The organism is Kitasatospora sp. NPDC022785, assembly GCF_055561295.1.
Genome location: NZ_JBVHHB010000025.1, coordinates 1 through 55,627, shown reverse-complemented (window position 1 = coordinate 55,627; position 55,627 = coordinate 1). Strand labels below are relative to the sequence as shown.

Annotated in this window: 50 protein-coding genes and 5 pseudogenes (1 of these 55 cut by a window edge); 30 read left to right on the top strand and 25 right to left on the bottom strand. The window is 72.8% G+C overall.

Annotated features, from left to right (window positions below; translation table 11 throughout):
* The 5 genes from ACZ3YO_RS30920 to ACZ3YO_RS30900 form a co-directional block, all read left to right on the top strand.
* Positions 1-654: the 3' end of a beta-ketoacyl synthase N-terminal-like domain-containing protein gene (locus tag ACZ3YO_RS30920; RefSeq protein ID WP_465575874.1), read on the top strand. It extends 4,224 nt beyond the left edge of the window; 654 of the gene's 4,878 nt are visible here — the last part of the coding sequence; the start codon falls outside the window, past its left edge; its stop codon occupies positions 652-654.
* 68 nt (positions 655-722) lie between these two features.
* On the top strand, positions 723-977 hold the full coding sequence (locus tag ACZ3YO_RS30915; RefSeq protein WP_396320564.1) for an acyl carrier protein: 255 nt from the start codon (positions 723-725) through the stop codon (positions 975-977).
* Positions 978-979: 2 nt separating this feature from the next.
* Positions 980-1,852 (top strand): alpha/beta fold hydrolase, encoded by an 873-nt coding sequence (locus ACZ3YO_RS30910; RefSeq protein ID WP_465575872.1) that lies wholly within the window; start codon positions 980-982, stop codon positions 1,850-1,852.
* Positions 1,849-3,102, top strand: coding sequence for a glycosyltransferase (locus ACZ3YO_RS30905; RefSeq protein ID WP_465575869.1), 1,254 nt, complete (start codon positions 1,849-1,851; stop codon positions 3,100-3,102). Before ACZ3YO_RS30910 ends, ACZ3YO_RS30905 begins: the two co-directional genes overlap by 4 nt.
* Positions 3,099-4,205 (top strand): class I SAM-dependent methyltransferase, encoded by a 1,107-nt coding sequence (locus tag ACZ3YO_RS30900; protein WP_465575867.1) that lies wholly within the window; start codon positions 3,099-3,101, stop codon positions 4,203-4,205. The genes ACZ3YO_RS30905 and ACZ3YO_RS30900 overlap by 4 nt, the downstream gene beginning before the upstream one ends.
* A 118-nt stretch (positions 4,206-4,323) precedes the next feature.
* Here ACZ3YO_RS30900 and ACZ3YO_RS30895 read toward each other — a convergent pair whose 3' ends face one another.
* From ACZ3YO_RS30895 to ACZ3YO_RS30850, 10 genes are all read right to left on the bottom strand, one after another.
* Positions 4,324-6,654, bottom strand: coding sequence for a tetratricopeptide repeat protein (locus ACZ3YO_RS30895; protein ID WP_465575864.1), 2,331 nt, complete (start codon positions 6,652-6,654; stop codon positions 4,324-4,326).
* Positions 6,655-6,710: 56 nt separating this feature from the next.
* Positions 6,711-7,187 (bottom strand): hypothetical protein, encoded by a 477-nt coding sequence (locus ACZ3YO_RS30890; RefSeq protein ID WP_465575861.1) that lies wholly within the window; start codon positions 7,185-7,187, stop codon positions 6,711-6,713.
* Between the two features lie 511 nt (positions 7,188-7,698).
* On the bottom strand, positions 7,699-9,981 hold the full coding sequence (locus tag ACZ3YO_RS30885) for an ABC transporter permease (RefSeq protein WP_465576017.1): 2,283 nt from the start codon (positions 9,979-9,981) through the stop codon (positions 7,699-7,701).
* A gap of 44 nt (positions 9,982-10,025) precedes the next feature.
* Positions 10,026-10,712 carry an ABC transporter ATP-binding protein gene (locus ACZ3YO_RS30880; RefSeq protein ID WP_465575858.1) on the bottom strand — a complete coding sequence of 229 codons (687 nt, stop codon included), beginning with the start codon at positions 10,710-10,712 and terminating at the stop codon, positions 10,026-10,028.
* Positions 10,709-11,233 carry a PadR family transcriptional regulator gene (locus ACZ3YO_RS30875; protein WP_465575855.1) on the bottom strand — a complete coding sequence of 175 codons (525 nt, stop codon included), beginning with the start codon at positions 11,231-11,233 and terminating at the stop codon, positions 10,709-10,711. The genes ACZ3YO_RS30880 and ACZ3YO_RS30875 overlap by 4 nt, the downstream gene beginning before the upstream one ends.
* A gap of 463 nt (positions 11,234-11,696) precedes the next feature.
* On the bottom strand, positions 11,697-12,272 hold the full coding sequence (locus ACZ3YO_RS30870) for a hypothetical protein (protein WP_465575852.1): 576 nt from the start codon (positions 12,270-12,272) through the stop codon (positions 11,697-11,699).
* Entirely contained in the window at positions 12,269-13,666 is a 1,398-nt protein-coding gene (locus ACZ3YO_RS30865) for a hypothetical protein (protein ID WP_465575849.1), read from the bottom strand. The genes ACZ3YO_RS30870 and ACZ3YO_RS30865 overlap by 4 nt, the downstream gene beginning before the upstream one ends.
* A complete protein-coding gene (locus ACZ3YO_RS30860) occupies positions 13,663-14,472 on the bottom strand; it encodes an ATP-binding cassette domain-containing protein (protein ID WP_465575847.1) in 810 nt (269 codons plus the stop codon). The genes ACZ3YO_RS30865 and ACZ3YO_RS30860 overlap by 4 nt, the downstream gene beginning before the upstream one ends.
* Before the next feature lie 200 nt (positions 14,473-14,672).
* A complete protein-coding gene (locus tag ACZ3YO_RS30855) occupies positions 14,673-15,491 on the bottom strand; it encodes a zf-HC2 domain-containing protein (RefSeq protein WP_465575845.1) in 819 nt (272 codons plus the stop codon).
* A complete protein-coding gene (locus ACZ3YO_RS30850) occupies positions 15,488-16,051 on the bottom strand; it encodes an RNA polymerase sigma factor (protein ID WP_465575842.1) in 564 nt (187 codons plus the stop codon). The genes ACZ3YO_RS30855 and ACZ3YO_RS30850 overlap by 4 nt, the downstream gene beginning before the upstream one ends.
* A 408-nt stretch (positions 16,052-16,459) precedes the next feature.
* Between ACZ3YO_RS30850 and ACZ3YO_RS30845 the strand changes: the two are divergent.
* Positions 16,460-16,720: pseudogene (locus ACZ3YO_RS30845) on the top strand (maleylpyruvate isomerase N-terminal domain-containing protein); the annotation flags it as partial.
* Positions 16,721-16,736: 16 nt separating this feature from the next.
* Entirely contained in the window at positions 16,737-17,003 is a 267-nt protein-coding gene (locus ACZ3YO_RS30840) for a DinB family protein (protein WP_465576033.1), read from the top strand.
* A 36-nt stretch (positions 17,004-17,039) separates the two neighbouring features.
* Here ACZ3YO_RS30840 and ACZ3YO_RS30835 read toward each other — a convergent pair.
* The 4 genes and pseudogenes from ACZ3YO_RS30835 to ACZ3YO_RS30820 all read right to left on the bottom strand — a co-directional run.
* Positions 17,040-17,129 (bottom strand): annotated as a pseudogene (locus ACZ3YO_RS30835) (transposase); the annotation flags it as partial.
* 291 nt (positions 17,130-17,420) lie between these two features.
* Positions 17,421-17,807, bottom strand: a complete 387-nt coding sequence (locus ACZ3YO_RS30830) for a transglycosylase family protein (RefSeq protein WP_405362999.1) — start codon at positions 17,805-17,807, stop codon at positions 17,421-17,423.
* 566 nt (positions 17,808-18,373) lie between these two features.
* Positions 18,374-19,705 (bottom strand): RNA polymerase sigma factor, encoded by a 1,332-nt coding sequence (locus tag ACZ3YO_RS30825; protein WP_465575837.1) that lies wholly within the window; start codon positions 19,703-19,705, stop codon positions 18,374-18,376.
* Complete coding sequence (locus tag ACZ3YO_RS30820) at positions 19,678-20,097, bottom strand: YciI family protein (RefSeq protein ID WP_465554525.1); 420 nt, start codon at positions 20,095-20,097, stop codon at positions 19,678-19,680. The genes ACZ3YO_RS30825 and ACZ3YO_RS30820 overlap by 28 nt, the downstream gene beginning before the upstream one ends.
* A 391-nt stretch (positions 20,098-20,488) precedes the next feature.
* On the opposite strand from ACZ3YO_RS30820, the gene ACZ3YO_RS30815 reads away from it, so the two are divergent.
* The 4 genes from ACZ3YO_RS30815 to ACZ3YO_RS30800 all read left to right on the top strand — a co-directional run bounded on the left by ACZ3YO_RS30815 (position 20,489) and on the right by ACZ3YO_RS30800 (position 25,360).
* Complete coding sequence (locus ACZ3YO_RS30815) at positions 20,489-21,811, top strand: metallopeptidase domain-containing protein (RefSeq protein ID WP_465575834.1); 1,323 nt, start codon at positions 20,489-20,491, stop codon at positions 21,809-21,811.
* A gap of 322 nt (positions 21,812-22,133) precedes the next feature.
* A complete protein-coding gene (locus ACZ3YO_RS30810; RefSeq protein ID WP_465575831.1) occupies positions 22,134-22,952 on the top strand; it encodes a class I SAM-dependent methyltransferase in 819 nt (272 codons plus the stop codon).
* A 259-nt stretch (positions 22,953-23,211) separates the two neighbouring features.
* Complete coding sequence (locus tag ACZ3YO_RS30805) at positions 23,212-23,475, top strand: hypothetical protein (protein ID WP_465575828.1); 264 nt, start codon at positions 23,212-23,214, stop codon at positions 23,473-23,475.
* A 511-nt stretch (positions 23,476-23,986) separates the two neighbouring features.
* A complete protein-coding gene (locus ACZ3YO_RS30800) occupies positions 23,987-25,360 on the top strand; it encodes an MFS transporter (protein ID WP_465554533.1) in 1,374 nt (457 codons plus the stop codon).
* Positions 25,361-25,504: 144 nt separating this feature from the next.
* Here ACZ3YO_RS30800 and ACZ3YO_RS30795 read toward each other — a convergent pair whose 3' ends face one another.
* Positions 25,505-26,983: an FAD-dependent monooxygenase gene (locus ACZ3YO_RS30795; protein ID WP_465575824.1), complete on the bottom strand. Its 1,479-nt coding sequence runs from the start codon at positions 26,981-26,983 to the stop codon at positions 25,505-25,507.
* Positions 26,984-27,100: 117 nt separating this feature from the next.
* Between ACZ3YO_RS30795 and ACZ3YO_RS30790 the strand changes: the two genes are divergently transcribed.
* A complete protein-coding gene (locus ACZ3YO_RS30790; protein ID WP_465575822.1) occupies positions 27,101-27,736 on the top strand; it encodes a TetR family transcriptional regulator in 636 nt (211 codons plus the stop codon).
* Between the two features lie 317 nt (positions 27,737-28,053).
* Here ACZ3YO_RS30790 and ACZ3YO_RS30785 read toward each other — a convergent pair whose 3' ends face one another.
* Complete coding sequence (locus tag ACZ3YO_RS30785) at positions 28,054-28,632, bottom strand: TetR/AcrR family transcriptional regulator (RefSeq protein ID WP_465575820.1); 579 nt, start codon at positions 28,630-28,632, stop codon at positions 28,054-28,056.
* 91 nt (positions 28,633-28,723) lie between these two features.
* Between ACZ3YO_RS30785 and ACZ3YO_RS30780 the strand changes: the two genes are divergently transcribed.
* From ACZ3YO_RS30780 to ACZ3YO_RS30770, 3 genes are all read left to right on the top strand, one after another.
* Positions 28,724-29,170, top strand: coding sequence for an anthrone oxygenase family protein (locus tag ACZ3YO_RS30780; protein ID WP_465575817.1), 447 nt, complete (start codon positions 28,724-28,726; stop codon positions 29,168-29,170).
* A gap of 370 nt (positions 29,171-29,540) precedes the next feature.
* A complete protein-coding gene (locus tag ACZ3YO_RS30775; protein ID WP_465576015.1) occupies positions 29,541-29,750 on the top strand; it encodes a hypothetical protein in 210 nt (69 codons plus the stop codon).
* Positions 29,737-31,128, top strand: coding sequence for an amidase (locus tag ACZ3YO_RS30770; RefSeq protein ID WP_465575814.1), 1,392 nt, complete (start codon positions 29,737-29,739; stop codon positions 31,126-31,128). Before ACZ3YO_RS30775 ends, ACZ3YO_RS30770 begins: the two co-directional genes overlap by 14 nt.
* Positions 31,129-31,282: 154 nt before the next feature.
* On the opposite strand, the gene ACZ3YO_RS30765 is transcribed toward ACZ3YO_RS30770, so the two are convergent.
* The gene (locus tag ACZ3YO_RS30765) at positions 31,283-31,855 is read right to left on the bottom strand and encodes a MepB family protein (RefSeq protein WP_465575812.1); all 573 of its coding nucleotides are present in this window, start codon (positions 31,853-31,855) and stop codon (positions 31,283-31,285) included.
* A 95-nt stretch (positions 31,856-31,950) separates the two neighbouring features.
* Positions 31,951-33,174 (bottom strand): MFS transporter, encoded by a 1,224-nt coding sequence (locus ACZ3YO_RS30760; protein WP_465575809.1) that lies wholly within the window; start codon positions 33,172-33,174, stop codon positions 31,951-31,953.
* A gap of 302 nt (positions 33,175-33,476) precedes the next feature.
* Between ACZ3YO_RS30760 and ACZ3YO_RS30755 the strand changes: the two genes are divergently transcribed.
* Both ACZ3YO_RS30755 and ACZ3YO_RS30750 read left to right on the top strand, forming a co-directional pair.
* Positions 33,477-33,869 carry a hypothetical protein gene (locus ACZ3YO_RS30755; RefSeq protein ID WP_465575807.1) on the top strand — a complete coding sequence of 131 codons (393 nt, stop codon included), beginning with the start codon at positions 33,477-33,479 and terminating at the stop codon, positions 33,867-33,869.
* A 225-nt stretch (positions 33,870-34,094) separates the two neighbouring features.
* Complete coding sequence (locus ACZ3YO_RS30750) at positions 34,095-35,135, top strand: NAD(P)-dependent alcohol dehydrogenase (protein WP_465575804.1); 1,041 nt, start codon at positions 34,095-34,097, stop codon at positions 35,133-35,135.
* 237 nt (positions 35,136-35,372) lie between these two features.
* Here the strand turns inward: ACZ3YO_RS30750 and pntB are convergent, their stop codons facing one another.
* Together pntB and ACZ3YO_RS30740 are read right to left on the bottom strand one after the other, a co-directional pair.
* Complete coding sequence (pntB, locus tag ACZ3YO_RS30745) at positions 35,373-36,848, bottom strand: Re/Si-specific NAD(P)(+) transhydrogenase subunit beta (RefSeq protein ID WP_465575801.1); 1,476 nt, start codon at positions 36,846-36,848, stop codon at positions 35,373-35,375.
* A gap of 5 nt (positions 36,849-36,853) precedes the next feature.
* Positions 36,854-38,422: a Re/Si-specific NAD(P)(+) transhydrogenase subunit alpha gene (locus tag ACZ3YO_RS30740; RefSeq protein ID WP_465576012.1), complete on the bottom strand. Its 1,569-nt coding sequence runs from the start codon at positions 38,420-38,422 to the stop codon at positions 36,854-36,856.
* Between the two features lie 164 nt (positions 38,423-38,586).
* Here ACZ3YO_RS30740 and ACZ3YO_RS30735 point away from each other — a divergent pair.
* Positions 38,587-39,309: pseudogene (locus tag ACZ3YO_RS30735) on the top strand (RNA-guided endonuclease InsQ/TnpB family protein); the annotation flags it as partial.
* Between the two features lie 380 nt (positions 39,310-39,689).
* Here ACZ3YO_RS30735 and ACZ3YO_RS30730 read toward each other — a convergent pair.
* On the bottom strand, positions 39,690-40,430 hold the full coding sequence (locus tag ACZ3YO_RS30730; protein ID WP_465575798.1) for a class I SAM-dependent methyltransferase: 741 nt from the start codon (positions 40,428-40,430) through the stop codon (positions 39,690-39,692).
* 248 nt (positions 40,431-40,678) lie between these two features.
* Complete coding sequence (locus tag ACZ3YO_RS30725; RefSeq protein WP_465575795.1) at positions 40,679-42,040, bottom strand: M14 family metallopeptidase; 1,362 nt, start codon at positions 42,038-42,040, stop codon at positions 40,679-40,681.
* 117 nt (positions 42,041-42,157) lie between these two features.
* On the opposite strand from ACZ3YO_RS30725, the pseudogene ACZ3YO_RS30720 reads away from it, so the two are divergent.
* From ACZ3YO_RS30720 to ACZ3YO_RS30690, 7 genes and pseudogenes are all read left to right on the top strand, one after another.
* Positions 42,158-42,580, top strand: a pseudogene (locus tag ACZ3YO_RS30720) (nitrate reductase molybdenum cofactor assembly chaperone); the annotation flags it as partial.
* Positions 42,577-42,920: pseudogene (locus ACZ3YO_RS30715) on the top strand (respiratory nitrate reductase subunit gamma); the annotation flags it as partial. The pseudogenes ACZ3YO_RS30720 and ACZ3YO_RS30715, both read left to right, overlap by 4 nt.
* A gap of 235 nt (positions 42,921-43,155) precedes the next feature.
* Positions 43,156-44,052 carry a LysR family transcriptional regulator gene (locus ACZ3YO_RS30710; RefSeq protein WP_465554571.1) on the top strand — a complete coding sequence of 299 codons (897 nt, stop codon included), beginning with the start codon at positions 43,156-43,158 and terminating at the stop codon, positions 44,050-44,052.
* Positions 44,053-44,163: 111 nt separating this feature from the next.
* Positions 44,164-44,346 carry a 4-oxalocrotonate tautomerase DmpI gene (dmpI, locus tag ACZ3YO_RS30705; protein ID WP_396320389.1) on the top strand — a complete coding sequence of 61 codons (183 nt, stop codon included), beginning with the start codon at positions 44,164-44,166 and terminating at the stop codon, positions 44,344-44,346.
* A 335-nt stretch (positions 44,347-44,681) separates the two neighbouring features.
* Positions 44,682-45,251 carry a cysteine hydrolase family protein gene (locus ACZ3YO_RS30700; protein ID WP_465554573.1) on the top strand — a complete coding sequence of 190 codons (570 nt, stop codon included), beginning with the start codon at positions 44,682-44,684 and terminating at the stop codon, positions 45,249-45,251.
* A gap of 55 nt (positions 45,252-45,306) precedes the next feature.
* Positions 45,307-46,122: a maleylpyruvate isomerase family mycothiol-dependent enzyme gene (locus tag ACZ3YO_RS30695; protein WP_465575790.1), complete on the top strand. Its 816-nt coding sequence runs from the start codon at positions 45,307-45,309 to the stop codon at positions 46,120-46,122.
* A gap of 46 nt (positions 46,123-46,168) precedes the next feature.
* On the top strand, positions 46,169-47,182 hold the full coding sequence (locus ACZ3YO_RS30690; RefSeq protein WP_465575787.1) for a YhjD/YihY/BrkB family envelope integrity protein: 1,014 nt from the start codon (positions 46,169-46,171) through the stop codon (positions 47,180-47,182).
* A 96-nt stretch (positions 47,183-47,278) separates the two neighbouring features.
* On the opposite strand, the gene ACZ3YO_RS30685 is transcribed toward ACZ3YO_RS30690, so the two are convergent.
* Positions 47,279-48,967 (bottom strand): hypothetical protein, encoded by a 1,689-nt coding sequence (locus ACZ3YO_RS30685; protein WP_465575785.1) that lies wholly within the window; start codon positions 48,965-48,967, stop codon positions 47,279-47,281.
* A 193-nt stretch (positions 48,968-49,160) separates the two neighbouring features.
* On the opposite strand from ACZ3YO_RS30685, the gene ACZ3YO_RS30680 reads away from it, so the two are divergent.
* Together ACZ3YO_RS30680 and ACZ3YO_RS30675 are read left to right on the top strand one after the other, a co-directional pair.
* The gene (locus ACZ3YO_RS30680) at positions 49,161-49,421 is read left to right on the top strand and encodes a hypothetical protein (RefSeq protein ID WP_465575783.1); all 261 of its coding nucleotides are present in this window, start codon (positions 49,161-49,163) and stop codon (positions 49,419-49,421) included.
* Between the two features lie 331 nt (positions 49,422-49,752).
* Positions 49,753-50,850, top strand: coding sequence for an AI-2E family transporter (locus ACZ3YO_RS30675; RefSeq protein ID WP_465575781.1), 1,098 nt, complete (start codon positions 49,753-49,755; stop codon positions 50,848-50,850).
* A 67-nt stretch (positions 50,851-50,917) separates the two neighbouring features.
* Here ACZ3YO_RS30675 and ACZ3YO_RS30670 read toward each other — a convergent pair whose 3' ends face one another.
* On the bottom strand, positions 50,918-51,346 hold the full coding sequence (locus ACZ3YO_RS30670; RefSeq protein ID WP_465575779.1) for a MarR family winged helix-turn-helix transcriptional regulator: 429 nt from the start codon (positions 51,344-51,346) through the stop codon (positions 50,918-50,920).
* 131 nt (positions 51,347-51,477) lie between these two features.
* Here ACZ3YO_RS30670 and ACZ3YO_RS30665 point away from each other — a divergent pair, with 131 nt between their 5' ends.
* On the top strand, positions 51,478-52,362 hold the full coding sequence (locus tag ACZ3YO_RS30665; RefSeq protein WP_465575776.1) for an MBL fold metallo-hydrolase: 885 nt from the start codon (positions 51,478-51,480) through the stop codon (positions 52,360-52,362).
* 107 nt (positions 52,363-52,469) lie between these two features.
* Here ACZ3YO_RS30665 and ACZ3YO_RS30660 read toward each other — a convergent pair whose 3' ends face one another.
* On the bottom strand, positions 52,470-52,673 hold the full coding sequence (locus ACZ3YO_RS30660; RefSeq protein WP_396320380.1) for a cold-shock protein: 204 nt from the start codon (positions 52,671-52,673) through the stop codon (positions 52,470-52,472).
* Between the two features lie 487 nt (positions 52,674-53,160).
* On the opposite strand from ACZ3YO_RS30660, the gene ACZ3YO_RS30655 reads away from it, so the two are divergent.
* Positions 53,161-54,396: a glycosyltransferase gene (locus ACZ3YO_RS30655; RefSeq protein WP_465575762.1), complete on the top strand. Its 1,236-nt coding sequence runs from the start codon at positions 53,161-53,163 to the stop codon at positions 54,394-54,396.
* Between the two features lie 158 nt (positions 54,397-54,554).
* Entirely contained in the window at positions 54,555-55,559 is a 1,005-nt protein-coding gene (locus ACZ3YO_RS30650; RefSeq protein WP_465575759.1) for an ATP-binding cassette domain-containing protein, read from the top strand.
* The last annotated feature ends 68 nt before the right edge of the window (positions 55,560-55,627 follow it).

Below are 55,627 nucleotides of genomic sequence, written 5' to 3'. Positions count from 1 at the left end.
CGGCTCGACGTCTCGCTCGCGCACTGCGCCGAGGCCGCGGTCGCCCTGGTCCGCCCGGCCCGCGACGGCGTCGGCATCGACATCGAGGAGGTCGTCGACCGCCCGGGCGAGACGCTCCAAGTCGCCCTCGGCCGGGCCGAGTCGGATCTCCTGGCCGCCTGCCGGGCCCGCAGCGGCCGGAGCGACGGCGACGGTACCGGCCCCGGCAACGGTCGCAGCGCCGGCCAGAGCGACGAACACGGCAACGGCCACACCAACGGCCACAGCGCCGGACACAGCAACGGACACGGCACAGACCACGGCGACGCCGGCAGCGGTCGTGCCGACGAGGCCGGTGACGGGGCACTCTGGTTCACCCGGTTCTGGGCGGCCAAGGAGGCCGTCGCCAAAGCCGAGGGCACCGGACTGCGCGGCCGTCCACGGGACTTCACGGTGGTGGCGGCCGAACCGTCCACCCTGCTGGTCGAGACCGCCGGACCCGCCGGGCCCCGCCGCCACCGCGTGCACTGCACCACCATCACCAGCCCGCCCGGCCTGCCCGGGCGGCGCTACGTGGTGGCCTGGACCGCCGGCCCGGACGACGGCCCCCGGCCCGGACCCCACGAGCAGACCGGACACACCGACCGCGACCCCGAAGGGACTACAGCCCCGTGACTGTCAGCGAGCAGACCGTGGACCACACCCCGCCGACCGCCCAGCAGGTCCTCGGCGAGATCACCGCCATGCTGGCCGCGCTGCTCGACGAGTACGGCCTCGACGAGGCCGAGGTCACCATGGACACCCGGTTCACCGCGGACCTCGAACTGGAGAGCATCGACCTGGTGACCCTCGCCGGGCAGCTCCAGGCCCGCTGGGGCGACCGCATCAACTTCGCCGAGTTCGTCTCCGGCATGGAGCTGGACGAGATCATCGAGCTGACCGTGGGCCGGCTGGTCGCGTACGTGGTGGAGCGCCTGAGCCCGGCCGAGCGGGGCTGACCGTGCCCTTCCTCGACCTCGAAGGGCTGCGCTGCCACGTGCAGCGGCTCGCCCCGTCCGACGGCCGCCCGCCCGCCGCCACCGCCGTCCTGGTGCACGGCCTGCTGACCGACAGCATGGCCAGCCACTACTTCACCATCGCCCCGACACTCGCCGCGGCCGGGCTGGACGTGCTGATGTACGACCAGCGCGGTCACGGCCGCTCCGGCCGGCCGCCCACCGGCTACCGGCTGGAGAGCTTCGTGGACGACCTCGCGCTGCTGCTCGACCGGTCGGCCGTCACCCGCCCGGTGCACCTGCTCGGCAACTCCTTCGGCGGCACCGTGGCCTTCGGCCTGGCCGTCCGCAGACCCGCGGCGGTGGCGAGCATCCTGGCCATCGAGTCCGAACCGGCCTCCCGGGCCTGGTCCGTGAAGCTGGACGGCATCCTGCGCCGGGCCGGGACCGAACTGCTCGACGAGGCCACCCTGGCCTGGGTCGCCGACCGGCGCGGACCGCACACCGCCAGGCTGGCCCGCTCGGCCGGCCGGCTGCTCGCCGCGACCTCGCTCGCCCGGGACATCCCGGCGAGCCGGCTGCCGGGCGAGGGGGAGCTGCGCACGATCCGCTGCCCGGTCCTGGCCGTCTACGGGACCCAATCGGATCTGGCCGAGCAGGCGGCCTGGCTGGACGACCTGCTGCCGGACTGCCGCAGCACCTTCGTGCCCGGGCACGATCACTCGGTGCTGGTGGAGAACCCCGTCGTGGTGGGCGAGCTGGCGCTGGACTGGCTGCGCGAGCAGGGCGTGGAGCTGCGCGGCGAGCCGGCCGCCGTACCCGCCGGAGCACGCGGCGAGGACCGCACCGTGCTCGCACCGGGACGGACCCGCCCGTGAGCCGCTTCCTCTTCGTCGTCCCGCCCCTCGTCGGCCACGTGAACCCGGCCGTCGGGGTCGCCGCCGAACTGGCGCGGCGCGGGCACGCCGTGGCATGGGCCGGAGTGCCCGGCCTGATCACGCACCTGGCCGGACCGGACAGCGAGATCCACCCGTGCGCCACCCCGCCCCGGACCCCGGAGCGGACACCCGACCTGCGCGGGCCGGGCGCGCTGAAGTTCCTCTGGCAGGACTTCCTGATCCCGCTCGCCGAGGCGATGGCACCGGGCGTCGCCCTGGCGTGCCGGCGATTCCGCCCCGACGTCGTCGTCGCCGACCAGCAGGCCCTCGCCGGCGCCCTCGTCGCCGAACGACTCGGCCTGCCCTGGGCCACCTCCGCGACCACCTCCGCCGAGCTGACCGGCGCGCTCGACGACCTGCCCCTGGTCGCTGCCTGGGTCCGTGACCTGCTCACCGGCCTGCGCGGACGGATCGGCGCCCCGCCAACGGCGACCGACCCGCGGTTCTCCCCGTACCTGGTGCTCGCCTTCACCACCCCGGACCTGACCGGGCCCGTGACCGCCGGCAGCGGCCCGGTCCACTTCGTCGGCCCCTCGATCGCACCCCGGCCGACGACCCCGGCCTTCCCGTGGCAGTGGCTGGACCGGGACCGCGCCACCGTGCTGGTCACCCTCGGCACGGCCAACGCCGACACCGGCGCCGCCTTCCTCGCGGTCTGCGGGCAGGCGCTCCGGGCCCGCGCCGCCGGCCTGCAGGCCGTGATCGTCGACCCGGCCGGGGTGCTCGCGGACCAGCCGCCCGACCCCGACCTGCTGTCCCTGCCCGCCGTACCGCAGCTGGACCTGCTCCCGCACACCACCGCGGTGGTCTGCCACGCCGGCCACAACACCGTCTGCGAAGCCCTGTGGCACGGCGTCCCCCTCGTGGTGGCCCCGATCCGCGACGACCAGCCGGTGATCGCCCACCAGGTCGCCGAGGCCGGGGCCGGCGTGCGGATCAGGTTCGGCCGCACCGACCCGGCCCGGCTCGGCCAGGCCGTCGACACCGTGCTCGGCGACCCCGCCCACCGGGCCGCCGCCCGCCGGATCGGCGACTCATTCCGCGCCGCGGGCGGCGCCGCCGCAGCCGCCGCACGGCTCGAAGCACTGGCCACCGCCCGCCACCTGCCGGACACCGGCACGCCGGCCGTCGCCCCGCCCGGCCCCGCCCGGATCACCGCGTCGACAGCCGAACGGAAGGAGCCCCGATGACCACGCAACCGGCAGCCCGCTCCCGGCAGGCCGCCGTCGCCGGCCTGCGCCCCGCCTACCAGAGCGAACTCGCCGACGGCACCGACCGGTTCTTCGAACCGCGCCGCACCGACTGCCCCTGGTGCGGCGCCCGCCTCCTCCGGCTGCGGCTGCGCACCCGCGACCTCCTGCAGCACAAGCCCGGCACCTTCGTCCTCGACGAGTGCGAGGCCTGCGGCCACGTCTTCCAGAACCCCCGGCTGACCGAGGCGGGCCTCGCCTTCTACTACCGCGACTTCTACGACGGCCTCGGCGAACAACGGCTCGGCGCCACCCTCGGCACCCGCAGGAGCACGTACCGCGGCCGCGCCCGGTCGGTTCTCCCGTTCACCGCCGCACCCGGGCGCTGGCTGGACGTCGGCACCGGCCACGGCCACTTCTGCGAGACCGCACGCGAGGTCTTCCCCGCCACGGTCTTCGACGGCCTCGACCTCAGCGAGGGCGTCGAACTCGCCGAACGCCACGGCCGCGTCAGCCGCGGCCTGCGCGGAACCTTCCCCGGACAGGCCGGCCGGATGCCCGGACAGTACGACGTGGTGAGCATGTTCCACTACCTCGAGCACAGCACCGAACCGCACCGGGAACTCGCCGCGGCCCGGCAGGTGCTGCGCCCGGGCGGACTGCTGCTGATCGAGGTCCCCGACCCGCAGAGCCGCTACGCCCGGCTGCTCGGCCGCTGGTGGCTGCCCTGGCTCCAGCCGCAGCACCTCAACCTGGCCCCGGCGGCCAACCTGCGTCACCGCCTTGACGAACTCGGCTTCACCGTGCTGCTCGAACAGCACACCGAGCCGCACGACCCCGTCGACCTGCTGGCCGCCTGCTGGCTCCTGCTCGATGCGCTCGCCCCGCGCGAGGACGCGCCGTGGCGCGCAGGACGCCCCCCTGGCCGGCTACGGCGGGCGCTGCGCGCCGCAGTGTTCGTCGCGGGCGCGCCCGCCCTGCTCATCGCCGCTCTGGCGGACCGCCTCCTCGCCCGCGTCGCGGGTCCGGCGGGCCTCTCCAACGCCTACCGTCTGCTGGCCCGGAAGGACTTCGGCGGCGACCTTGAGCGCCGAGGTCAGTAGCGCTGGCCGCCAAAGCCGTCACAGCTCGGGAGCCGCAGGGCTGAAAAGAGCTCACCGACTCTGACTGCCGGTCCGGCTGCCCGCGCCAGCCGCCACCGGGGTAAGCGGCCTGCAAGGGCTACCTCCCTCGTAGCCATCTCCTGCCCCGGGATTGTTCCTGCCAGTACGTGAGTGCCTGCTGGGTGGTCGCGAGGTCGGGATGGTCCGGGCGGAGGACACGCAGTTGCTCGTTCAGCAGGTCGGAGAGGAGGGTCACTGCGCCGCGAGGGTCGCCGGACTGGCCGCGCCAGCGGGCGAGGGCGGCGCGGGTGCGGAAGATTGCGGACCGGTCGGTGTTGGTGGCTACGGCGTACGGGTTGGACCACGTGTCCCGAGTGCTCTGGGCGATCTCGCGCGACTCCAGGCGGAGTTGGTCGTTGAGCAGGTCGGTCAGGACGGTCACGGCCCCTCGTGCGTCGCCCGACTCGCCCAGCCAGTGGCCGAAGCTGAAACGGGTGTCGAAGGTGCCCGGGTCCTGCGGCCCGCTCGTGTGGAACTGCTCGCTGACGAGCTGGCGGTACACGACCACTGCCCCGGCCGCGTCTCCCGCCTTTCCCTGCCACTCGGCGGCGTTGCGGCGTAGGTTGAAGTCGGGCGGGCCCGTCCGTCCGTTGACGGCCGCGACGTAGCCGTCATCGGCGAGCAGGTCGCGATGGACGCGTGCGACGCCCGGCAGGTCGCCGGCCTGTTCGAGCCAGTAGGCCAGGTCGTAGCGCAGCTCGGTGACCTCCTCGACCAGGCGGATCCGCTGGGAGGGGTACAGGTCGTACTCCGGGGCCAGCAGGGCCAGTTGATCGTCGATCATCCGACGGTACTCGGTGATCGCGGCGGCGAGGTCGCCGGATTCCGCCCGCAGCCGCGCGATCCGGCCGCGCAGCTTCGTCACGGACTCGTGCCGGGCTCCCAGCCGGTCGGCCGTCGTCGGCAGCAGCGCTACGAAGTAGTCCAGTGCGGCCTGTGGCCGGCCGTCGTCCGCCAGCGTGTCGCCCACCCGGAATACGAGGTCGTGCAGCTCCTGACCGGTACTCCACCCGTACCGGAGCTCGGGCACGCCGGAGCCCAGCATCATGGCCGGGGCATTGCGGGTCAGCGCCTCGACGTTGGAGCGCAGCACGTCCGGAGGGAAATCGAGGGCGCGCGAACGCAGGTGCGGAGCCCGATCCCTCGGGGGAACCAGGAAGAACGTCATCGAGTTCGCCTCGTCCGCCGACGTCCGGGATGCGACGAAGAGCAGGTTGGCGGCCACGTCGGCCAGCTCTGCGGCCCGGCTCGCGGGCACGCCCTCGCGGACGGCTCGCTGCACCATCGGGTGGACCCGCACCGACCGGTCCTGGTCCGCCGGGTCGTAGTCGAGCAGGCTCCACCGGTGCAGCAGCGCGAGCGTCTCGTCGGCGCGCTCGTCCGGCTCCGCGTCCTCTGCCGGGCGGTCGGTCCGCTGCCGGTCGAGGTACCTGACCGCAGCGATCAGCACGGCAGCCGGGATGCCGTCGGAAGCCAGCAGCGCCGCCAGTTCCAGCAGCATCCGCGCCGTCCCGACCGGCGCCAGCGCGTCGGCGCGCTCCAGCGCGAGGTCCCAGGCGTATGGCAGCGGCAGGCTCTGCTCGTCCGGCAGTCCGCCCGGGTCCGGCACGAGGCCGGCCAGCCGCCGACCGTCGTCGCCGAGCAGGCGCAGGTAGTCGGCGCAACTCAGACCGGTGCTGCCCACGTAGGCGGCCGCCTGCGCGAGCGCGAGCGGCAGGTGTCCCAGCTCGCGGGCGAGCGCCTCCAGTTGCTCAGGCGGCTCGACCCGGCCGGACGCGGCGAGCACCGCCGTGAGGTAGCCGAAGGCCTCGGCGGAGCTGAACGACGGCACGATGACCACCTGTCGGCCAAGCCCCTCGCGGGCCAGGTCCCGGCGCCAGGTGGTGACCAGGGTCCGCCCCACGGGCTGGTCCGGCGGCCAGAGTCCGCGCAGGTCGTCGGGGTCGACCAGACCGTCCAGGACGATCAGCCGGCGAACCGTCTCCCCGGCTCCGCCTGGCCGGAGCCAGGCCAGGAATTCCCGCGCGCCCTGCTCCGGATCGGCCGGGTCCCTACCGGTGATCTCGGCGATGGCCTGGGCGTAGGCGCTCCGGATCGCCGCGCGGCTGCCGGCGGCGACCCAGACCAGCAGGTCGAGATGCCCGGCCTGCCAGGCAGTGCGGGCCTCGTTCGCGGCCAGCTGGGTCTTGCCGGCCCCGGCGGCGCCGACCAGTATCCGGCAGCGCGCAGGGGCGTCGGGAGTATCGAGAACGGCCCGGCGCTGGAAGCAGTGCGCGGTGTTTGGGACCGCCCCGACCTGGTGCGGCCAGGCGGCCGGGGCATGTCGGCCGGCGTAGTAGGCCACCTGGTCGGCGTGGCCGACGGCGAAGCTGTGGTTGCTCGCCTGCACCCCTGTGAGCGGCGGGGGTGGCGAGGTTTGTGACGGGCTTGGCGTGGCCGGTCCATTCAGCCCTGGAACGGATCCGGCACCTGAGGGTGGCCGATCTGCACGCCCCCATGGATCACACCGGCGGCGACCGAGCCTTCCTGGGCGCTGATGTGCACGTTTCCGCCGACCGCCATCCCGCCGTCCCCGGCCGACACCTGGGCCTGGGCCGCGCTCTCAGCCAGCAGCTCGCGCAGAGCCTCGCCGGCGCGCTCGCGCTCGTCCTCCGGCAGGTCCTCCAGGAACGCCTCGAACCGGGCCTGCCAGGAGGCCTCCTGGCGGATCCGGAGCCGCTCCAGCTGCCCGCCCTCAGCTGCCGCGAGCTCGGCGGCCGTGCGACCCAGCCGCTCCAGCTCGGCGCTCTCACGCTGGGTGTTCCCCCGCCCGAACCAGGCGGCCACCCGGCCTCGGAACCCCTCCCATGCCTCGGTCCCCGCCGCGGTCATCACCGCCGTCCCACCGGACATGGCCAGCGCGGTCAGTGCCTCGGACAGCATGCGCAATCCCCCCTGTCGACAACCGTGACCCCGACCGTACCGCGAGCCGGGTGCCGTGCCCAGGCGGCTATTCACGCAGATACGCAGGCGAGCAAGGATGAGTGACCAGGAGCGTGTCCCAGTAACGGGCAAGTGGCCGCGCTGGCCGTGATTGTTGGGCTCGGTCGTGGTCGCCCCGCTGGCGGCTGTGAGGCGGCGGTTGGGGTCCTGCCTGTCGGGTGTTCGGGCTGGTAGGGCCTGTGGCGGCCTCGGCCCGCTCGTCGCCGGCTTCCTCGCCCAGTACCTCGACGCGCCGCTGCGCCTGCCCTACCTCGTCTTCGGCGCCCTGCTGCGGATCAGCCCGCCGCGGTCGCACTCACCCCCGAGCCGGTCAAGAAGCAGCCCGTCCGGCCGGCCTACCGCCCGCAGCGCGTCAGCGCCGACCACGGCGACCCGGCCGGACCCGCGGCCGCCGCAGCCGCGGGCTTCTCCGATGGGAAGCCCCTCTGCGGACCCACGTAGGGTTCCCCGTCTACTCCGTGCGGATCCCCTCCGGGCGCATCATGCGCCACAGCGGCGGGAGGCTGAGGGCGGTCACCAGGAGGACGACCGCGGCGCCGACGCCGGTCATCACCGTCACGGACGTCCAGTCGAAGTGCACCGGCCGGCTCACCATCCGGAGCAGCACGGCGCCGAGTGCCAGGCCGGCGCCGCAGGCCAGGACGAGGCCCAGGACGATCGGGACGGCGGTCTGCCACAGGACCGAGAGGCTCAGGGTGCGGCGGCGGGTGCCGAAGGCGACCAGGGCGGCGAGGAGCTTCTTACGTTCGCGCAGCTGCTCCGTCTGGGAGACGAAGAGGCTGGCGCCGATCAGCAGCAGGACCGCGGCAGAGCCGATCAGGAGGCTCTTTTTCACGGTGGCGAACCGGCCGTTGACCTGCACCGCCTTGAGGGGCATCGGCATCATCAGAGGATGGGCCCGCGCCACCGTGTTCCGCACGTGCTCCTCTGCGTCCGCCACCGAGGGGTCGAGGTTGACGAAGGTGCTGTAGCGGAGGATGCCCAACGCCTCTTTCGGCAGTGCGCCCGGGGTGGCGATGAGGCCCGAATGGGTGAAGCCGGTGGGGTCCGGGCGGGATGCGGCGGTCTTGATGTCCGTCGGCACGGTCCAGGCGATTTCCGCGCCGCGGACTCCGGTGTCGGAGGACGGGTCGATGACGACCTTCTGGCCCGGCTTCGACACCTCTTGCGGGTGCTCGGGGTCGGGCAGCAGGAACGCGTCGCCGTCGGCGCACTTGTCCAGCTTGGCGATCTCGCGCAGCGAGGCGCAGTCGCCGATCGTCACGGATTGGTAGTTCTCCGGGTTGCGGGCCTTCTCGCCGAGTCCCGCACTGCCGAGGGAGGTCGCCTTCCTCACGCCCTCGGTGGAGGCGATTTGCGCGGTGATGCCGGGCATGCGTGAGGGCTCCACCTGCGACGGCGTCAGTACTTGGAGCTGCGCCCGGTCCGTGTCGATGCCCGTGTCCGTGGCGTAGGAGCTCTCGATGCCGGTGAACAGGGCGTGCAGGGCGATCGCCCCGGCCACGGCGACGGCGATGCCGTTGACCGGGCGCACCGCGACACCGCTGGCCAGCTGGAGCCGGCGGACCGCGAGCTGCCAGGAGACCGAGCCGCCCCCGAGCCGGTTCACCGCGACCTCGACCAGCCAGGGGAGCAGCGCGGTGACCCCTGTCAGCAGCAGTACGACACCGCCGCTGACCTGCCACTGGTTGAACTGCTCCATCGTGCTTTGCCCGATCATCGGGTAGAGCAGGGCCAGTCCGGCCAGCGGCATCGCCAGCCGCCACCACAGCCGGCGCCGGGGCGGTTTCGACGTACGGACCACGCCGAGGGGTTCGATCACGACCCCGCGCATCGCGAGCAGGGTCACGGCCACTGAGGCGATCGGCACGGCGAAGGCGACGAGCAGGGCCAGCGCCGGGCTGACGGCGATGTCGATCGGGTACATCCGGGTTTCGTTGATCGGGAAGTCGGCCACGAACTCCCGGCCCACGGCGAAGAGGGCGGCGCCGACGAGCACGCCGAGCACGGTACCGCTGAGCGCCTCGCCCGCCGCGATCCTGCGGGTCGTGGCTCCGTCGGCGCCGACCAGGCGCAGCGCGGCCAGCCGCCGGTCGCGGCGCTCGCCGCCGAAGCGGACGGCAGCGGCGATGAAGACGGCCACCGGGAGCAGCAGGACCAGGCAGGTGATCAGTATCAGCAGTAGGAGGACCGGGTCCCAGGGTTCCTGCGGTTCGGGGTTTCCGAAGCCGTTGATCCGCATGACGAAGCCGTCGCCGGCCTTCACGACGTCACTGCCCGCGTAGTACGCCAGCTCAGCTGGGCCGCGCAGGCCTGGCTCCGCGATGGTGCCGGCCTGCTTGTAGGGGAGCCGGGGCTCCAGCAGCCGCTTGCCCTCGGGGCTGTCGAGCAGCGCCGCCAGCGCGGGGGAGACCATCATCTCGCCGGGGCCGGGCAGCCGGGCGAGACCGGGCGGCAGCACGGGCTTGGAGCCCTCGGCGCGCACCATCCGGCCGTAGACGTTCTTGTCCTTGTACGTGCTGTGGGTATCGGCGACGAGGAGGGTGTCCTCGGCGGCCTTGTCGGTGGAGAGGTAGGTGCTGCGGTTGCTCTCGCGGTCGCTCAGGGCCTCTTTCGCGGCCGGGATGGCGGTGGTGAACAGCAGCAGCGCCACTCCGAGTCCGACACCGAGGGCGGTCAGCAGCGTCCGTATCCACCCCTCCCGGCCGCCTGTCACCGCGAACTTGGCGCCCATCGCGAGGTCCTGCGCCCAGGTGGTGCCTCTGTTGGTGCGGGTGGTCACAGGGCGGGCTCCATGTCACGCGACTTTCCGTCGCGTACGACGATCTCTCGGTCGGAGTAGGCGGCGACCCGTGTCTCGTGCGTGACGAGGACGACCGCGGCGTTGGTGGAGCGGGCCGCGTCGGTGAACAGCTGCATGACGAGCTCGCCGTTGAGGGAGTCCAGTGCGCCGGTGGGTTCGTCGGCGAAGAGGACCTTGGGGCCGGTGACCAGGGAGCGGGCGACGGCGACGCGCTGGCCCTGGCCGCCGGAGACCTCGCCGGGCCGCTTGTGGCCGAGGTTGCCGACCTCCAGCCGTTCCATCCAGGCCCGTGCGGTGCGTTCGGCGTCCTTGCGCTTGGCGCCGTTCAGCCGCAGCGGCAGGGCGACGTTCTCGACGCAGGTCAGCTCGGGCACGAGCTGACCGAACTGGAAGACGAAGCCGAAGTCGCTGCGGCGCAGTGCGGAGCGCTCGGCGTCGCTCATCGCGGTCAGGTCACGGCCGGCGTAGGTGATGGTCCCGGAGTCGGGGGTGACGATTCCGGCGAGGCAGTGCAGCAGTGTCGACTTCCCGGAGCCGGAGGGGCCCATGATCGCGACGATCTCACCGGCGTGGATCGAGAACGCGGCGTCGTCGAGTGCGGGGGTCGGTCCGTAGGACTTGCGCAGGGCTTCGGCGGTGAGCAGGGCACCGGCGGGGATCATCGGCGTATCTCCTTGGCGAGGCCGTCGAGGCGGGCGGCGGTCAGTTCCAGCCAGCGCAGGTCGGCTTCGAGATGGAACAGGGCGTGGTCGCACACGAGTTTGTCGGCGAGGTCGCCGCGGAGCTTGCGGTCGGTGAGGATTCGCATGAGGCGCAGGTGCTCCGCCCGCTGGACGTCCAGCAGCTCGGCTGCGCTGCGCCCGGACAGCAGGGCGAGGACAACCTTGGTGTAGAGCGTCGACTGGAGGTACGGCTCGGGCTTTTCCGGCGTCGTGAGCCACTGGGTGACGTCGGTGACCCCGGCGTCCGTGATCGCGTACCGCTTGCGTTCCGGACCGTCACCGGCCTCGACGCCGTCGACCTCGACGAGGCCGTTCTTCAGCAGCCGGGACATGGTCGAGTAGACCTGCCCGTAGTGCAGTGGCCGGTCGTGGCCGAACTTCTCGTCGAAGGCCTGTTTGAGGCCGTAACCATGGCGGGGACCGGACTCCAGGAGTCCTAGCAGTGTGTGACCGATGGACATATCCGGAACTATACATTCCTTGTATACACATGGCGTATACGCGGGGTGTCTAGTGCCCGGGTCGGGCGCCATCCTTGCTGGTCAGCGGGTTATGTCACAGTTCGCGCAGGCCTCTCGCATCACGCGGCGATTCGGTCCCGCCCATCGCTCTCCGCCATCATCGGCGGGCGGCCCCGGCGGGGACCGCCGGAACGGGAGGAGCGGAGGGAGCGGCGCTCTCCCGGCGGGGCCGGCCGGGGATCCCGACGTCGGGGTGGAGCGCGACCAGGTGCCTGCCGGTGCGGGCGGTGGGCAGCCCGGCAGCTGCCCCCCGCCCGCACCGGCGGGCCTGTCCAGCGCTTACCGGCTGGTGCCCGCCGCGCTTGCCGCCGGTCTCGTGCGTGCCGCGGCGGGGCCGCTGCACGCACGCGGGCGGGCCGGCGCGGCGGGCACGGCCGTGTCCGGATCCGGTAGCCCGGACCGGTTACCGTCTCGGTCCCGCGACGGCGTAGGCCGCGGTGCCGACGACCGCGAGGACCAGGGCCGTCCACGTGCCCGCCGCCGTGCCGGACGGCAGCAGCATCCAGCTCGCCACCTGCATCGGCACACTCGTCGGGGGCGGGGCGAAGAACGAGAACGCGAGCCAGGCGAACGGCAGCGTCCAGGCGTACTGCCCGCCCGAGAGTCCCGCGCCCAGGGCGACCAGCCCCATCAGCCCCGCGCTGTCCCGTACGACGAACGCAGTGGTGGCCATGGACTCGCCCGTCGCCTGCACGGTCAGCAACACCGTGCAGGCGACCGCGCCGACGAGCAGCACATGCGCCGCCCTGCGGGGCACCCAGCGGATCGCGGCCGTCCGGTCCAACGCGAGGTCCTGCCCGCTGAGCCCGATCGAGAGCGCCATCGCCCCTGCAGCCAGGACGAGCACGGGCAGCCGCGGATCCGCCGGCCCCCCGCCCCCGTCCCGGGCGAGTGCCCACATCGCCACCGCGCTGATCACCACCGCGGCGAGCGACGCGGGTACCTGCCGCGAGCGCGCGTACAGCGTCAGCCATCTCACCGGGACGCACCACCGCTCAGCGCGTCGAACGCGTCGCCCTGGCAGGAGAGCGCGGCGGCGCGCATCGCGTTGATCCGCGAGAGCTGCTCGGCCCGCGGAAGCGCCTTGAGTTCCGTCCACACCGGGCGGGCCTCGGCGTCGACCTCCCGGCGCAAACCTGCCGACCCTGCGCCGGGCAGCGGTCTGAGGTCCCCGAGGACCCAGCCCACCGCGACGGTCTGCGCGAATTGATCTCCCCCGAAGCTGCTCCAGCCGACGGGGGAACACCCTGGCACCATGCCTTTGGCGATCAGGGCCCAGGTCAGCTCCTCGCCCTTCGCGCCGGCGATGATGTCGTCGTCGAAGTCGAAGAGCACGGTCTTGGGAGACCACTGCGGCATGGAGCCGTTCGGCGGTACGGCGGTGCTCTCCTGGACCGAGGCCGGCGCCTGGTCGCCCAGGGCGCCCTGCAGCAGGCGCAGCGCCTCCCTGCCGGGACCCGCCAGGTCGGTGAGTCGTGCCTGGTGCGTCCTGGCCACGCACACCGGGCCGTCGCACACCAGCTCCGCGGCGGCCTCGTCGACGACATACATCCTGCGCGGGTCGGAGGGCAGGACGAGCAGGGCGATCACCACGCCCGCCAGGACGGGCGTCAGGGCCATCAGCCGGGCGCGCGGGGTCGCGGAGACGAGCAGCGCGAAGCCGGTCGCGGCCATGCCGAGCAGCCAGATCGTCTGCCCGACGTGCACGGAGGGGGAGAGGGTGACGAGCACATCGCGCACCTCCTCCACCGCCGGTGACAGAAGGGAGACGCGGTTCGGCTCCGAGATCGGGATCCCCGTCGGCGTGGTCCTCTCCGTCCGGCCCAACGACATGTGCATGAGGGCTGTGAACACGAAGGCGCCCATGGCCAGCGCGGGCGGGGTGAGCGCGGACGGCAGGGCCCGCCCGACCCCCATGCCCAGCACGGCCCCCGCGATGAGGAAGAGCGCCCCCACCAGCGAGATCGGCAACCACCCGAGGTGTGTGTACCCGGTGCCGGCGAACACCTGGACCCCACCCACGACGACGAGCAGCGCAAAGGCGGAGGCCAGCGTGATCGCCATCGTGCCCGCCCCCGTGGCCGCACGGTGCCAGGCGGGACGCGATGTGGTCGTCAGCAGCTCGGCCATATTCGAGCGGTGGTCCCGCAGCCCCTGCAGCGCACCGGTCCCCACGGCCAGCGGCCACAAATAGAACAGCAAGCCGCGTGTCGTCAGGGCCATGGACGTCCACTGGGCCGTCCACGCCGTGGTGCCCCTCCACCACGATCCGTCGAACAGGTACAGGAACGCCAGCGCGCCCGTCAGGACCACGGCGCCGGCCCACGGGGCGACGGAGCGCTTCAGCTCGATGCGCAGGACGCGGATGTTCACCAGGCACCCCTTCCCTTGCCGGGGCCCTGCAGCAGCGCCGAGTAGCCGCGCTCCAGCGGGCTGTCACCCGCGTGCTCGGGGCCGCCCGCCGCGGCCAGGTCGTCCGGGGTGCCCTGGAAGACCAGTCGCCCCTCGGCGAAGAGCACCACGTCGGTGCAGGCCGCGGCGACGTCCTCCACCAGATGAGTCGAGACGACCACGCAGGTGTCCTTGCCGAGCTCCTGCAGCAGCTCGCGCAATCGCAGCCGCTGCGCCGGGTCCAGGCCGACCGTCGGCTCGTCCAGCAGCAGGACCCGGGGGTCGTTGACGATGGCCTGGGCGATGCCGACCCTGCGCACCATGCCACCCGACAGGGCCTTCATCTTCTCGTCGGCGCGGTCCGCCAGGCCCACCCGCTCCACGGCCCGCTGCACCGCCCCGGGGATGTCCGCCTTCGGCACCTCCTTCAGCCACGCCATGTACTCGACGAACTCGCGCACCGTGAAGCGCTTGTAGTAGCCGAACTCCTGCGGCAGATAGCCGATCCGGCGGCGCAGCGCACGGTGCTCGCCCCTGCCGCGTACGGACTCGCCGAGCAGCTCCAGGGTGCCCTCGGTGGGGCGCAGCACGGTGGCCAGCGTCCGGATGAGGGTGGTCTTGCCCGCCCCGTTGGGGCCGAGCAGACCGTGTACGCCGAGGCCGAGCGACAGGTCGAGGCCGTCGACGGCCATGCGGTTCCTGCCGACTCTGACTTTGAGTCCGGTGGCCTGGATCTCCCAGGCGTAGGCCGTCGGCGCGATGTCGGTCGCGCTCACCGCGGTCATCATGTGGTGTTCCCCAAGTTGTCGGTGGGTTGGTTCCGGTCACTCGCAGGGTCGGGAGACCCAGGGGTGCCGGTGTGGCTGTGGTGTGGGGTTTCGGCCCTTGGTGGCTTGAAGGGATTGGCCGCCTGGCATCCCGTGACTCGATCACTCAGGGGGATGCGTGTGACAAGCGCCGGGTAAGGACACGCCGGCGAGACCGATGGTCAACGATGGGCTCCCAGCACGGAGTACGCGTCCCTGCGGGCGATCACGACACCGCTGCCGAGCACGAGGATCAGCGCCCACACAGGCAGACCGTCCGTCTGCAGGGCGAAGGTCGTACGGCTGGTGGCCAGGGTCGGCGCCACGACTACCGCAGCCCACACCGCCATCAGCGCAACGGCGGCACGGGTCACGCCGACGACACCGCCGAGTGCCAGGGTCGTCGAGGTGAACGCCAGGCAGGGCAGCAGCCACTGCGCGGCCGTCACCCCCGTCACCCAGCCGCCCACCAGCAGCGCGGGAACGACCACGGCCAGCACGGACGCGGTGCGCCGCAGCACCAGGTACAGCCCGGCTCTGGGAGCCGAGGCCGTCAGTTCGTACGCCGGGTCGAGCCCGCGCGACCACGACGCCGCGACGCCGAGCACGGGCAGGACGGGGGCGAGCAGCAGTACCAGGGACACCTCGCTGGAGCCGGGGCCGACCAGGTCCAGCAGCAGCGCGCACAGCGTCACGCTCACGACCATCGCCAGCCACGGCACCATCGTGGGCGTCAGCCACCTCGACAGTTGCGCCGGCCGGCGCCGCCGGCGCGGCATCGCGGCGGTGGCGGCCAGCTCGGGTCCGAGGCCGGACCACACCGTGTCGACCAGCGACGCCACGGCGGGCACCTTCGCCGTGACGGCGGCCGACAGCCGGTCACGGCACACCCGGCACGCCTCCAGGTGGGCCTCCAGGGCCCACACCTCGTCGGCGGCGATGTCCGTGTCGCCGCGTGCGTAACCGTCGATGATCCGCATCGACGCGTGCTCCACGCTCACACCAGGCTCCTTCGCATCTCGATCCTGGCCCGGCGGGCGCGGGTCTTGACCGTGCCCTCGGGCAGCCCGAGCAGGACCGCGGTCTCCCGGACGGACAGCCCGTCGAGCACCATGGCCTGCAGTACGTGCCTGAGCTCCGGCGCGAGGCGCCGCAGCGCGTCGCCGACATCACCGCCGACGGTCGCCGCGAGCGCCTCCTCCTCGGCGGCGGGCGCCACGGGCTGCGGGGCGGCCGCGGGCGGCGGCTCCGCGTGGTGGGCCCTGCGCCGGAACGCGTCGACGAGGCGGCGCGCCGCGATCGTCCACAGCCAGCCGACGGCCGTTCCCCCGGCCGCAGCCCCGGCGAACGCACCCGCCGCGCGCCACACCGCCAGGTACGTCTCCTGCATGACCTCGGCGACGACCTGCTCGTCCGCGCAGCGGCGGCGCAGCCGCACCGCCATCCACGGCGACGTACGCCGGTACAACTCCTCGAACGCCCCGCGGTCGCCCTTGGCGACCAACCGGACGAGACACTCCTCGTCCAGTTCGTGCAGCGCTGCCGTCCTGACTGATCTCACACCTCCTAGACGTCCGGCCCGGACATCAGGTTTTCCCCCCGGCGTGATCCCCGTCACATGCGGGAGGCCGGGTGGACCGCCGGCTCTTCGAACAGTGGCTCGCCGGGAAGGTTGCTTCCGTCACCGGTCCCGACCACGCCCGCCTGCTCCAGCACTTCGCCACCTGGCACCCACCCCGCGAGCTTTGCGCCCAAGCGCGGCTGGACCACTTGGCGTCACCCCCACCCCGGGTACGAGTACGTTCCAGCCGGCTCATGACCTGGCGCAGCGTGGCGGGGCGCCCTGGCCCGGCGAGCCCGGTCGAACCGCCGCACCCTTCTCCCCCGGCGACGCCCTGCGTCCGCGGCACCTGTTCACCGAACCGGTGACCGGCGCGGTCCCCAAGGGTGGTGATCCAGGACGGGAGGGGTGTGGTGGGGCGTGCCCGAGGGCGGGTGGGGTGCCGCGACGCCGTGCAGTGAGTGGACGGTCCGCCAGGTCTTCCACCATGCCCGGCTCGACCAGCAGGCGCTGGTCATGCAGATCACCGGCGACGCTCCCGAGGGGGACCCGTTCCAGCCGGTGGACGCGCTGGAGGCCGACGGCCGGGGCGCGGCGGTGCGGTTGGAGGCGCTGCTCGGTACCGCGATGAAGGCGTGGGAGTCGGTGCGGGAGGCGGAGAGCGTGCCGACCCCGATGGGGTCCCATGCCCGCGCAGGCCGGAACGGCCGTCGCCGCGCTCGACGCCGCGGTCCACGCCTGGGACACCGCCCGGGCGACCGGCCAGGACCTTCCTCTCAGCGAGTCCATGGCGGAGCGGCTGGAGAGCCCGGCCGGGCAGATCGTCGACTTCGTCCGCGAATCGTTCGGTAAGTTCGGCCCCGAGGTGGACGTCCCCGCCGCCGCCGGCCCCGCCGACGAGCTCCTCGCGTTCACCGGCCGCGACCCGCGTTGGACGGCGCCGGTGCGCTGACCGCACGCACGCCTGGCCTCCCCGGCGCTCACGGTCCCACGGCCCGTACCGCTCGGGCAGGTCACGCCAGGGCGCCCCGGTCCGAGTCCGCCACCGTATGCCGTCGATCAACTGTCGGTTCTGGCCGGCCTCGCCTCGTCGACTGCCGCGGCAAGGAACGCGTCGCGTCGGTGCGGCGCTGCTCCGTTGGCTGTTATGCGTGGCGCCTGGCCGTCAGCAATACCTGCCAAATCGTCGCCCTGAGGCGCCGAAGTCAGTAGGTGCTTGGAACGCCGCGACGCCGCTGTCCCGGACCGTGGGTGTTCGGTCGGGTGCAGCGGCGTTGTCGTGGGGGTGGCGTCGGGTGGACGTCGGGGTGGCGGGGTGGCCTGGTGGGGTGCTGGCCGGGGGTGCCGCCTGGTTGGTGCCGGTGGGGTGTTACTTGGTGAGGCCGGCCTTGACGGAGCAGACGGGCCAGGCGCCGGGGCCCTGGGCGGCGAGGACCTTTTCGCCGATGGTGATCTGCTGGGCCTTGGTGGCCTGGTGGGCCTGGGGGGCGTAGGCGGTGCCGCCGAAGGCGGCCCAGGTGCTGGAGGTGAACTGGAGTCCGCCGTAGAAGCCGTTGCCGGAGTTGATGGCCCAGTTGCCGGTGGCCTCGCAGGCGGCGACCTTGTCCCAGACGGAGGCGGGTGCGGCGGAGGCGGTGTTGGCTGCGACGAGGCCGGCCACCGGCAGGGCGGTGAGGGCGCCGGCCATGAGTGCCATGCGGACGCGGTTGCGGCGCTTGGTGGTGGTGGCGGTGGTGGTCTCGTTGCGGAGGGTCATGTGGTTCCTTTGCGTGCGGCGTGAGGGGTGGGGCGGGTGTGCGGGCGTGCGGAACTAGGCCCTGGGGGGCTGTTGGTTTCGGGGGGTGTCGCTCGCGTGGGTGGTGCGCCGTGGTGCTCCGGGGGCCTTCGGGGCGGTGTGTTCGGTGCAACGGGTTCGAAGTTACGGGGGTGGTGGTGGGGGTTTCAAGGATTCGTAGGTTTGGGCACGTCAGGGGGTTGTTACCGCGGGTAGGGATCAAGGAAATGGGATGATTTGAAGCCAAATGCCCCATTTTTCAAGATCGAATGGGGGGTGGAAGTGGTCCGGGCCACACGGGTGGGGGTGTGAGGCCGCGCACATCGTCGACGGTGGGTGACGGGCCCTCGGCCGCGTGTGCCGAAGTGGTGGGGTGGTGACCGGGCCGGGGGTGGCCCGCACCACAGCCCTCACGCCCGGCCCGCCAACCGTCCACACTCCGTGACGAAAGGCGGCCCGGCGCGGTGCCCGACGGCGGCGATCCGCGGCCTCACACGTACGACGCCTCCGCCCCGGCGGGGACCGGGGCGGAGGCGGGACGGCCGGTGTCAGGCGAGCGCAGCCGCCTTGCGCAGCAGCACGGACCGTTCGCGGCTGTTGCGGCACAGGCGTGCGGCGAGCTCCAGCTCCGCCCGCGCCTCGGCGGTGCGGCCGAGTCGCGAGAGCAGCTCGCCGCGCACGCTCGGGAGCAGGTGGGAGCCGGAGAGGCGGCCGGAGGCGACGAGCTCGTCGACGAGCGCCAGCGCGTCCTGCGGCCCGGTCGCCATGGCCACGGCCACCGCCCGGTTGAGTTCCACGACGGGGGAGGGCGCGACCCGGCCGAGCGCCTCGTAGAGGAGCACGATCCGCTCCCAGTCGGTTTCCGGCACGGACGGGGCCTTGGCATGGCAGGCGGCGATCGCCGCCTGCAGGCCGTAGGGCCCCAGGCCGCGTCCGGTGGCCGTCGCCCGGTCGAGCGCCGCGAGGCCGCGGCGGACGGCGGAGCGGTCCCACCGGCGGCGGTCCTGGTCCTCCAGCAGGACGGGCTCGCCGTCGGGCCCGGTGCGGGCGGGGAACCGTGCGGCGGTGAGCTCGAACAGCGCGAGCAGCCCGAACACCTCCCCTTCGCCGGGCAGCAGCGCGGCCAGCGTCCGGGCCAGCCGGATCGCTTCGAAGGCGAGACCGGGGCGCAGCAGATCGTCGCCGGTCGTCGCCGTCGAGCCCTCGGTGAAGATCACGTACAGCACGCTCAGGACGCCGCCGAGCCGCTCGCGCCGCTCCGCGGGCGGCGGGAGCTCGAACGGCACCGCGGCCGCGGCGATCGTCTTCTTCGCCCGGGTGATCCGTGCCTGGACGGTCGGCACGGGCACGAGAAACGCGCGGGCGATCTCCTCGCTGGACAGGCCGGCGACCACGCGCAGGGTCAGCGCGGCGCGGGCCTCCGGCGAGAGCACCGGGTGGCAGGCCACGAACATCAACGCGAGGACGTCGTCCTCGATCCGGTCCGGGTCCCACGGCGGGTCGTCCGACCGGTCCGCGGTGGGCTCCGCGCCGGAGCTCGCCTCGCCCTCGCCGAGCCGGGCCGCGAGCGCGGCGTACCGGTCGTCGAGGGCGGAGCGGCGGCGGAACTGGTCGATGGCGCGCCGCCGGGCGGTGGCCAGCAGCCAGCCCACGGGGCTGGCCGGCTCGCCGTCGCGCGCCCAGACGACGAGTGCCTGGGCCAGGGCCTCCTGGGCGACGTCCTCGGCGAGGTCGAAGTCCCCGGTGTAGCGGGTGAGTGCGCCGATGATCCGCGCGGACTCGATGCGCCAGAGGGCCTCGACGGCCCGCCGGGCCGATTCGGTGTCCGGCGGGCCCTCGGAGCGTGCGGGTGTCAGAGCTGGCCGGTCCGCTCGCGCCATGCCCGCTCCTTGACGATCCACTCGTTGTCCTGCGGGAACTCGTCGATCCCCGGCACCCGGCGGATCTCCACCTTCGTGCCCGGGAACGCCGGGAGGCGCTTGGCCCATTCGACAGCCTCCTCCTTCGAGGCCACGTCGAGGATGTAGTAGCCGCCGAACAGTTCCTTGGTCTCACCGTACGGGCCGTCGGTGACAACGGGGGTTTCCCCGCTGAGATCGACCACCACGCCCTGCGAGGCGTCGTCCAGGCCCTCGGCCGCGACGAGCACGCCCGCCCGGATCAGCTCCTCGTTGTAGCGGCCCATCGTCGCGAGCATCTCGTCGAAGGGCGTCTCCATCATCTTCGCGACCGAGTCCTCGTTGCCTCGCATGATCAACATGTACTTCGCCATGGCTGGTCTCCTTCGTAGCGGGGCCGCTGTCCGACCCTCTCTCTATCCCAGGTCGAACGGGGCCGTCGCGGATCGACACGACGGAGAAAACCGAATCACCTTTCTTTCCCGTCCCCGGCGCCCCGGTGGTGGGAGCGAGGTGCGGCAGGGCGGCGGGGCGCCGGCGTGCGAGGTCGAGGAGGAGGTCGCAGCCCTGGGGCCGGGGGAGTCCGGGTCGGCGCGGCGAATTCCTGACCCTCACTCAACTGTCCTTCTCTGTCCGGAGTTTACCGCTCATAGCTCCGTGGGTACGGGTGCCGTCGCCCGTCCGGGGACAGGCCCCGGAAGCATTGGGGAAGGGGAGGTCTCCCGTATGCGCGGGAACCGAATGCGTGGGAACCGAATGCGGCGAATGCGCCGGCTCCGCGCCAGGGCGGCGGTGCTCCTGGCCGCCGTCGTCATGGTGCTCTGGGGGGTTCCGCAGGGGGCCCAGGCCGTGCCCGTCCGGGGCTACACGGGCTGGTCGATCCTCATGTGCAAGGTGTCGGACAACGCGTCCGAACCGCACAGCGCCGCCTGGCTGAGGAACTTCTTCACCGACTCCGGCGCCGGCACCGGCGGCATGTACGACTACTTCAACAGCGTCTCGGCCGGCGCGGTGCAGATCCGCAACTCCAACGCCGCCGGCTGGTACACGATGCCCTACACCCTCGCCCAGGAGCAGGGCCGGGACAGGTGGACCCGCTTCCAGGACTGCGTCAACGCCGCGAGCGCCGGCGGGTACACCGTCCCCGCCGGCCACCGCACGATCGTCGTCACCAACGTCGGCATCGACTGGTGGGGTGCCGGCGGTGCGATCTACCTGGACGGCACCGGCCTCGGCTCGGTCTCGGTCGCCCACGAGATGCTGCACGGCTACGGGCTCGGGCACTCCTTCTCCAACGACACCAGCTACCGCAACGCCCCGTGGTCCGCGCCGGGGGAGTACGACGACCCGTGGGACGAGATGAGCGCCGCCAACGTCTACGGCTCGGGCACCGGCGGCACCTACGGCAACGCGCAACCGGTCGGCCTGGCCGGCTTCCAGCTCGACAAGCTCGGCTGGGTGGACCACAGCCGGGTGGCCGTCGCCCCGGCCGGCTGGAGCAGCTACACCCTCACCTCGCTCCAGAGCGATGACGGCTACCACCCGCAGTTGCTCCGGGTGCCGATCGGATCGGACCCGTTCCACTACTACACGGTGGAGTTCACCCGGAAGCTCGGCTACTCCGGGGGCATCCCGAACGACGTGGTGCTGATCCACGAGATCGTCAACGGGACGCCGTACCTGCAGCGCACCCTGGACGGCGGCGCCCGGCTCCCCGTCACCTCGCTGAACGCCAACGGGGACTCGATCGCTACCTCGGTCAGCGGCGGCACCGCGAGCGTCACCGTCTACTCGGCCACCTCGGTCGCGATCTACGGGCCGAACACCTGCACCCCGGGGTACGTCTGGCGCGACGGCGACTACCGCGACTACGCCTGCGTGACCCCGGCGACCCGCAGCCAGACCACCGCCGACAACGCGGCCCGCTACAGCCGGTGGGTGTCCGGCCCCTACGGACCGCACACCTGCGTCTCCGGTTACGTCTGGCGGGAGGCCTGGCCGGGTGACGACGTCTGTGTGACGCCCGGCGTCCGCTCCCAGGCGGCTGCCGACAATGCGGCGACGCCGTCGCGCGTCCTGCATCCCTGATCCGCCGAGGACCGGCCCCCGGCGCCCCGTGTGTGGGGGCCGGGGGCCGTGCCGTGCCCGCCGGCCACGTCGCCGGTGCGGTGAGCGCGGCCCGGACCCGGTGGGCGCGGGGATGCCGGCCGAGGGGTGTGGAGCTCTCTGCCGAAGCCGTATCCGCGCGAGCGGCAGCCTCCGGCCTCACCTCCGGACCGGTGGCTCCCTTCCGGACCGGCGGTGTCCACCGGCCTCCGATAGGCTCGTCAGTGTCCGCAGCGCGGTGACCTCCGGTGGCCGAAGGCCCGCCCTCCCGCGGGCGGACGGCAGGACGACGGGAGGACAGCCGATGTCCACTGACCCGGTCGCGCCGGGCCCGGCCGGAGCCGACGGCGGGTACGGCGAGTCCCTCTTCGAGCCGTGGCAGCCCGGCGAGGGCGAGCGCATCGACCTCGGCTCCCTCGCCTACGACCACGTCACCCGGGCCCGGCTGCGTGCTCTCGGGGTCGGCCCCGGAGTGCGCTGCTGCGACGTGGGGGCCGGTACCGGCACCATCGCGCGCTGGCTGGCCACGGCCGCCGGGGCCGGCGAGGTCCTCGCCGTCGACCGGGACGTGCGCTTCATCGAGCCGTTCGCGGGCGGGGCGCTGCGGACGCTCACGGCCGACGTCTCCTCACCCGACTTCCACCCCGGCCGGTTCGACCTGGTGCACGCGCGCTTCGTGCTGATGCACCTGCCGGAGCGGCAGCGTGTCATGGCCCGCCTGCGGGACCTCCTCGCACCGGGCGGGTACCTGGTCCTCGGGGACGCCGTCGACCTCACCACGGCCGGCCCGCCCGACACCCCGTACCGGCTCGCGATGCGCGCGATGTGGCGGGCCCTGAGGACGTCCATCGGTACCGACGTCGCCTGGACGCCCGGTTATCCGCGGCTGCTGCGCGAGCTCGGGCTGTCCGAGGTCGGCGCGGAGGCGTACGTCCCGGCCCTGGTCGCGGACGCCCCGATCACCGCGTTCTGGCTGGACACCTGGGACCGCTCCCGCGAGGCCATGCTCGCCACCGGGCTCATCGATGCCGAACTCCTCTACGAGGCCCGCGAGTCACTGGCCTCGGGCACCGCCGCCGACCTCTCTCCCGGCCTGGTCACCGCCTGGGGGCGCCTGTCCTGAGCCCTCGGCGGTCCGGTCGCAGCCACCACCGGGGAGCGTCGGCTCCCGCCCGGCGCCGGGTCCGGCGGAGCGGCCGGTCGTCGGACGGGTGCGCGGAGTGGCCGGGCCGTTGCGGACGGGCCGTAAGCTGTGGGCCGGTCGAACAGGGGAGTGGTGGCATGGCTGGCTGGATCTGGGCGCTGATACCTGCGGTGATGATCGGCGGGGTTGGATCGGCGACAACGTCCGGGGCGCGCTGAAGACGCGCCACGAGCGGAAGATGGAGCTTCAGCAGGCCGCTGAACGGCGGCAGCTCGCACTCGACGCGGCGAAGCGGGCCCCGGAGCCCGTCTGCGGATGCACCCACCACCTGGCGAAGCACGACAAGCAGGGCAAGTGCCATGAGGCGGTCGAGGCACCCACGGCGTGGGACGCCGACCGCAAGCCCCTGCAGTTCGAGCCCCGGCAGTGCAACTGCCAACGGTACGTCGGCCCCGAGCCGCTGGGGACGGTCTTCGCACCGGAGATCGTCGACCCCCGCTGAGTACCACCCGGCCGGGCCGGCCCTCGCGGGCCCGTGTGCCGGCAGCAGACGACGGCCCCGGCGCTTCGGCGCCGGGGCCGCGGCCGTAGTGGGGACAGGAGGTCCGGCCGGTCGTCCGGCTGTCGTGCGTCCGGCTCCGGCTCCAGCGCCGGGCCCTGACTTGAAATCACCGCATATCAGACAAAAGGGATGATTCGGCATGTCCGGGTGAGAAGTGTCACCTGTTCCGCGCGGCCGCCTCGGCAGGAGCGGGGCTGCCCCGGCCCGGCCCCGGTATAGACGGCCCGCGTGGTCGGCGCACGGGTCCCAAGGCCCGTCCGGTTCGGGACCAAGGACCCCAATCCGGTCGACCTTCGTCCCCGTGGGGACCGCTCCGGAGCGGGCAACCGTGGACGGTCGCCCGGTGTGTCCGGGTGACGGGGCCGCCCGCCCGGGCGGCCCCGACTTCTGCCGTCTACCAGGCGCACGGTGTGCGGGAGCACCGCCGTACGCCCCGGAGGACCCGAATTCCATGTCCCGAACCATCGACAACGCCCCGTATACCGGCTTCCATCGGAGACTGGCCCTGGCCTGCTCCGGTGGGCCCTTGCTGGACGGCTACATCCTGAGCATCGTCGGCGTGGCCCTGATCGGGATGCGTCCCGACCTCGGCCTCTCCACCGCCGAGGTCAGCCTGATCGGCGCCGCCGCCCTGGTCGGCATGTTCGTCGGTGGCGCGCTCTTCGGCGTGCTGACCGACAAGATCGGCCGGGAGGTGATGTACACCGCGGACCTGTTGGTGATGGTCGTCTGCTCCGTGCTCTCCTTCTGGGTCGACACGGTGTGGGCGATCGCCCTGCTGCGCTTCGTGCTCGGCATGGCGGTGGCCGCCGACTACCCGATCGCGACCTCGCTCCTCGCCGAGTGGCTGCCGTCCCGCCACCGCGGCCGGCTGCTCGGTCAGCAGATCGTCGCCTGGTACGCCGGTTCCGTCCTCGCCTACCTGACGGGCTATCTGTTCCTGCGGTTCGGCGGGCAGGGCAGCTGGCGCTGGATGCTGGCCAGCTCCACCGTCCTGTGTGTGGTGTTCCTGGTGATCCGGCGCGGCTCGCCCGAGTCGCCGCGCTGGCTCGCCGCCCACGGGCGGGTCGGTGACGCGGTGCGCGTGGTCGAGAAGCACCTCGGTGTCCGGGTGGACGGCCGGGAGTTGATGCCCGATCCCGCCGAGGCCGGCCGCCCCGGCGGTCTGCGCCTGCTGATGACCCAGCCCTACCGGCGCCGCACGCTGTTCTGCGGCCTGTTCTTCCTCTGCCAGGTCGGCCCGCTCTTCGCGATGCTGACGTTCGGTCCGCAGATCCTCTCGTCCTTCGGCATGCCGGGCGGCACCGTGCTGGACACGCTCGGCACCGGTCTGGTGAGCCTGGTCTTCCTCCTGGGCTGCTTCCCGGCGCTGCGGCTGATCGACACCTGGGGCCGTCGGCCGGTGATCATCTGGTCGTTCGCCCTGATGATCGTTCCGCTCGCGCTGCTGGGCGTCTGGCCCGCCGCCCCCGCCGCGGTCGCCGTCATCGCGCTGTGCGCCTACGCGTTCCTGTGCGGTGGGCCCAACGTGCTCGACTGGACCTACCCGAACGAGCTCTTCCCGACCGAGATCCGGGCGACGGCGGTCGGTGTCGCGACCTCGGTGAGCCGGATCGGCGCGGCGGTCGGTACGTATCTGCTGCCCCTGTCGCTCAGCGGGCTCGGCACCGGGCCGACCATGCTGATCGCGGCCGGCACCACTGCCGTCGGCCTGCTGGTCTGCGTCCTGTGGGCCGAGGAGACGCGAGGGACCGCCCTGGGTGCGGCGGCCTCCGGCTCCCCGTCGGCCGCGCCGGCCCGGCGCACGCCCGAGCCGGTGAGCTGACGGCGGGCGCTCCGCGAAGCCCGTGGAGGCACGGCCGCGCCGGCCGTGCCTCCACCGCGCCCGCCCTGTGGCCGGGCGGCTGTCCGCGGGCCGCGCCGAGGACCGGCCCGCGGTGTGCCGCGCCTGACGAGCCCGCTGCCACGGCTACGTCAGCGCCGCCAGGTACGTGAGCACGTCCCCGCGGGCGGTTGCCGGGGCGAGGAGGGCGACGTGGTTGTCCGGCCGGACGAGGACGAGGGCGTCGCCGGTGACCCCGTAGGCCCGGCGGGCCTCCCCGTCGGGATCGTCGAGCGGCACCGGCCGGACGTGGTCGGGCAGCCCGGTGAGCGCGGGCCGGGCGCTCGGCCCGAAGCCCAGCAGCGTGAAGTGGTCGCCGGCGAAGTGCTCGAAGAGCCGCGCGGGTTCGCCGTCCGGGCCGGGGCAGGGGGCGTCCGGTGCCCGGTCGCCGGCCTGGAGCGGGCCGGTGGGGCGTCCGGTGGCGAGCCGGCTCCACCGGTAGCCGAGCGAGAGGCCGGTGAGGTCGCCGACCCGGCCGGCTTCCACGCCGATGCCGGGGGTGCTGATGCCGTCGATGACGGCGGTCATGCCGGCGCTGGTGACGTCGAGGGTCCAGGCGGCGATCGGCAGGCGTTCCTCCTGATAGGTGTCCAGCAGGGCCGGAGCGGCGAGACCGCGCAGGACGTACCCGAGTTTCCACGCGAGGTTCCAGGCGTCCTGGATGCCGGTGTTCATGCCGAGCCCGCCCGCGGTGGGGTGGACGTGCGCGCAGTCGCCGGCCAGGAAGACCCGCCCCCGGCGGTACTGCTCGGCCATCCGGACGTTGACCCGCCAGGTGGAGAGCCAGGTGGCGTTGGTGAGCCTGAGGTCCTGGCGGCCGGTGTGCAGGGCGGCCAGCCGCTGGAAGCTCTCCAGCGACGGGGCGACCGCCCGGCCGTCGGCGTCCGTCTCCGGGCTCGCCTGCAGCTGCCAGCGGCGGCTGCCCTCGAACGGGCAGAGCATGAACACGCCCTGCGGCCCGAACCACTGGTGCCAGGCGCCCGGATCCAGCCCCTCGACCTCGACGTCGCCGCAGACCATCACCGGCTCCGGGTCGCCTTCCCCGACGAACGGCATGCCCAGCAGCTTGCGCACCGTGGAGCGGCCGCCGTCGCAGGCGACGAGGTACTCGGCGGCGATCCGCCCGCCGTCGGCGAGACGCACCTCCACTCCTTCGCCGTCCTGCGTGAAGTCCACGAGCTCGGTGGCGAGTTCGACCGTCACGCCGTACTCGGCGAGCCGCTCGCGGAGCAGCCGCTCCACCCGCGTCTGCGGCAGCCACAGGCTCGCCGGGTACGGGACGGCCGTGCTGCGGCGGGCGCTCGCGAACGGCTCGGTCTCGTTGACGAACTCGCCCGCGAAGTACTTGCGGAACGGCAGGTGGGTGCGGCCCGCGGCCGCCAGCCCCTCGCCGAGGCCCAGGTCGGCGAGGACCTCCAGGCTGCGCGGGTTGAGCGTCTTCCCGCGGGAGCCGGTGTGGAATGCGGCTGCCCTCTCGATGACACGGACCGCGACGCCCTGCCGCGCCAGTCCGCACGCCAGGGTCAGTCCGGTCGGCCCCGCCCCCACGATCACCACGGTCGTCATGTGTGTGTCCGCCCTTCCGGCTTGTCGGTACACACCATGGAACAGCAACCGAGTAAGAAATGCAACCGAGTAAGAAATGCAACCGAGTAACAAATGTCTCCGGGTTATGATCAGGGCATGAGCCCGAGCGAGCCAGACACGGGTCTGCGGACCCTCAAGAAGCAGCGCACCCGGCAGACCATCGCCGACGTGGCCATCGCCCTGTTCCTCGACCGGGGGTTCGACCAGGTCTCGGTGGCCGAGATCGCCGCCGCCGCCGAGGTTTCCAAGCCCACCCTCTTCCGCTACTTCGGGAGCAAGGAGGAGCTGGTCCTGCACCGATTCGCCGACCACCTCGGCGAGGCCGCGCGGGTCGTGCGCGACCGCGAGGCCGGTCTCACCCCGCTGGACGCCCTGGAACGCCACCACCTGGATCGTCTGGCGGCCCGCGACCCCAACACCGGGCTGACCGATGACCCCGAGGTGCTGGCCTTCCTCCGGCTGGTCTACGAAACTCCCAGCCTCTCCTTCCACCTGCTCGACTATCTCGACGCCGACACCCGCGCGCTCACCGAGGCGCTGGACCCGGACGGGAACGTGGCCGCCCGGCTGGTCGCCGCCCAGTACTCGGCGGTGCGCCAGGTCCTCGCCCGGTCCACCTGGACCAGGCTCGCCGAAGGGCAGGACATCGGCGACGTCGCGCCGAAGGCCGTCGCGGAGACGACCGAGGCGTTCGCCCTGCTGCGCGACGGCGCCGCCGGCCACGGATTCTGAACCGGCCGCCGGCCGCCGCCGGGTCGTTGCGGCCCCGCCCGCCCGCCCGCCCGCCCGCCCGCGCGCCGGCCCCGGCCGGCGCGCGGGCCGTTGCGGCGCGTCGTCCTGGGAGCGGGGGTGCGGGGAGGCCGGCCGACGGGGCGTTCGACCCAGCGTGCCTATCGGGTCGTGATCGATGATCATCGCAGCTTGCGGGGCGGGCGCCCGTCCGGGGTGCGGGGCCCGGCGGTCCGCGGTTGCGCCCTGCGGGCGCGAGTGACCGGAGGCACGCAGCCGGGGCCCGGGGACCCCGGCTGCGTGCCCGCCGGGGCGGTGTGTCAGACCATGGCGAGCCGGTCCACCAGCAGCTCGACCCTGCGCTCGGTGTCCTCCGGCGGGAGCCGTCGTGCCCGGGTCAGGGTCGCCAGTCCGTGCAGGGCCGCCCAGAACACCTCGGTGAACAGTCCCGGATGGACGCCGTCCCCGGCGACCTCGCCGAGGCTTTCCAGCAGGGCGGCGAAGGCGTCCTTCAGTGGTTCGGGGGTGTCCTCCTGCGCGAACGCCAGGCCGCCGTCGAGCTGGAACATCGCGTCGTAGACCGCCGGGTTGCGTGCGGCGAAGTCGAGGTAGGTGCGGGCGAGGGCGGTGACCCGGTTGCGAGGGCCGTCCGCGACGGAGGCCGCGGCCCGCAGCGCCGCGGCCATCTCGGCGGCACCTTCGAGGGCGACGGCGCCGATGATCTCGCGCTTTCCGCGGAAGTGGCTGTAGAGGACGGGCTGACTGTATTCGATGCGCTCGGCGAGCCGACGGGTGGTGACCGCGTCCCAGCCCTGCTGCTCGGCGAGTTCGCGGGCCGTCGCCACGATGAGGCGTTCGCGCTCCGCCCGTTCGCGTTCCTTGCGTTCCTGTACTGACATGGTTCGATTCTAGCACTGCTAGACAATCAAGCGGCAGCAGTACTAACGTTGCCTTGTCATCTAGCGGCGCTAGATCCCAGGAGGGGTCATCATGCTCAACGCACTCGAGGTCTTCACCACCGTGGTCGTCGGCGTGATGGTGGGGGTGGAGTTCTCCGTCGCCTTCGTCATCAACCCGATCCTGTACGGCCTCCCGGACGACAGCTGCCTGAGCGCCCGCGCCCACGGGGGGCGGATGCTCGGCGCCGTGATGCCGGTCTGGTACATCACCTCGCTCGTCCTCGTCGCGGTCTGTGCCGTCGCTGGACGGCACCACCACGGCACCGGCCTCGCCGTCACCGCCGGCGCACTGCTGGCCGTCAGCGTGATCATGTCGGTCGTGCTGCTCGTCCCGATCAACAACCGGAGCAAGACGTGGACCGCTGAGAACCGGCCCGCCGACTGGAAGCAGCAGTCGAAGCGCTGGGACCGCTTCCACTACGCCCGCGTCGCCGTCCTCATCGCCGCCTTCGCCGTGCTGGTCGCCGCCCTCACCTGAGCCCGCGGGCCGATACCGCTCCCGGTGGCGCACGATCCCCGCTCCCTGGGTGGCAGCGGGCCACCGGCATCCCGGCATCCGGGATTGCAGTCGCCGCCGAGAGCCCGCACCTGCGATCCCGACAAGCCTGCGGCACCCCCCGGCTACTGCCCGGCGGTCCTGAGCCGCCGGGCGGCGCCCTCGACCTGCCGGCGTTGGGCTGGAGTCGAAGGCCGGGGCGGCCGGGGAGCCACCCATCGGCGACAAACGCAACGTTTTTGCTTTAGTGCGCCGAAGGGCCTATGGTCACCTAAAGCAAACCGTTAGCTTTTGGTGGGGGCGCTGCTCCGCTGCTCACCTCCTGTCGGGAAGGACACCCGTGTCAACTCCTCTGACCGCGGTCGAACTCACGCCGCCGGAGGCGGCCCGCTGGGCCGCCCGGACCGGGCTCGAGCTACCCGCCGACCGTCATGCCGCGGTCGCGGCAACCGCGAACCACATCCACGCCGTCGTCGGGATTCTGCGGGAGCTGGACTTCGGGGACACCGCGCCCGCCGGCGCCTTCCGTGCGGGGGACGGGGCGCACGATGCAGCCGTATGAGCTTTCCGTGGCCGCCGCGGCGGATGCGATCCACGCCCGGCAGTTGTCCCCGGTCGAGCTGGTGGACTCGGTCCTCGGCCGTCTCGCGAAGGTGGAGCCGCTCCTCGACGCCTACGTGGCGGTCGGCGCGGAGCAGGCGCGCGAGGCGGCGGCTCAGGCCGAGCGAGATCAGGCGCACGGCCGCCATCGGGGGCCCCTGCACGGCATCCCGATGGGCCTCAAGGATCTGATCGATGTCGCCGGCTGGGCCACCACGGCCAGTTCCCGGGTGCGCTCCGGTCACCGCGCGAAGGCCGACAGCACGGTCGCCGCACGCCTGTCGGCGGCCGGCGCGGTCCTGCTCGGCAAGACGCACACCCACGAGTTCGCCTTCGGCCTGACCACCCCGCAGACCAGGAACGCCTGGGACCACGGCCGGATCGCCGGCGGATCGAGCGGCGGGTCCGCCGTCGCCGTCGCCGCGGGTGCGGCGGCCTTCTCCCTGGGCACCGACACCGGCGGCTCGATCCGGGTGCCCGCCGCGCTCAACGGGGTCGTCGGCCTCAAGCCCACCTACGGTCTCGTTCCTCGTCACGGCGTCACTTCCCTGTCCTGGTCCCTGGACCACGTCGGCCCGATCACCCGCACCGTCGAGGATGCGGCTCTGGTCCTGACCGCACTGACCGGGCACGACGCGCGCGACCCCGCTTCGGTGGTCACCCCGGTCGTGGACTACGGGCCGGGCCCGGGTACGGATCTGACCGGGCTGCGGGTAGGCCTGCCTCGCAACTACTACTTCGACCACCTCGACGCGCAGGTGGAGGCCGCCGTGCGGCGTGCCATCGGGCAGTTGGAAGAGCTCGGCGCGCGGCTCGTCGAGATCGACATCCCGATGACCCGCTACATCCAGCCCACGCAGTGGGGCCTGATGGTGCCGGAGGCCACCGCCTACCACGAGCGCACCCTGCGCACGGTGCCCGAGCTGTACCAGGCGGACGTCCGCGTCCTCCTCGAGGCCGGCGAGCTGATGGCCGCCGGGGACTACCTTCGCGCCCAGCGCTCCCGGACCCTGATGCGTCAGGAGTGGGCGGGCATCCTGAAGACGGTCGACGTGATCGCCGCCCCCACGGTCCCGATGACGGCGGCAGCGGCCGACCAGACGACGATCACCTGGCCCGACGGCACGGTCGAAGGGGTCTCGGATGCCCTCGTGCGGCTGTCCGCCCCGGCCAACATCACCGGGGTGCCCGCGCTGTCCCTCCCGGTCGGCCACGACTCGGCGGGCCTGCCGATCGGGATGCAGCTGCTCGGCCGACCCTTCGGTGAGCGCACGCTGCTGCGGGTCGGTCATGCCTACGAGCAGTCACAGCCGGTTCGGGAACTCGCGCCGGTGGCCTGAGCACGGTGCGCGGGCCGGGCGTGCGGGCCGGGTGAAGCCCGCCGGCCCGGACCACGCGCCGTCCGCCTCCGACGCCGACCCCTAAACGCAACGATTGTGCTCACGGTCATACCAGCGACGCCGAGCGCCATCGGTAACGACGGATGCGGTTGCCTTACGAGGGGTGGTAGAGCCCACGGGCGCGGGCGGAGTCGAGGGGCCCGTCCTCGTCCAGGGACAGGAAGTGCTCCAGCTGCCAGGCCTGTGCGCTGCCGGCCTGGCGGTTGGTGGTGGTCACCCAGGGCGGGTAGACGCGGAAGGCGCGTTTCCCGCCGGCACCGTCCGCCGACACGACGCCGTGCCGGCGGAGCGCGTCCATGGGAAGGACGAACTGGCCGAAGTGGTGACCGTCGCGGCTGCTGACGACGAAGAGGTCGACGGGGTCCGCGGCGTCGAAGGGCTGGATGGGCCCGCCGGGGGACCTCTTCCACACGGTGACGAACTGTCCGACCTTGGTGGGGGTCGTCTTCGCCGCGCGGAACCGGACGGCGAGGCCGTCGAGGGTGAACTCGTGGGCGGCGTACTCCGCGCTCTCGGCTTCGGGCACCGGCTGTGAGCAGATGAACCCGCAGGGGTCGTAGACCAGCGTCTTCGCCGCCAGGAGATCGCTGTGGGCCGCCGTGGTGTCCGACCACGGGGTGAAGCCGTCGGGTCGGAGAGCGGGTGAGTGGTCGCGGTCGGTCGTCATCCGTCCACCCTGTCACGGGTGCTCGGAGGATCGCCGGCCTCCGCCCGGGCCGTGGCTCCGTCGAGGCGTTCCGAAGGCCCGCCCACCGGAGCCGGTCACGCACCGGGACGGGTCGGTTCGGGCGCCGGCGCGGCCCGGTGCAGCAGGTAGGTCCCGGAGGCGGCGGCGAGGACGGCCATGCAGGCCGTGAACACCAGGCCGGCGTCGGCCAGGCCGAGCGCTTCGCTGAGCAGGCCGACCCCGATGACCGGGATCGAGATGCCGAAGTAGGCGACCACGAAGAGCATCGAGAGGGCGCCGCCGCGGTGCTCGGCGGAAGCGGCGGCCGCGACCTCGCCCACGGCTCCGCGAAGGCCCATGCCCTGGCCCGCGCCGCCCACCAGGGCGCTGAGCACCAGCGGCGGCAGGGTGGTCCACGCGAGCGAGGCGGCCAGCAGGGCCAGTCCGCCGATCAGCACCAGGCAGCCCAGCGGGATCGCCCGCGCGGTGCCCAGCCGGGGCACCAGGAGCTGGCCGAGGGTGGAGGCGAAGAAGGCCGCGAAGACGATGAGGCCGACGACCGCGCGGTTGTGGATGCCCAGGCTCTGGGCCAGGAAGGCGGGGCTGACCGAGGTGAACAGACCCAGCAGGGCGAAGCCGGCGAAGGCGGCGATCCCCGCCGGGACGAACACCCCGCGGACCTCCGCCGGCAGGGAGGGCCGCTGCGGACGGGCGGTGCGCAGCGGGCGGGCCCCGGCGACCGTCTCCGGCAGGAACCAGGTCACCGTGAACGACGCGGCGACCAGCACGAGGTGGACGACGAACGGCAGGACGAGGGGATCGGGAGCGTACTCGGAGAGCAGCCCCGACATCAGCGGCCCGCAGCCCAGGCCGCCCATGTTGGCGGCGGTCGCGACGAAGCCGGCGCGGGCCCGGCGCGCGGGCGGGGCGAGCTCCAGTACGTACGCGGTGGCGGTGCCGGTGAACAGGCCTGCCGACAGGCCGGACAACAGCCGGCCCAGGCAGAGCAGCGGCAGGCCCCCCTCGGCGAGGAAGGCGACGGCGCTGCAGGCCGCGACTGCCAGCCCGCAGAGCAGGACGGGCCGGCGTCCGACGGAGTCGGAGACGTTGCCGACGAGCAGCAGGACGCCGATGACTCCGAAGGCGTAGACGGCGAACACGACCGTCACCATGAGCTCGGAGAAGCCGATCTCCTCCTGGTAGAGCCCGTACAGCGGGGTGGGCAGGGTGGTGCCCGCCATGCAGACGGCGAAGGCGGCGGCGGCTGCGAGGTAGCCCGACCGGCCGGCGGCAGTCCGACCGGCCCGACGATCAGTCATCCGCCCACGGTAGGCGCCCGGCGCCGCCGGGCCGGGGCCCGGCAGGGTCGTGCTGCGCCGAATGGCCGTCATCCGCCACCTGAGGAGCGCTCCCAGCCGGCTCGGCACCACGGCACGAGCACCGCCCGCGGCCGGCCGGCAACGTGCGCCGGTCACCGGACGGCGTGGGTCCGGGCGGGGAGCGGTCGGTGGTGCACCCGACACGCCGCCGACCGGCGGAACACGGCCCGACACTCCGGGAGCGCGCCTACTGTCGCCCTCGCCCATCCAGGGATATTTACTGACAGAAGCGGAGAACCTCCATGAAGCGTCGCACCACGTGGTTGCCGGTCCTGCTCGCCGCCGTCGGAATCGCCGTCGTGCCGACCGTCGCCAGTGCAGACGTCGTCTCCGGCGGCAACCACGGGACGGTGATCGTCGGCAACGGCAATCAGGTCGCCGGCTACGACATCATCAACGCCGGAAACGACGCCACCGTCGGCTCCCACAACGGTTCGGGGGCCGTGGCGGGCGGCGCCATGGACGCCGCCCAGGCCGCGGGAGGCAACTACGGCACGATCATCGTCGGCGACGGCAACCAGGTCGGCGGGGACGACATCATCAACGCCGGAAACGACGCCACCGTCGGCTCCTACAACGGCGCCTCCGGCATGGCGGCGATGATCACCGACGCGCTGCGTCCGATCGCCGGCTGAGACACGGGCCGCCGCGGCGGGGCGACGGCGCTCCGCCGCGGCGCCCGGACGGTGCGGGCCTCCGGCCGCCGCCGGCGGGCCCGTGCCGGCACCTGCATCCCCGGAGCCCCCGCCGCACCCGCACCGGTCCCGGCGGCACCGGCCGCCCCCTGCCACGGGAGGTGCCCGACCGGGTCGCCTCCCACCTCAGTGCGTTCGTCGCCCGTCTCGAGGAGGACCCCTGCCATGACCACCGTTGCCGCCTACGCCGCGCCCGCCGCGAAGGCTCCACTGGAGCGGACGACCATCGAGCGTCGCGCGGTCGGGGAGCACGACGTACTGATCGACATCGCGTTCGTCGGCATCTGCCACTCCGACATCCACCAGGCCCGCGCGGGCTGGGGCGAGGCCATCTTCCCGATGGTGCCCGGCCACGAGATCGCGGGCGTCGTCTCCGAGGCCGGCCCCGGCGTGACGAAGTTCAGGGCCGGCGACCGGGCGGGCGTCGGCTGCATGGTCGAGACCTGCCGCGAGTGCGACAACTGCAGGGCGGGCCTGGAGCAGTACTGCGCCAAGGGCCCGGTCTGGACGTACAACGCCGTCGGCAAGGACGGGCGGCCCACCTACGGCGGCTACTCGCAGAAGGTCGTCGTCGACGAGAACTACGTCGTGCACATCCCGGACAGCCTCTCCCTGGACGTGGCCGCCCCGCTGATGTGCGCCGGCATCACCACCTACTCACCGCTGCGGCACTGGCACGCCGGCCCCGGTAAGAAGGTCGCGATCGTCGGCCTCGGCGGTCTCGGCCACGTCGGGGTGAAGATCGCCCACGCGCTCGGTGCCGAGGTCACCGTCCTGTCGCAGTCCCTGCGCAAGAAGGACGACGGCCTGAGGCTGGGCGCCGACCACTACCACGCCACCAGTGACCCGAAGACCTTCGAGGAGCTGGCAGGCAGGTTCGACATCATCCTCAACACCGTCTCCGCCCCGCTCGACTTCGCCGCCTACATGTCGTTGCTGGGCACGGACGGGACCATGGTGAACCTCGGACTCCCGGAGGAGCCGGTGCAGATCGAGCTCCAGGCGATGTCCGGCAACCGCCGCAGCATGAGCAGCTCGGGCATCGGCGGAATCGCCGAGACCCAGGAGATGCTGGACTTCTGCGCCGAGCACGGGGTGGGCGCCGAGATCGAGCTGATCCGTGCGGACGAGATCAACGGCGCCTACGAGCGGGTTCGCGCGAGCGACGTCCGCTACCGCTTCGTCATCGACACGGCCACCATCTGACGGCGGGCCCGAGGGAACGTCACCGGGAGCGGGGGAGCCCGCCGGCCGCAGCGACCCGGTACGGGCGGCGGCGGAGACGCCGACAGCCGACGATCCGCCCCGGCCGGGCCGGAGCGGATCGGATGGTGCGGATCGGAAGGTCGAATCGATGGGGTGCGGGGCGCAGAAACCTCCCAGCCCCGGCACGCCGGGCGGTCGGCCGGGTGCGGGACCCGGCCGACTCCCACGGCTGCGGCCCTACACGGAGGCCCGGTCGCCCGCCGTGGTCGGCCGGGCGGCCGGTGCCTGCCGGCCCCGGTCGTCGGCGTCGAGGAAGTGCAGGATCTCATCGACGCTCTGCTTGGCGTCCCCGAAGAGCATGCCGCTGTTCTCGCGGAAGAACAGCGGGTTCTGGACCCCCGCGTAACCGGAGGCCATGGACCGCTTGAACACGATCACCTGCTCCGCCTCCCACACCCGCAGTACCGGCATGCCGGCGATGGGGCTGGAAGGGTCGTCGGTGGCGGCCGGGTTGACGGTGTCGTTGGCACCGATGACGAGAACGACGGAGGTGTCGGCGAAGTCGTCGTTGATCTCGTCCATCTCCAGGACGATGTCGTAGGGCACCTTCGCCTCGGCGAGCAGCACGTTCATGTGACCGGGCAGGCGTCCGGCGACGGGGTGGATGCCGAAGCGGACGTCGACGCCGCGCTCGCGCAGCCGTCGGGTGAGCTCGGCGACCGGGTGCTGCGCCTGCGCCACCGCCATGCCGTAGCCGGGGGTGATGACGACGGACCGGGCCTGTGCGAGCTGACGTGCCGCCTCCTCGGCGCGGATCTCGCGGTGCTCACCCTGCTCCTCCTCCCCGCCGGAGGGGGCTTCGATGCCGAAGCCGCCGGCGATGACGGAGAGGAACGAGCGGTTCATCGCCTTGCACATGATGAAGGACAGGTAGGCACCCGAGGAGCCGACCAACGCGCCGGTGACGATGAGCAGGTTGTTGTCGAGCAGGAACCCGGCTGCCGCCGCGGCCCAGCCGGAGTAGCTGTTGAGCATGGAGACGACGACGGGCATGTCGCCGCCGCCGATCGAGGCGACCAGGTGCCAGCCCAGCGCGAGGGCGAGCACGGTGACCGCGATCATCAGGCCGAGGCCGGGGCTGACGGTGAACCAGACCGTCAGCGCCACGAACCCGGCGAGCGCGCCCAGGTTCAGCCCGTTCTTGCCGGGCAGCACCAGCGGACGCGAGGCGATCCGGGCGGACAGCTTGAGGAAGGCGACGATCGAGCCGGTGAAGGTGACCGCTCCGATGAAGATGCCGATGAACACCTCGGCGTGGTGGATGCCCAGCAGGTCGGCCGGGACGGCGTCCTGTGCCGAGCCCTGCGACTCGACCTCCAGGTAGCTGTTCCAGCCGACCAGCACCGCGGCCAGGCCGACGAAGCTGTGCAGGACGGCGATGAGCTCCGGCATCTGCGTCATCTCGACCTGCCGTGCCCGCCACAGGCCGATGGCGCCGCCCAGCACCATCGCGACGACGATCAGGGCGACCGCGCCCGCGGTGATGCTCCGGGACGCCACCACGACGGTGGCGACCAGGGCGAGGGCCATGCCGGCGATGCCGTAGGCGACGCCGGCGCGGGAGGTGCGGTGCTGGGACAGCCCCGCCAGACTGAGGATGAACAGCAGGGCGGCGACCAGGTCCGCGGCGTGGGCGGCCGTCGTGGAAGTCATCGGGCTCAGCGCCTTTCGGGGGACGTCGAGAACATGCTCAGCATGCGACGGGTGACGGCGAAGCCGCCGAAGATGTTCACGCTCGTCAGCAGGATCGCCACGAAGGAGAGCACGGTGACGAGCGTGCTCCGGTGCCCGATCTGCAGCAGGGCGCCGATCACCACGATCCCTGAGATCGCATTGGTCACCGACATCAGCGGGGTGTGCAGGGCGTGGTGGACCTTGCCGATGACGTAGTAGCCGATGACCACTGCGAGCGCGAACACCGTGAAATTCTCGGCGAGTTGTGCGGGGGCGAAGGCGACCAGCGCGAACAGCGCCAGCATGCCGACGCCGATCAGGCCGAAGCGGGCCGCCGGGGTGAGCCGGGGCGGCTTCGGCTCGACGACCGCGGGAGCGGCGGCGGGCTGCGCGGCGGGAGCGGCCGAGACGGCGACCGGCGGCGGCGGCCAGGTGATCTCGCCGTCCCGGACCACGGTCACCGCGCGCTGGACGACGTCGTCGAAGTCGACGACCAGCTGCCCGTCCTTGCCGGGCGTCAGCAGCTTGAGCAGGTTGACCAGGTTGGTGCCGAACAGCTGTGACGCCTGCGCGGGCAGGCGGGACGCGAGATCGGTGAAGCCGATGATGGTGACGCCGTTGCCGGTGACCACCGTGCGGCCCGCGACGGTGCCCTCGACGTTGCCGCCCTGGACGGCCGCCATGTCGACGATGACGCTGCCGGGCTTCATCGCCGCCACGTCCGCGGCGGTGAGCAGGCGCGGGGCGGGCCGCCCGGGGATCAGCGCGGTGGTGACGATGATGTCCACGTCTTTGGCCTGCTCGTGGTAGAGCTCGGCCGCGGCACGGTCGTAGTCGGCGGACGTCGCCTTGGCGTAGCCGTCGGTGCCGGCCTCCTGGGCGACGTTCACGGCGAGGTACTCCCCGCGCAACGACCGTACCTGGTCGGCGACTTCCGGCCGGGGGTCGGTCGCACGGACGATCGCCCCCAGGCTGGAGGCGGCGCCGATGGCGGCGAGTCCGGCCACGCCGGCACCGGCCACGAGCACCTTCGCCGGAGGGACCTTGCCCGCGGCCGTCACCTGGCCGGTGAAGAAGCGGCCGAACACGTGCGCCGCCTCGATCACGGCACGGTACCCGGCGATGTTCGCCATCGAACTGAGCACGTCCATCGACTGCGCACGCGAGATCCGTGGCACCGCGTCCAGCGCCAGGGCGGTGACCGGGCGCGACGCGAGCGCCTCCAGCAGTTCGGGCCGCTGCGCCGGAGCGAGCAGACCGACCAGGGTCGAGCCGTCACGCAACCGGGCGATCTCCCCGGTCGACGGGGCATTGACCTTCAGGACGATGTCGGCCGCCCAGGCGTCCCCGATGTGCGCGCCCGACTCGGCGTAGGCCTCGTCGGTGAAGCCGGAGGCCGCGCCCGCCTCGGACTCGACGACGACCTCGTAGCCGAGCGCGAGCAGCGCGCGCACCGTCGACGGTGTCGCGGCGACGCGGGTCTCCCCGGTGGCCGACTCGGCGACCACACCGATGCGCCGCGGGGGGTGGTGCGCGGTGTCCTGTGCAGATATCACCTGACTTCTCCCAGGAGGCTCCGGCCTTCAGGCCGGGGAGATGTGGGTCCCCCCGCCCGGAGGGTGGGGGAGGGTCCTTGGCTCGGGGCCGCGTAGCGGCGGAGCGCTTTGCTCATCTGCTGTGACCTGTGCTTTCTTCCATTGTCAGGGGGTGGCTGTAGGTGGTGTGGTCGCGTGACCTGCCGTCCGCTCCGTCGTCGGTGCGCGTGTACCGGGACGGCCTCGGGCACTGGTACTGCTCGTTCGTCGTCGTCGCCGAGACGCAGCCGCTTCCGGTCACCGGCCGCGTGATTGGTGTCGACTGCGGTGTGAAGGAGACCGCGACCACCACCAGTGACGCCCACGACCTCCCCCACGCAGAGCACGGCAGGATCGCGGCGCAGCGTCTTGCCCGCTACCAGCGGATGATGGCGCGTCGACGGACCCCGAAGAACAAGCCGGACACCAAGGGGAACAGGAAGGCCCGCAAACAGGCCGCGAGGGTGTCCAGGAAGATCGCCCGGCAGCGGCAGGACACCGGCCGCAAGTGGGCGAAGTCCGTGGTGCGGGACCACGACCACATCGCGGTGGAGGACTTCCGGCCGACGTTCCCTGGCGGGACCACGATGGCCCGCAAGGCGGCCGATGCGGCGATCGATGCGACCAAGGCCGCGCTGATCGAGATGGCCCGTAAGCACGGGCGCACCGTGCACCTTGTCCACCCCGCGCACACCACGATGGACTGCGCGCCCTGCGGAGCGAGAGCCAAGCACGCACTTCCCCTTTCCGAAAGGACCTACAGGTGCACCGCGTGCGGAGTCTCGTCCCCACGGGACAAGAACTCCGCCCGCGTGATGCTCGTCCGGGCTGGTCTCAACCCGGCTGGTGCTGATCTTGTAAGCCCTGCCACCTGCTAGGTGCCAGGCGAAGTGAGCCAGGAATCCCCGCGCTTCAGCGCCGGGAGGATGTCAATCGTGCCTCTCTCGTCGGAGGAGTTGTTGACGGTGGGATCTGCGTCCAAGGGGGAGTGTCCTCCCCTTGGACGAAGGAACCTACCTGCTCCGACCCGGTGGGGGGACGGGGCGAGGCCGTGACATGCTTCACCTGTTCGCAGCCTGTCGGAAGAGCCGGGTCACGTGCCGGGCGTTGCAGCGGCCGCGGATTGACCTGCCAGGGACCACTCGGGGGCGCACGCCGTGGGGGAGCGAGCACGGCTCCCGGCGGACGACTGTCGCCAGGAGGGCAAAGGTCAGGCGGGGGCCGGGACTTCAGCCGATCGACCGCCTCACCACGCGAGCCTCACCCGGCCGGCCGGCCGGGCCCGCCGGACGGTCAGCATGTCCTGGGTGTGGCCGTTGACGAACGAGCCGTCCGGCCGGGCGAAGTGACGCCGGACGTAGGCGGTCAGCTCGGTGCGGTCCGGCCGCGGCTCCATGGTGGCCAAGTCGGCCACGTTCACCATGAACTCGGCGACGTCCACCGCCTCCTCCAGGCGGTCGGCCCGGTAGCGGAGGTCGAGCGTCTCCAGTGTGTACTCGTGGGCCGGCTCCCGCTCGCGCAGGCGGTCGGCCAGCGGCCGCAGGTCGTAACGGACCCCGGTGAAGTGCTCGGCCATCCGCATGCACGGGCTGTCCGGGCTCTGGAGCATCACCACCAGGGTGCCGCCGGGCACCGTCCGACCGAGGACCGTGCCGACCGTGCGCAGCCAGTCCTCCTCCGGCACGTAGTAGAGCACGTGCGAAAGGTGGACCAGGTCCGCCGGCCCGGGCGGCTGCGCCTCGTCGATCGGCTCCGGCAGGACCAGGGCGTCGGGACAGGCCAGGCGCAGCCTTTCGCGCATCGCGGCACTGGGCTCGACGGCCACCGTCCGTTCGAAGAACCGCCCCAGGTGTGCGGTGGTCCGGCCCTCGCCCGCGCCCACGTCCAGCAACACCCGGCGGTGCTCCAGCCCGGCGACGACCTGGTCCAGCCGGGGCGTGGGTACGGAGCTTCTCGTCGGTGCCGGCGAGGAACAGCTCGAAGGCACGACGGTAGGCGGCGCCGGAGACGTCCAGCACCCGGACGGGCCCCGGCTCCGCAGTCCCTGCCTCCATCCGGAAACCCCTTTCGACGGTGCGCCGCGTCCGGTCCATTGCACCGGGAACCGGCGGGTACGGAGCGCAGGGACGTTCCTGCCCGCGTGTCGCGGACCGGGCGGACCCCGTCGGCGACGCCGCCGCGTGGGGTGCGGCGGCGCGCCGGACGGGCGAGGCCGGGCTGTCGGGGGCCGGGAGCTCAGGTGGTGATGCCGCAGTACTGCTGCTGCTTGCCGATCACCCGGAACATGCAGTCGGCGGTCTCCACCAGCCGCAGCACGGCCTCGCGGTTGCGGCTGGTCTCCCGTCCGATCACCTCGTCCGGCGGGTAGAAGCCGCTGCTGCCGTTCGGGCCCGGATACATCTCGAAGGTGTAGGCGAAGATCCGCTGCGCGCCCCACAGCCAATCGTCGATCGCGCCGTCGGTGATGTAGAGGTCGCTGGACTGTTCGGGCGTGTAGCCGTTGGTGCCGGCCATGCTCCGGCCGAGGGTGGCGAAGGTGTTGGCCTCGTCGGCGGTCATCCCGGTGGCCGTGTCCGCGGTGGTCCAGCCGAACGGCCAGAGCACCAGCTCGCTGTAGGTGTGGAAGTCGATGGCCGCGGTGATCTGCTGCTTGCCGCCCACCACCCGGGAGCGGACGAAGTCGGCGACCACCTTGGTCTCCTTGGCGGACTCGGGCGCGGCGCCCCGGTAGGTCTCGCTGGAGGTGGAGCCGGAGGAGCCGCCGCAGCAGCCCCACTTGTAGTCCCAGTTGCGGTTCAGGTCGGTGCCGACGTTGCGGCTGCCGGCGTTGGGCTGGCGGTCCTTGCGCCAGCTGCGGTAGCGGCCGGTGGCGATGTCGTACTCGCCGCCGTCCGGGTTGAGGTCGGGGATCACCCAGATCTCGCGGCTGTTGACGGCGTTGGCGATCCGGCTGTCGGTGGCGAACTTGTCGCCGAACTCGTGCAGCAGGTAGAGCGCCATCTCGACGGTGAGGTGCTCGCGCGCGTGCTGGTGGGCGGTGAACAGCACCTCGGGCTCGTTCTCGTCGGTGCCGACGTTGTCGCTGATCTTGACGGCGACGATCGGGCGGCCCTCGTAGGAGGTGCCGATCACGCGCTTGCTCATGATGTCGGGGTGCGCGGCGACGACGGCGTCGATGTCGGCGGCGGCCTCGGCGTAGTTGTGGTACCCGGAGTCGGCGGGCGGGAAGTCGTACAGGCCTGCGGCCGTGCTCTCCCGGCCGTCCTCGACGCCGTACCGGGGCCCCGGCAGCGCGGTGGGGGACCAGCCGAGCGCGCGCAGGCGGGCGAGTTCGGCGGGCGTGGCGGTGACCACCACCGAGTCGGGCCGGACGGCGTCGACGGAGGCGCCGGTGGCGGCGACGGCGCTGCGTTCGGCGACCGTGCGGGGGCCGTCGAGGAGGTACTGACGGGCGGTGTCGCCCGCGGCTTCGGCCGCGGCGACGGTGTCGCCGGCGACCGGCTGGGCGGCGACCCGCGTGGTGAGCGGTGAGGCGAGTGCGAGGGCCAGCAGCACGGCGGTGACCGCGGCGGGCTTCCCTCGGCGGGGCAGTCGCATGACTGTCCTCCTGTGGGGGGTCCGTAGGGACGGAGCAGGGGAGGAACTGCGGCGCGCGCCAGCATGATGGTCCGTCAGTGTCATGAGTTCGTCAAGACGGCGGTGTCCGTCCGGCACGGCCTGGAGTTCACCGGCGAGGAGCTGCCCGACTTCCTGCCCGCCGTGCTGGAGTTCACGGCCGCCACCGGCTCGGATGCGCTGCTGCGCGAGCACCGACCCGCCCTGGGGCTCCTGCGGCTCGCCCTCACCGAGCCCGGCACCCCGTACGCCCGGATGCTGGAGGCCGTGTGCGCCACGCTGCCCGGACCGTCCCCGAAGGACCGGGCTGCTGCCCAGGCCCTCGCCCGTGGCGGCCCGCCGCGTGAGCAGGTCGGTCTGGACACCCAGCCGCCCTACGGCCACTTGGGCCTGCTCCCCGTCCTGCCCGTGGAGTCCGTCCTGCCCGTGGAGTCCGTCCTGCCCATGGGGTACCTTCCGCCCGTGGGGTCTGTCCCGCCCGTGGGGTGTGTTCCGCCCGTCGCGACCGGAGACCGCCGATGAGCACCTTCCTCTGGGGCGCCCTGCCGTACCCCGCGGGCGCGCTGCTGGTGTTTTGGCCCGGTCTGGCGTTACCGCTACGACAGGTTCGGGTGGACCAACGCGCTCGTCCGAGGTGTACGAGTCCCGGCTGCTGAACATCGCCTCGCCGATGTTCCACTACGGCATCCTCTTCGCCCTCGCGGGCCATCTCATGGGCCTGTTCGTCCCCGCGTCGTGGACCGACGCGATCGGACTCGACGAGCACGCGTACCACCTGCTCTCGCTCTTCGCCGACTGCGCGGCCGGGTTCCTGGCGGTGGCCGGGATCCTGGTGCTGCTGTACCGCCGCCGCACCAACGCGGCCGATGACGGCCGGGCGGACGGTGGCGAAGGTGGAGAATCAGGCGAGCGTGACCGGCCCGCGGGGGTGCCGGCGGCCGGGCGCACGGCGGTGCGCGATAGCGTCGCGGATGTCGTCCGTGCCGTCGGGGCCGGCTGTCCGTGCCGTTCGGCCGCCGGCCGGGGCACGGGTGCGCGCGGCCCGCCTGCGGGGCCCTGCGACGATGGGCCGTCGACATACCGAGCGGGGGGGTCCCATGGAGCTACGACAGCTGCGCTGCTTCGTCGCCGTCGCCGAGGAGCTGCACTTCGGCCGGGCGGCCGAGCGGCTGCTGCTGGGCCAGCCCGCGGTGAGCCAGCAGGTGCGGCGCCTGGAGCGGGAGTTGAAGGTCGAACTGTTCGACCGGTCGCCCCGGTACGTGCGGCTGACGCCCGCCGGCGAGCGCTTCCTTCCGGCGGCCAGGAACGTGCTGGCGGCCGAGGACGCCGCCCGGGCCGTCGCCGCCGGCCTTGCCTCGCCCGGCACGCTCCGGATCGGAACCGTCACCGGCCTCGGCGAACGCCTCGACGCCATCCTGGACGCGTACCAGCAGCACGCCCCCGGCACCCGCGTCGAGCTGCACTCCGCCCCGGTCGGGGACCGGCTCGCCCGGCTCGCGGACGGGCGGCTGGACGCCGCCTTCGTCCGGGGCGCGATCCCGGATTCCGACCCCGCTCTGCGCTTCCTGCCGGTCTGGCAGGACGAGTTGGTCCTCGCCCTGCCCGCGCGGCACCCGCAGGCCGTGCACCCCGTGATCGATCTGTCCGAGCTCGCCGAGCTGCCACTGCGGCTCACCGAGCGGTCGAACCATCCCGCCCTGGTCGACCTCGTCATGTCCGCCTGTCAGGAGGCCGGCTTCCGCCCCGTCCTCGGTCCGTCCACCGGCTCCCTCCAGGACACCCTGGCCGCCATCGGCACGGGGGCGCCGATGTGGACGGTGGTCTACGCCGCGAACGCGCGGACGGCGAGCACCCGCCGGATCGTCTTCCGTTCGCCCCGCAGACCGCTGGCGCTGCCGACGGCGCTCGCCGTGCGCCGCGCCGACCCGGTCCCGCGGCTGCTCCTGGACGCCTGCCGGACCGAGCCCGTGAGCTGGGACGATCAGGATTCGTGATCGCTGCCAGCCGAAATCGGGTCTGGGTGCGCGGCCCGCGATCCGGTGGACTGGTTCACGGCGGGAGGAATCCCGCAGGAGAAGTCCCAACCGAGGACCGAGGAGCCGAAGATGCCCGTCGTCACCATCCAGCAGGGCCCGCGCAAGGTCGAGCAGAAGCGCGAGCTGGTCAAGAAGATCACCGAGGCGTTCGTGGAGGCCCTGGAGGTCCCGGCGGAGAGCGTCTACGTCTGGATCCAGGAATACCAGGGCGAGGACTGGGCCCACGCCGGCAAGCTCACCGCCGACAAGTAGGCGCGGCGGCGCTTCGGCGCCGCGCCGCCGCGCCTTTCCCGGGTCGCCATCGGCCCCGGGGGTGCGACCTCTCCTCCTCCCCTGAGCAGGCACAGGGGAGGGGGCGCGCCTTGAGCAGGCGCAGGGGAGAGGGGCGGCCGTCGCTGCACGACCCGCCCCCCGTACCCCGCCCCTTCGCTCGCACCGCCGGTGGGACGCCACGGCCCTTCGACGCCCGCAGTGATGCCCGCCGTCGCGAAGTGGCCCCCCACCGCTGCGGAGTGACCACCGCCGCCGCGAAGTGGCCAGCCGCTGCCGCGGAGTGACCACCCGCCGCCCCATTTCGAGGAGTCTCGATGACCGACACGCCGACCAGCCCCGCCCCCGGCACCGTCCTGGTGCTGGTGGACCTCCAGCAGTGGATCGTCAACCGCCCCTCCACGCCGCTGGCCGGCGCGGCCGTGGTCCGCTCCGCCGCCCGGCTGAAGGCGGCCTTCGAAGCCGCCGGACTGCCGGTGATCCTGGTCCGTCACGCCCGGACGGACGGCAGCGACGGCGGCCCTGACTCCCACTTCAACCGCTTCGCCTCCGAGGTGGACACCCGCCCCGGCAACGAGGTGGTCACCAAGTACGGCATCGACGCCTTCGCCGGCACCGACCTCGCCGACCGGCTGCGCCGCCTCGGTGCCACGTCCCTCGTTGTCGCGGGCATCGCCACCGAGTACGGCGTCGGCGAGACCGTCCGCACCGCCGCGGCCCTCGGCCACCCCACCACCGTCGTCGAGGACGCCGTCACCGCCCTCTCCGCCGCCGGCCACGCCGCCGCCCTGCAGGCGTTCCGCGCCCTGGGCGTCACTGTCACCGGCGCCGATGCCCTCCTCGCCGGCGGGGTCACGGGCGGGGCCACCGGGCCTACCCGCCGGTAATCAGTTCCGCCGGATCTCTGGACAGCGGGGCGGGGGTGGTCCACGATTCACCACCATGATCCCTGCCCCGGTCCCCCAGGACTCCGTGCGCACCGCGCTCCTCGACGCCGTCCTCGGCGCGGCCGAGGACATCGCGGCGCTGCTCCGCCACGGCCCGGACACCGACCGCCCGATCCCCGGCGCGCAGTGGACCGTGGGCGAGGCGGCGGCCCATCTCGCCCTCGCCAACGAGCTGATGGCCGCTCTGGCCGCCGGCGAGCAGCGGACCTACGGGGACGGGACACCGGACAGCCTGGCCGCGGCCAACGAGGCCTCCCTGACCGCCTTCCCCGAGCGTGACGCCACGGTCCTCGCCGAGGAGATCGTCCGGCACGCCCGCGCCTTCACCGAGGCCTGCGCGGACCGGCCGGCGTCGGCCCCGGTCCTCACCCCGCTCGGACCGATGGACCTCGCCACGCTGGCCTCGTACCTGCTCACGCACATGCTCGGCCACGGGTACGACCTGGCCGTCGCGCTGCGCCGCCCGCACATGGTCGACCGCCACCGGGTGGCACTGACCGTGCCGTTCCTGATGACCGCCATGCCCCGGGTCGTCGACGGCCGATCCGCCGCCGGTCACACCGCCTGCTACGACCTGCGGATACGGGGCGGCGCCCGCTTCACGGTGACCTTCCTCGACGGCGCCGCCGAGGTCTCTCCCGGGCCCGCGACCCGGCCCGACTGCACGATCCTCACCGAGCCGGTGACCTTCCTGCTGCTCGCTCTCGGCCGGTGCGACCCGTTCGCCGTTCTGGCCCGCGGCAAGGTCCTCGCCTGGGGCCGCAAGCCCTGGCTCGCCCTGCGGTTCCCGCTGCTGTTCAAGGCCCCCTGAAGCCTCCCGCGGACAGGGGGAGCCCCGTCCGCGTCGGAGCCGTGGGATGCCGCGGCGCCGGGCTACTCTCGCCCTGTCACCAACCGGCCGGTCGCGAGGGGAGACGGCACCGATCAACCGCGAGCGACTCATCAGAACGCTGACGTTCTGGCTGCGCCCAGCCTTCGCGCTGCGCGTCGTCAACCGCTTCCAGAAGGTCGTGGGCTTCGACCGGTCGATGGCGCTCGCCTCCAGCGCCCTGACGGCACTCATCCCGCTGGCGATCCTCTGCAGCTCCGTCCTGACCCGTCTGAGCGACAAGGACGTCGCGAACCGCATCATCGACCGCTACGGCCTCACCGGAGGCGGGGCCGAGGCGGTCGACGAGGTCTTCGCCTCCGCCACCGGCGCGAGCGCGAGCGCGAGCATCCTGGGAACGGCGTTCCTGGTGGTCTCGGTCCTGAGCTTCACACGGGCGATGCAGCGGATGTTCGAGCAGACCTGGGAGTTGCGGCCCCTCAGCGTGCGCAACACACCGAACGGCCTGCGGTGGGCGCTCACCCTGCCGGTGTACGCCGCGGCCGTTTCGTGGCTGCACGCCGTTCTCGGCCACGGACGTCTGGAGCTGGTGGCATCCCTGGCCGAGGTGCCGCTCACGGCGGCCTTCGCCGTCTGGAGCGGCCGGGTGCTCTCCGCCGGGCGCATCGCCCCGAAGGACCTCGTCCCGTTCGGTGTCATCGCCGCCATCCTCCTGGCGGCCTGTTCGATGGGGGCGACCTTCTACCTGCCGCGTCTCTTCAGCTCCTACGCCACGCGGTACGGCGCGGTGGGTGCCGTCTTCGCGATTCTCTCCTGCCTGTTCTGCGCCATGGTCGTCGTGGTCGGGTCCGCGGCGCTCGGGCGGGAGGTGTGCGATGAACTCGACCGCATCGGCCGGGGCGAGCGACCCCCGGACGACGAGGTCCGCCGGGAGTGGGACCACGTTCTCGGCCAGATGAGACTGCGGTGGCGGACCACCCGCCAGCAGATCTCCCGCCGCCGGCGTCGGCACAGGCAGCGCAGAGGACCCGGCCGACCCTGACGGCCCTCACCCGGCCCTCACGGCTCTCACACGAGGGACCACCGGTTCGGTCCGACCGCCTTTCACCGGGTCACCTCTCGGGATCGGGCCCGGGCGTCACGGCGACGCGGAGGCCGAGCCGGGCGTGGCCGGTGCGGGAGCGGACGAGGACCCGGACGGCCCGGTCGGCGTCGAGGCCGTGGGAGAGGCCGTGGGAGAGGCGGAGGTGGAGGCCGAAGCGGGTTTCGGTGCGACCTGGAGGCCGATGACGTGCCCGTCGGCGGTGAGGAAGTACTGGAGTCCGGCGTAGCCCGGTGTCACCAGGATCCCCTGGGTCATCTTCGGCAGCTGGCTCGACCGGGCCAGCTCGGTGCCGGTGCGGGCATCGCGCCACACCACCTGTTCCGTGTCGTACGTCTTGAGCCCCTGGAAGAACTTCACCGGGATGTCGGTCCCGATCAGGACCCGCTGGTCCTTCGGGCCGAGCAGGGTCGTGAAGCTGAGCGTCGTCTGGTCCTGGGTCCATGCCACCGACAGGGTGCCGTTCGACAGGTCGAGCCCGGCCAGCTTCCCCGCTCCCGCGTCCATCGCGTAGACGCGGTTGTTCTCCGGGTCGACCGAGACCATCGACGGAATGAAGCTCTGCTTGGCGCCGCTGCTCGCGAACGGCTGGACGCTCGCCACGTCGGTCGAGTCCGCCTGGGACACCGCGACGACGCTCATGGGGGTCGAGGTCGGCTTCCCTCCGTTGGTCATGGCGACGACGTGGTCGTTGACGACCGCCATCGCCGACGCCGCCGTCTGCCCGTTCTGGAGGTAGGAGACCGGCCCCCAGCCGGGGTCGCGGGCGAGGGCGCCGTTCTGGTAGGTGTACCGGTAGAGCTTGCTCGTGCCGGGCAGGTAGATCGCCTGGCTCCCGTTGAAGGTCGTCGTGGTGAGCCGGCCGCCCATCATCTCGGGCAGCGTCACCTGGGAGACGACCTCCAGGGTCTTCGGATCGATCGCCACCATGATCGAGGGCGCCGTCGCCGTCGGGTCGGGGCAGTCGAGGAAGGCGCTGAACCCCTGCTCGGTGCAGCCGGGCTGCCGGTTGACGGTCTTGGCCACGATCGTGCCGTCGGGGAACGCGTCGTAGCCGTTGTAGGCCGTGTCGCGCGGGGCCGACTGTCCGGTGGGCAGCGTGGTCCGGGCCAGGACGTTCCCGGTCGTCGGGTCGATCCTGGCGATGTGATAGCCGTAGATCACGACCAGGCTGCCGTCCGCGAGGGTGTTGAGGACACCCGGGTAGTCCCACTCGTCGGTCGCGTCGGTGTTGATGAGCACCCGCCGCCAGACCTCGTTGAAGGTGCTGGGCTCCACCCGTGAGACGAACGAGCCGGACGCGGCCGGGTTGTCGCCGTAGCCACCGCCGTAGACGTAGAGCTCGTCCGGTCCGCGGTCCACGATGTTGTACGGCGTGGTGTAGACCTGGTTCGAACTGTGCGCGAAGACCTGGTTGTTCGACGGGCCGCCCTCGAAGTGCGCGCACGTGTAGCGGTGCGTCCGGTTCGAGTCGTGCACCTCGAAGGCGGCGATGGTCGGGTACCACGGAGCGTTTCCCTCCGCGGCGGCACAGGCCTGCTCGTCGGGGATGAGCGCGGGGTCGCCGACCAGCGGGCCGTTGGCGGCCACCTCGTCGGCGGGCGGCGAGGAGCTCGCCCGCGGGCTGGGGACGCTCTCGGCGGAGTCCACGCCGGAGCAGCCGGAGAGCCCGATGATCAGGCCCATCACGGCGGCCGTCAGCCGGAGAACGGGCAACCGGATCATCGGTGGCTCCTCGACTCGGTTGGGGCGCCGGTGCTCGGCCGGCCCCGACGCTTTGATCGACCGACAGAGTGTCAGTGCCGCCACGACAGCCCCGGGCTGACGCGCCGCCCGGCCCGGCCGGTCACCCAGCTGGGCGGTTCCGCCGGTGGGGAGCAATCGGTCGCCGCACACCCGTCGCCTATGATCACCACCAGTGCCAGTCGGGTCCGGCGGCAGGCTCGGGCGACCCGAGAGGCGGCGGAGCACGACCGGCGAACGCAGTTGCCTCACCTCCCCGGCCTGCCGGGAGCCGGAGGCGGCGACAGCCCGCCGGCTCCGCGACCAGCTGGTCGGGCCCGACCTCGCGTCCACCGACCTGGACGGGCACCTGACGAACCTCCACGATGCCGAGCTGGACGTGACCACCGCCCCGCTGGTCAGCTGCTGGGGCCGGCGAGGCCCGGCAGCCCCCTGAGCCGGTGACTCCGCAGCCCGGCACCCGGACAGGCCCGTCCCGGGCACGTCCGAGCACGGGCGTCCGCCGACCCTGCTGCGCGGGGCGGGGGAGCGGGTGCGGTGGATCGATGCGGTGGGCGACCCGGCGGGCGTCCGTCGGCGCGGGAACAGGCCGGGCGGCGTTCCACCCGCTATCCAGGATGCATGTCGCTTTCGCACCCCAGCAGTCCCCGGCCCGACGGCAGCCCCGCGGAACGGCGTGGTCGGTCGCGCTCCGACGGTGCCGGGCGCGGCGGACCGGCCCCTGTGCGGCGTGCCCGGGCGGGGTGTGCGGCGGGTGGCGGTGTGGCATGCCGGTGAGGCGGCCCAAGCCCCGCCGGCCGGGCCCTGCGGCGGCCGTCGGCGGCGCGGGTCCGGCGCTGCGCCGCCTTTCGGACTACGCGTGGCGGCTGCTCGTCGTCGCGGCGGCGGCGTACCTGGTGCTGATGGTGGTGGGGCGGTTCCACCTGATCACGCTGGCCGGCTTCCTGGCCCTGGTGATCACGGCGGTGGTCCGGCCGGTGGTCGATCTGGTGGCCCGTCTCCTTCCCCGTTCGCTCGCCGTGGTGATCGGCCTGGCCGTGGCGATCCTGGTGCCGGCCGGCCTGCTCGCGCTGATCGGCGAGACCGTGGCGGACGACGTGTCGCGTCTGGTCGGGGAGTTCCAGGGTGGTCTGGACCGGCTGGAGAAGTGGCTGGAAGGGGCGCCGTTCCATCTCCCGGCGACGTACTTCGACGATCTCCGGCGCAAGTTCTCCGACTACGTCTCCGCGCACCGTTCGACGCTGATCAGCACGGCTGTCAGCGGGGCCGGGCGGGTGATCGAGGTCGCGACGGGCGCCGCGCTCGCGCTGTTCATGTCGGTGTTCTTCCTGCACTCCGGGGAGCGGATGTGGCGGTGGACCGCTGCTCAACTGCCGGCCGCCGTGAGAGAGCGTCTCGACCGGGGCGGCCGGGCGGCGTGGCGGACCTTCTCCGGTTACACCCGGGGCATCTTCATCGTCGCCGCGAGCAACGCGATCATGGTCGGCATCGCCCTGTTCTTCCTCGGCGTGCCGCTCGTCCTGCCGCTGATCGTGCTGGAGTTCTTGGCGTCCTTCGTCCCCCTGGTCGGCTCACCGGTCGCGATGCTGATCGCCTCCCTGGTGGCGCTGGCGGCACGCGGCCCGGTGATCGCGATCGTGGTGCTGCTGCTGATCGTGGTGATCGGTCAGATCGAGGGCCACCTGCTCCACCCGCTGGTGATGAGCTGGGCGGTGAGTCTGCACCCGGTGGTGGTCGCGGTCTCGGTGCTCGCCGGCAGCATCGCGGCCGGAGTGATCGGCGCCGTGGTCGCCGTCCCCGCCGTCTCGGTGGCGTGGTCGGTCTACGCGGAGCTGCGCCGTCCGGCGCCGCCGCCGGTGGCCTGACGCTCTCCGGGGCCCGGCTCCCGCCGCCGAGCCCGGGTGCGGCGCGGACGACGGCGCGCCGTTGTGGTCAGGCGGAGGTGATGGCCTGCTCCAACAGGCCGTGAAGGACCTGCTGCTCCTGGGGGGTGAGGCCGGACAGCGGGGAGTCCACGGCGAGGAGTTCGAGGAGGCGTGCGCGCAGCGCGGTGCCCTCGGCGGTGAGGACGAGGTGCTTGGCGCGGCGGTCGGTGGGGTGCGGATGACGCTCGACCAGGCTCTGCTTCTCCAGCTTGTCCACGACGAAGGTGGTGTTGGAGGGCTCGCAGCTCATGCGTTCGGCGAGCTCCCGCATGGTCATCGGCCCGCTCATCTCCCGCAGCGCGGTCGCCTGGGACGCGGTGAGGCCCAGGGTGGCGGCGCGCTCCCGGACGTGCTCGCCGATCCGCTGGGCGAGCCCGTTCACCAGACCGCACAGCTGTCTCTCGGCGATGGCCTGGTGCTCGGGGGGCGTCGTCATGCCACCACCCTAGCAAATCCATCAAGACAAAATAATTGCAGCTTGAATGATTCGAACTTGATGCTTATGGTGGGCGTCGTCGCCGCGGGAGGCACCGCGGCGACCTGATGACGACTCACAGGAGAGAACCCATGGCTGACATGACGGTGGATCGGGACGAACGACTGCGCCGGCCGGCGGGAGTCCGCTCGATACGCCTGGGCGACACGCTGGTGTCGTACGTACCGGACGGCGACGTGCGGCTCCGGCCGCTTCACCTGCTCCAGGACACCACCGACGAGGTGTGGGCCGCGCACCCGGAGTACCTGGACGCCACGGGCCACCTCGTGGGCAGCGTCGGCGCCCTGCTGGTGGAGCACGGCGACCGCGCGCTGCTGATCGACGCGGGCTTCGGCCCGCGGACGCTCCAGGTTCCGGACGGCCCCCTCGGCGCGATCCACGGAGGTGCGCTCCCGCAGAGCCTCGCCGAACTCGGCCGCGGCCCCGGGGACATCGAGGCGGTGGCCTTCACCCACCTCCACTCCGACCACCTCGGCTGGGCCTGCCACCCCGCCCCCGGAGGCGACCGGCCCGTCTTCGCCCACGCCGACTACCTGATCTCCGAGCCGGAGTGGGAGCGGCGCGACCTCCTGGAGGCCCAGGGCATGACGGACGAGGTCGCGGCCCTCGCACCGCGCGTCCGCACGATTACGGACGGGCAGGAGATCTTCCCCGGCGTCCGCGTGCGGATCACCCCCGGCCACACCGTCGGACACGCCGAGTACGTCATCACCGGGGGCGGACGGCGCCTGATCGCCTTCGGTGACGCCGTGCACTCGCCCATCCAGATCGACCACCCCGACTGGTCCTCGGCCTTCGACCACGACGGTGCCCGGACCGCCGAGCATCGCCGCCGCCTCGTCGCCGAGCTGGCAGAGCCCGGCACGATCGGCTTCGGCGTCCACTTCGCGGACGTGGTCTTCGGGCACGTCCGGCCGGACGGGGACGGCCCGGCCTGGCGGCCGCTGGACGCCTGACCGGCGTACGGAGGCCGGGAGGCGCTTCGTCCCGAGCTCACGGCCCCGGGCCGGAAACGGCAGCGCGCCCCGCATCGAGCTGATGCGGGGCGCGCCGTGCGGTGTGATCAGAGGGGCACGATGTTCTCGGCCTGGAGGCCTTTCTGTCCCTGGACGACGTCGAACTCGACCTTCTGGCCCTCCTGGAGCTCGCGGAAGCCCTGGGCGGCGATGTTGCTGAAATGGGCGAAGACGTCGTCGCCGCCGCCGTCCTGCGCGATGAATCCGAAGCCCTTCTCGGCGTTGAACCACTTCACCGTGCCAGTTGCCACGGTTTTCTCCCTCTGACTCGTGCTCACCCGGGGGCGAGCGTTCTGGCGAATCGGTCGTCGATGCGGTCTGCGGCCGACGGATTACCTGAAGGGTGGCGGCGCCGCCGCCGGGCCGACCGCGAGGAGCCCGTACGACGGACGGTACGGGACGGGACGCGCCGCGCGGTACACGCATCTCCGCCAGTCACCCGATCGAGGTGGCGGCAGCAGGCCGGGGCGCAGTACACCACCGCTTCCGGGCGGCTGATCGGGTCAGGCCGGCCCGGGGGAACGCCGGTCACCGCCGCCCCTCGGTGGGAGAAGTACGCGCCGGTCGCCGATTCGCGGGGCGGCCGTCGGTCCACCGTCGGCGAGAAAAGGCAAAGGCAAGGAGTTCTTTCTCCTTGCCACTTTCAGGTTATATCGCACCGGGGGGCTTGCGGCAAGGCCCGGGTTGTGCCGCAGGATTGTCGGCCGAAGCCGGAATTCACGGAAATGGGGACCCGATATGCGTGTGGTGTTGTCGACGTGGGGATCGCGCGGGGACGTGGAACCGCTGGCGGGCCTGGCGGTGGCGTTGCGGGAACTCGGTGCGGAGGCGCTGGTGTGCGCGCCGCCGGACGAGGAGTTCGCGGCGCTGCTGGCGCGGGTCGGCGTGCCGTTGGTGCCGCTGGGCCCCACGGTGCGCTCGGTGGTCGCCGGCCCGAAGCCGCCCTCGGCGCAGGACGCGTTCCGGCTCGCTCCCGAGCTTGTCGCCGCGCGGTTCGCCACGCTCACCGCGGCGGCGGAGGGCTGTGACGTGCTGCTGGCGACCGGCCTGATGCCGGCCGGTGCGCGGGACGTGGCCGAGAAGCTGGGCATCCCCTACGTGTTCGCCTGCTTCCACACGGCCGGCCTGCCGTCGCGGCGCTTCCCTCCGGCGGCCCGGCCGGGCAAGCAGTCCTCGCCGGACGAGACCGACAACCGGGTGCTGTGGCAGCAGGACGCCCAGCGGGTGAACGCGCTCTACGGCGAGGCGCTCAACAGCGGGCGGGCGGCGATCGGCCTGCCGCCGGTGGACGACGTCCGTGACCACGTCCTCACCGACCGGCCGTGGCTGGCGGCGGACGCGACCCTGTGGCCGTCGCAGGACGCGACGGACCTCGACCTGGTGCAGACCGGGGCGTGGATCCTGCCCGACGACCGCCCGCTCCCGGCGGGACTGGAGGCGTTCCTGGACGCGGGCGCACCACCGGTGTACGTGGGCTTCGGCAGCATGGCCGCGCACGCCCCGAAGGACATCGCCCGGGTGGCCATCGAGGCGAGCCGCGCGCACGGCCGCCGCGTGCTCCTCGCCCGCGGCTGGGCGGACCTGGGCCTGATCGACGACCAGGACGACTGCTTCGCCGTGGGCGAGGTCAACCAGCAGGCACTGTTCGGCCGGGTGGCCGCCGTCGTGCACCACGGCGGCGCCGGCACCACGACGACGGCCGCCCGGGCCGGCGCACCCCAGGTCGTGGTGCCGCAGATCGTCGACCAGCCGCACTGGGCCGCCCGGGTGGCCGAGCTGGGCATCGGCGTGGCCCACGACGGTCCGACCCCGACCTTCGACTCCCTGTCGGCCGCGCTCGGCACGGCCCTGTCCCCGCAGACCCGCGCACGTGCAAGGGCGGTGGCCGGCTCGATCCGCACGGACGGGGCCACCGTGGCCGCGAAGATGCTGCTCGCCGCGGTCGGCCGGGAGCGGCCACCCGTGTCGGGGTGAACCGACCGGATCGGCGGCTAGGGGGCCGGCGGGCGACAGCACCGGCTTCCGGGACCACGGGGTGAGGAGTGCGGAGGCATCGCCTCGCCCGCCCGGTTCCAGGGCGCTGAAACGGTCGTGAAACCGCGCTGAATGCGGGCAGGCGCAACCTCTGCGGCATGACCGCAACGACATCGCACGCACTCGCCATCGCCGCGTACGGGCTGCGCAAGTCCTACGGCGACAAGACCGTCCTGGACGGCATCGACCTCGCCGTCCCCGAGGGCACCGTCTTCTCCCTCCTCGGCCCGAACGGGGCCGGCAAGACCACCGCCGTCAAGATCCTGTCCACCCTGATCAGCCCCGGCCCGGGCTCCGGCGACATCCGGGTCGGCGGGCACGACCTCGCCACCGACGCCCAGGCGGTGCGGGCCGCGATCGGCGTCACCGGGCAGTTCTCCGCCGTCGACGGCCTGATCACCGGCGAGGAGAACATGCTCCTCATGGCCGACCTGCACCACCTCTCCAAGCGGGAGGGCCGGCGCACCGCCGCCGAACTCCTGGAGCGCTTCGACCTGGTGGAGGCGGCGAAGAAGCCGGCCTCCACCTACTCCGGGGGCATGAAGCGGCGTCTGGACATCGCGATGACGCTGGTCGGCGGCCCGCGGATCATCTTCCTCGACGAGCCGACCACCGGCCTCGACCCGCGCTCCCGGCACACCATGTGGCAGATCATCCGCGGGCTGGTCTCCGGTGGTGTCACCGTCTTCCTCACCACCCAGTACCTGGATGAGGCCGACGAACTCGCCGACCGCATCGCCGTCCTCAACGACGGAAGGATCGCCGCCCACGGCACGGCCGAGGAGCTGAAGCGGCTGGTCCCCGGCGGACACGTCCGGCTGCGCTTCTCCGACCCCGCCGCCTACCGGTCCGCGGCCGCCGCCCTGCGCGTGGTGACCCGGGACGACGAGGCCCGGGCACTGCAGATCCCCAGCGACGGCAGCCAGCGCGAGCTGCGCTCCATCCTCGACTGGCTCGACACCGCGGGCATCGAGGCGGACGAGCTGACCGTGCACACCCCCGACCTCGACGACGTCTTCTTCGCCCTGACCGGCACCACCGACATCCCCAACCAGTCCAACCAGCCGAACCAGCCGAACCAGTCCAAGGAGAGCGTCCGATGAGCGCCCTGTCCCTCGCCGTCCGCGACTCGTCCACGATGCTGCGCCGCAACCTGCTGCACGCCCGGCGC

Bases quoted from the DNA above. Each gene is read 5' to 3' on its own strand.
- ACZ3YO_RS30915 (WP_396320564.1), top strand. From the start codon at position 723: ATGCTGGCCGCGCTGCTCGACGAGTACGGCCTCGACGAGGCCGAGGTC.
- ACZ3YO_RS30900 (WP_465575867.1), top strand. From the start codon at position 3,099: ATGACCACGCAACCGGCAGCCCGCTCCCGGCAGGCCGCCGTCGCCGGC.
- ACZ3YO_RS30890 (WP_465575861.1), bottom strand. From the start codon at position 7,187: ATGCTGTCCGAGGCACTGACCGCGCTGGCCATGTCCGGTGGGACGGCG.
- ACZ3YO_RS30885 (WP_465576017.1), bottom strand. From the start codon at position 9,981: ATGGGCGCCAAGTTCGCGGTGACAGGCGGCCGGGAGGGGTGGATACGG.
- ACZ3YO_RS30880 (WP_465575858.1), bottom strand. From the start codon at position 10,712: ATGATCCCCGCCGGTGCCCTGCTCACCGCCGAAGCCCTGCGCAAGTCC.
- ACZ3YO_RS30875 (WP_465575855.1), bottom strand. From the start codon at position 11,233: ATGTCCATCGGTCACACACTGCTAGGACTCCTGGAGTCCGGTCCCCGC.
- ACZ3YO_RS30860 (WP_465575847.1), bottom strand. From the start codon at position 14,472: ATGATGACCGCGGTGAGCGCGACCGACATCGCGCCGACGGCCTACGCC.
- ACZ3YO_RS30840 (WP_465576033.1), top strand. From the start codon at position 16,737: ATGCCCGCGCAGGCCGGAACGGCCGTCGCCGCGCTCGACGCCGCGGTC.
- ACZ3YO_RS30830 (WP_405362999.1), bottom strand. From the start codon at position 17,807: ATGACCCTCCGCAACGAGACCACCACCGCCACCACCACCAAGCGCCGC.
- ACZ3YO_RS30825 (WP_465575837.1), bottom strand. From the start codon at position 19,705: ATGGCGCGAGCGGACCGGCCAGCTCTGACACCCGCACGCTCCGAGGGC.
- ACZ3YO_RS30820 (WP_465554525.1), bottom strand. From the start codon at position 20,097: ATGGCGAAGTACATGTTGATCATGCGAGGCAACGAGGACTCGGTCGCG.
- ACZ3YO_RS30815 (WP_465575834.1), top strand. From the start codon at position 20,489: ATGCGCCGGCTCCGCGCCAGGGCGGCGGTGCTCCTGGCCGCCGTCGTC.
- ACZ3YO_RS30810 (WP_465575831.1), top strand. From the start codon at position 22,134: ATGTCCACTGACCCGGTCGCGCCGGGCCCGGCCGGAGCCGACGGCGGG.
- ACZ3YO_RS30805 (WP_465575828.1), top strand. From the start codon at position 23,212: ATGGAGCTTCAGCAGGCCGCTGAACGGCGGCAGCTCGCACTCGACGCG.
- ACZ3YO_RS30800 (WP_465554533.1), top strand. From the start codon at position 23,987: ATGTCCCGAACCATCGACAACGCCCCGTATACCGGCTTCCATCGGAGA.
- ACZ3YO_RS30795 (WP_465575824.1), bottom strand. From the start codon at position 26,983: ATGACGACCGTGGTGATCGTGGGGGCGGGGCCGACCGGACTGACCCTG.
- ACZ3YO_RS30790 (WP_465575822.1), top strand. From the start codon at position 27,101: ATGAGCCCGAGCGAGCCAGACACGGGTCTGCGGACCCTCAAGAAGCAG.
- ACZ3YO_RS30785 (WP_465575820.1), bottom strand. From the start codon at position 28,632: ATGTCAGTACAGGAACGCAAGGAACGCGAACGGGCGGAGCGCGAACGC.
- ACZ3YO_RS30780 (WP_465575817.1), top strand. From the start codon at position 28,724: ATGCTCAACGCACTCGAGGTCTTCACCACCGTGGTCGTCGGCGTGATG.
- ACZ3YO_RS30770 (WP_465575814.1), top strand. From the start codon at position 29,737: ATGCAGCCGTATGAGCTTTCCGTGGCCGCCGCGGCGGATGCGATCCAC.
- ACZ3YO_RS30765 (WP_465575812.1), bottom strand. From the start codon at position 31,855: ATGACGACCGACCGCGACCACTCACCCGCTCTCCGACCCGACGGCTTC.
- ACZ3YO_RS30760 (WP_465575809.1), bottom strand. From the start codon at position 33,174: ATGACTGATCGTCGGGCCGGTCGGACTGCCGCCGGCCGGTCGGGCTAC.
- ACZ3YO_RS30755 (WP_465575807.1), top strand. From the start codon at position 33,477: ATGAAGCGTCGCACCACGTGGTTGCCGGTCCTGCTCGCCGCCGTCGGA.
- ACZ3YO_RS30750 (WP_465575804.1), top strand. From the start codon at position 34,095: ATGACCACCGTTGCCGCCTACGCCGCGCCCGCCGCGAAGGCTCCACTG.
- pntB (WP_465575801.1), bottom strand. From the start codon at position 36,848: ATGACTTCCACGACGGCCGCCCACGCCGCGGACCTGGTCGCCGCCCTG.
- ACZ3YO_RS30725 (WP_465575795.1), bottom strand. From the start codon at position 42,040: ATGCGACTGCCCCGCCGAGGGAAGCCCGCCGCGGTCACCGCCGTGCTG.
- ACZ3YO_RS30710 (WP_465554571.1), top strand. From the start codon at position 43,156: ATGGAGCTACGACAGCTGCGCTGCTTCGTCGCCGTCGCCGAGGAGCTG.
- dmpI (WP_396320389.1), top strand. From the start codon at position 44,164: ATGCCCGTCGTCACCATCCAGCAGGGCCCGCGCAAGGTCGAGCAGAAG.
- ACZ3YO_RS30700 (WP_465554573.1), top strand. From the start codon at position 44,682: ATGACCGACACGCCGACCAGCCCCGCCCCCGGCACCGTCCTGGTGCTG.
- ACZ3YO_RS30695 (WP_465575790.1), top strand. From the start codon at position 45,307: ATGATCCCTGCCCCGGTCCCCCAGGACTCCGTGCGCACCGCGCTCCTC.
- ACZ3YO_RS30690 (WP_465575787.1), top strand. From the start codon at position 46,169: ATGCCGCGGCGCCGGGCTACTCTCGCCCTGTCACCAACCGGCCGGTCG.
- ACZ3YO_RS30685 (WP_465575785.1), bottom strand. From the start codon at position 48,967: ATGATCCGGTTGCCCGTTCTCCGGCTGACGGCCGCCGTGATGGGCCTG.
- ACZ3YO_RS30675 (WP_465575781.1), top strand. From the start codon at position 49,753: ATGCCGGTGAGGCGGCCCAAGCCCCGCCGGCCGGGCCCTGCGGCGGCC.
- ACZ3YO_RS30670 (WP_465575779.1), bottom strand. From the start codon at position 51,346: ATGACGACGCCCCCCGAGCACCAGGCCATCGCCGAGAGACAGCTGTGC.
- ACZ3YO_RS30665 (WP_465575776.1), top strand. From the start codon at position 51,478: ATGGCTGACATGACGGTGGATCGGGACGAACGACTGCGCCGGCCGGCG.
- ACZ3YO_RS30655 (WP_465575762.1), top strand. From the start codon at position 53,161: ATGCGTGTGGTGTTGTCGACGTGGGGATCGCGCGGGGACGTGGAACCG.
- ACZ3YO_RS30650 (WP_465575759.1), top strand. From the start codon at position 54,555: ATGACCGCAACGACATCGCACGCACTCGCCATCGCCGCGTACGGGCTG.